General features: G+C 63.5%; 52 protein-coding genes (1 of these 52 running past the window's edge). 32 read left to right on the top strand and 20 right to left on the bottom strand.

The window, feature by feature from the left end:
- From NCG91_RS26855 to NCG91_RS26845, 3 genes are all read left to right on the top strand, one after another.
- On the top strand, positions 1–51 hold the end of the coding sequence (locus NCG91_RS26855) for a winged helix-turn-helix transcriptional regulator (protein WP_099380591.1). 315 nt of this gene lie to the left of the window's left edge; 51 of the gene's 366 nt are visible here — the last part of the coding sequence; its start codon lies beyond the left edge, outside the window; the stop codon is at positions 49–51.
- A 61-nt stretch (positions 52–112) separates the two neighbouring features.
- A complete protein-coding gene (locus NCG91_RS26850) occupies positions 113–709 on the top strand; it encodes a hypothetical protein (protein ID WP_251351896.1) in 597 nt (198 codons plus the stop codon).
- Positions 710–957: 248 nt separating this feature from the next.
- A complete protein-coding gene (locus NCG91_RS26845) occupies positions 958–2,610 on the top strand; it encodes a methyl-accepting chemotaxis protein (protein ID WP_251351895.1) in 1,653 nt (550 codons plus the stop codon).
- Here NCG91_RS26845 and NCG91_RS26840 read toward each other — a convergent pair.
- The 3 genes from NCG91_RS26840 to NCG91_RS26830 form a co-directional block, all read right to left on the bottom strand.
- Positions 2,582–3,430, bottom strand: a complete 849-nt coding sequence (locus tag NCG91_RS26840) for a DUF2071 domain-containing protein (RefSeq protein WP_251351894.1) — start codon at positions 3,428–3,430, stop codon at positions 2,582–2,584. The genes NCG91_RS26845 and NCG91_RS26840 overlap by 29 nt on opposite strands.
- Before the next feature lie 169 nt (positions 3,431–3,599).
- The gene (locus NCG91_RS26835) at positions 3,600–4,382 is read right to left on the bottom strand and encodes a 3-hydroxybutyrate dehydrogenase (protein ID WP_070257772.1); all 783 of its coding nucleotides are present in this window, start codon (positions 4,380–4,382) and stop codon (positions 3,600–3,602) included.
- A 92-nt stretch (positions 4,383–4,474) separates the two neighbouring features.
- Complete coding sequence (locus NCG91_RS26830) at positions 4,475–5,548, bottom strand: AraC family transcriptional regulator (RefSeq protein WP_251351893.1); 1,074 nt, start codon at positions 5,546–5,548, stop codon at positions 4,475–4,477.
- Positions 5,549–5,674: 126 nt separating this feature from the next.
- Here NCG91_RS26830 and NCG91_RS26825 point away from each other — a divergent pair, with 126 nt between their 5' ends.
- The 4 genes from NCG91_RS26825 to NCG91_RS26810 are packed head-to-tail and all read left to right on the top strand — an operon-like array spanning position 5,675 to position 10,798.
- On the top strand, positions 5,675–7,285 hold the full coding sequence (locus NCG91_RS26825; protein ID WP_251351892.1) for an FAD-binding oxidoreductase: 1,611 nt from the start codon (positions 5,675–5,677) through the stop codon (positions 7,283–7,285).
- A complete protein-coding gene (locus NCG91_RS26820; RefSeq protein WP_251351891.1) occupies positions 7,282–8,862 on the top strand; it encodes a glycerol-3-phosphate dehydrogenase/oxidase in 1,581 nt (526 codons plus the stop codon). Before NCG91_RS26825 ends, NCG91_RS26820 begins: the two co-directional genes overlap by 4 nt.
- Positions 8,786–9,214 carry a hypothetical protein gene (locus NCG91_RS26815; protein WP_251351890.1) on the top strand — a complete coding sequence of 143 codons (429 nt, stop codon included), beginning with the start codon at positions 8,786–8,788 and terminating at the stop codon, positions 9,212–9,214. The genes NCG91_RS26820 and NCG91_RS26815 overlap by 77 nt, the downstream gene beginning before the upstream one ends.
- Before the next feature lie 3 nt (positions 9,215–9,217).
- On the top strand, positions 9,218–10,798 hold the full coding sequence (locus tag NCG91_RS26810; RefSeq protein WP_251351889.1) for an FGGY-family carbohydrate kinase: 1,581 nt from the start codon (positions 9,218–9,220) through the stop codon (positions 10,796–10,798).
- A 4-nt stretch (positions 10,799–10,802) separates the two neighbouring features.
- Here NCG91_RS26810 and NCG91_RS26805 read toward each other — a convergent pair whose 3' ends face one another.
- From NCG91_RS26805 to NCG91_RS26795, 3 genes are all read right to left on the bottom strand, one after another.
- The gene (locus NCG91_RS26805; RefSeq protein WP_251351888.1) at positions 10,803–12,161 is read right to left on the bottom strand and encodes a diguanylate cyclase domain-containing protein; all 1,359 of its coding nucleotides are present in this window, start codon (positions 12,159–12,161) and stop codon (positions 10,803–10,805) included.
- A gap of 291 nt (positions 12,162–12,452) precedes the next feature.
- Positions 12,453–13,646, bottom strand: a complete 1,194-nt coding sequence (locus NCG91_RS26800) for an aminotransferase-like domain-containing protein (RefSeq protein WP_251351887.1) — start codon at positions 13,644–13,646, stop codon at positions 12,453–12,455.
- A gap of 176 nt (positions 13,647–13,822) precedes the next feature.
- The gene (locus NCG91_RS26795) at positions 13,823–14,737 is read right to left on the bottom strand and encodes a DMT family transporter (protein WP_099664765.1); all 915 of its coding nucleotides are present in this window, start codon (positions 14,735–14,737) and stop codon (positions 13,823–13,825) included.
- 129 nt (positions 14,738–14,866) lie between these two features.
- Here NCG91_RS26795 and NCG91_RS26790 point away from each other — a divergent pair, with 129 nt between their 5' ends.
- From NCG91_RS26790 to NCG91_RS26775, 4 genes are all read left to right on the top strand, one after another.
- Positions 14,867–16,285 carry an aminotransferase-like domain-containing protein gene (locus NCG91_RS26790; RefSeq protein WP_251351886.1) on the top strand — a complete coding sequence of 473 codons (1,419 nt, stop codon included), beginning with the start codon at positions 14,867–14,869 and terminating at the stop codon, positions 16,283–16,285.
- Between the two features lie 98 nt (positions 16,286–16,383).
- Positions 16,384–18,303, top strand: coding sequence for a molecular chaperone HtpG (htpG, locus tag NCG91_RS26785; protein WP_251351885.1), 1,920 nt, complete (start codon positions 16,384–16,386; stop codon positions 18,301–18,303).
- A gap of 147 nt (positions 18,304–18,450) precedes the next feature.
- The gene (locus tag NCG91_RS26780; RefSeq protein ID WP_251351884.1) at positions 18,451–18,840 is read left to right on the top strand and encodes a hypothetical protein; all 390 of its coding nucleotides are present in this window, start codon (positions 18,451–18,453) and stop codon (positions 18,838–18,840) included.
- On the top strand, positions 18,837–19,202 hold the full coding sequence (locus tag NCG91_RS26775) for a hypothetical protein (RefSeq protein WP_099664761.1): 366 nt from the start codon (positions 18,837–18,839) through the stop codon (positions 19,200–19,202). The genes NCG91_RS26780 and NCG91_RS26775 overlap by 4 nt, the downstream gene beginning before the upstream one ends.
- Here the strand turns inward: NCG91_RS26775 and NCG91_RS26770 are convergent.
- A complete protein-coding gene (locus tag NCG91_RS26770; RefSeq protein ID WP_251351883.1) occupies positions 19,179–19,910 on the bottom strand; it encodes an alpha/beta fold hydrolase in 732 nt (243 codons plus the stop codon). The two genes, NCG91_RS26775 and NCG91_RS26770, sit on opposite strands and share 24 nt — an antisense overlap.
- Before the next feature lie 134 nt (positions 19,911–20,044).
- Between NCG91_RS26770 and NCG91_RS26765 the strand changes: the two genes are divergently transcribed.
- Positions 20,045–21,082: a hypothetical protein gene (locus NCG91_RS26765; RefSeq protein WP_099664760.1), complete on the top strand. Its 1,038-nt coding sequence runs from the start codon at positions 20,045–20,047 to the stop codon at positions 21,080–21,082.
- Positions 21,083–21,084: 2 nt separating this feature from the next.
- Here the strand turns inward: NCG91_RS26765 and NCG91_RS26760 are convergent, their stop codons facing one another.
- From NCG91_RS26760 to kynU, 5 genes are all read right to left on the bottom strand, one after another.
- Entirely contained in the window at positions 21,085–22,110 is a 1,026-nt protein-coding gene (locus tag NCG91_RS26760) for a leucine-rich repeat domain-containing protein (RefSeq protein ID WP_251351882.1), read from the bottom strand.
- A gap of 2 nt (positions 22,111–22,112) precedes the next feature.
- Positions 22,113–24,167, bottom strand: a complete 2,055-nt coding sequence (locus NCG91_RS26755) for a toxin-antitoxin system YwqK family antitoxin (protein WP_251351881.1) — start codon at positions 24,165–24,167, stop codon at positions 22,113–22,115.
- Positions 24,168–24,273: 106 nt separating this feature from the next.
- A complete protein-coding gene (locus NCG91_RS26750) occupies positions 24,274–24,819 on the bottom strand; it encodes an RBBP9/YdeN family alpha/beta hydrolase (RefSeq protein WP_251351880.1) in 546 nt (181 codons plus the stop codon).
- Between the two features lie 140 nt (positions 24,820–24,959).
- Positions 24,960–25,847 carry a tryptophan 2,3-dioxygenase gene (gene kynA / locus NCG91_RS26745; protein ID WP_435526523.1) on the bottom strand — a complete coding sequence of 296 codons (888 nt, stop codon included), beginning with the start codon at positions 25,845–25,847 and terminating at the stop codon, positions 24,960–24,962.
- A gap of 8 nt (positions 25,848–25,855) precedes the next feature.
- On the bottom strand, positions 25,856–27,106 hold the full coding sequence (gene kynU, locus NCG91_RS26740; protein ID WP_251351879.1) for a kynureninase: 1,251 nt from the start codon (positions 27,104–27,106) through the stop codon (positions 25,856–25,858).
- Between the two features lie 606 nt (positions 27,107–27,712).
- Between kynU and flhD the strand changes: the two genes are divergently transcribed.
- The 14 genes from flhD to cheY all read left to right on the top strand — a co-directional run bounded on the left by flhD (position 27,713) and on the right by cheY (position 40,754).
- Entirely contained in the window at positions 27,713–28,030 is a 318-nt protein-coding gene (flhD, locus tag NCG91_RS26735; RefSeq protein WP_034758381.1) for a flagellar transcriptional regulator FlhD, read from the top strand.
- Between the two features lie 146 nt (positions 28,031–28,176).
- On the top strand, positions 28,177–28,740 hold the full coding sequence (gene flhC / locus NCG91_RS26730) for a flagellar transcriptional regulator FlhC (protein WP_099664754.1): 564 nt from the start codon (positions 28,177–28,179) through the stop codon (positions 28,738–28,740).
- A 121-nt stretch (positions 28,741–28,861) separates the two neighbouring features.
- A complete protein-coding gene (locus NCG91_RS26725) occupies positions 28,862–29,623 on the top strand; it encodes a class I SAM-dependent methyltransferase (protein ID WP_251351878.1) in 762 nt (253 codons plus the stop codon).
- Positions 29,624–29,842: 219 nt separating this feature from the next.
- Entirely contained in the window at positions 29,843–30,703 is an 861-nt protein-coding gene (gene motA, locus NCG91_RS26720; RefSeq protein WP_077401985.1) for a flagellar motor stator protein MotA, read from the top strand.
- A gap of 58 nt (positions 30,704–30,761) precedes the next feature.
- Entirely contained in the window at positions 30,762–31,739 is a 978-nt protein-coding gene (motB, locus tag NCG91_RS26715; protein ID WP_077401988.1) for a flagellar motor protein MotB, read from the top strand.
- Positions 31,740–31,785: 46 nt separating this feature from the next.
- A complete protein-coding gene (locus tag NCG91_RS26710) occupies positions 31,786–32,334 on the top strand; it encodes a chemotaxis protein (RefSeq protein ID WP_077401991.1) in 549 nt (182 codons plus the stop codon).
- Between the two features lie 83 nt (positions 32,335–32,417).
- Positions 32,418–32,783, top strand: coding sequence for a response regulator (locus tag NCG91_RS26705; protein WP_034758362.1), 366 nt, complete (start codon positions 32,418–32,420; stop codon positions 32,781–32,783).
- 43 nt (positions 32,784–32,826) lie between these two features.
- Positions 32,827–35,019 (top strand): chemotaxis protein CheA, encoded by a 2,193-nt coding sequence (cheA, locus tag NCG91_RS26700; protein ID WP_251351877.1) that lies wholly within the window; start codon positions 32,827–32,829, stop codon positions 35,017–35,019.
- A gap of 30 nt (positions 35,020–35,049) precedes the next feature.
- Positions 35,050–35,556: a chemotaxis protein CheW gene (locus tag NCG91_RS26695; RefSeq protein ID WP_034758356.1), complete on the top strand. Its 507-nt coding sequence runs from the start codon at positions 35,050–35,052 to the stop codon at positions 35,554–35,556.
- A 188-nt stretch (positions 35,557–35,744) separates the two neighbouring features.
- Positions 35,745–37,466 (top strand): methyl-accepting chemotaxis protein, encoded by a 1,722-nt coding sequence (locus tag NCG91_RS26690; protein ID WP_251351876.1) that lies wholly within the window; start codon positions 35,745–35,747, stop codon positions 37,464–37,466.
- A gap of 71 nt (positions 37,467–37,537) precedes the next feature.
- Positions 37,538–38,410, top strand: a complete 873-nt coding sequence (locus tag NCG91_RS26685; RefSeq protein WP_251351875.1) for a CheR family methyltransferase — start codon at positions 37,538–37,540, stop codon at positions 38,408–38,410.
- A 9-nt stretch (positions 38,411–38,419) separates the two neighbouring features.
- Entirely contained in the window at positions 38,420–39,028 is a 609-nt protein-coding gene (gene cheD, locus NCG91_RS26680; protein ID WP_034758343.1) for a chemoreceptor glutamine deamidase CheD, read from the top strand.
- Between the two features lie 109 nt (positions 39,029–39,137).
- Positions 39,138–40,208 carry a protein-glutamate methylesterase/protein-glutamine glutaminase gene (locus NCG91_RS26675; RefSeq protein ID WP_034778028.1) on the top strand — a complete coding sequence of 357 codons (1,071 nt, stop codon included), beginning with the start codon at positions 39,138–39,140 and terminating at the stop codon, positions 40,206–40,208.
- Positions 40,209–40,355: 147 nt separating this feature from the next.
- On the top strand, positions 40,356–40,754 hold the full coding sequence (gene cheY, locus NCG91_RS26670; protein WP_010396677.1) for a chemotaxis response regulator CheY: 399 nt from the start codon (positions 40,356–40,358) through the stop codon (positions 40,752–40,754).
- A gap of 73 nt (positions 40,755–40,827) precedes the next feature.
- On the opposite strand, the gene NCG91_RS26665 is transcribed toward cheY, so the two are convergent.
- On the bottom strand, positions 40,828–41,580 hold the full coding sequence (locus NCG91_RS26665) for an SDR family oxidoreductase (protein ID WP_251351874.1): 753 nt from the start codon (positions 41,578–41,580) through the stop codon (positions 40,828–40,830).
- Positions 41,581–41,874: 294 nt separating this feature from the next.
- Here NCG91_RS26665 and NCG91_RS26660 point away from each other — a divergent pair, with 294 nt between their 5' ends.
- Complete coding sequence (locus tag NCG91_RS26660) at positions 41,875–42,327, top strand: hypothetical protein (protein WP_099664748.1); 453 nt, start codon at positions 41,875–41,877, stop codon at positions 42,325–42,327.
- A gap of 65 nt (positions 42,328–42,392) precedes the next feature.
- On the opposite strand, the gene panC is transcribed toward NCG91_RS26660, so the two are convergent.
- From panC to metG, 5 genes are all read right to left on the bottom strand, one after another.
- Positions 42,393–43,232 carry a pantoate--beta-alanine ligase gene (gene panC / locus NCG91_RS26655; RefSeq protein WP_099664747.1) on the bottom strand — a complete coding sequence of 280 codons (840 nt, stop codon included), beginning with the start codon at positions 43,230–43,232 and terminating at the stop codon, positions 42,393–42,395.
- Between the two features lie 54 nt (positions 43,233–43,286).
- The gene (locus NCG91_RS26650; protein ID WP_077402012.1) at positions 43,287–44,219 is read right to left on the bottom strand and encodes a segregation and condensation protein A; all 933 of its coding nucleotides are present in this window, start codon (positions 44,217–44,219) and stop codon (positions 43,287–43,289) included.
- 17 nt (positions 44,220–44,236) lie between these two features.
- Positions 44,237–44,446, bottom strand: a complete 210-nt coding sequence (locus tag NCG91_RS26645; RefSeq protein WP_034778041.1) for a DUF3460 family protein — start codon at positions 44,444–44,446, stop codon at positions 44,237–44,239.
- A 107-nt stretch (positions 44,447–44,553) separates the two neighbouring features.
- On the bottom strand, positions 44,554–45,033 hold the full coding sequence (locus tag NCG91_RS26640) for a GNAT family N-acetyltransferase (protein WP_034778216.1): 480 nt from the start codon (positions 45,031–45,033) through the stop codon (positions 44,554–44,556).
- Between the two features lie 19 nt (positions 45,034–45,052).
- Positions 45,053–47,209 (bottom strand): methionine--tRNA ligase, encoded by a 2,157-nt coding sequence (metG, locus tag NCG91_RS26635; RefSeq protein WP_251351873.1) that lies wholly within the window; start codon positions 47,207–47,209, stop codon positions 45,053–45,055.
- Between the two features lie 160 nt (positions 47,210–47,369).
- Here metG and apbC point away from each other — a divergent pair, with 160 nt between their 5' ends.
- The 3 genes from apbC (at position 47,370) to NCG91_RS26620 (ending at position 50,804) form a co-directional block, all read left to right on the top strand.
- Complete coding sequence (apbC, locus tag NCG91_RS26630) at positions 47,370–48,458, top strand: iron-sulfur cluster carrier protein ApbC (protein WP_034758315.1); 1,089 nt, start codon at positions 47,370–47,372, stop codon at positions 48,456–48,458.
- An 87-nt stretch (positions 48,459–48,545) separates the two neighbouring features.
- Positions 48,546–48,953 (top strand): DUF4399 domain-containing protein, encoded by a 408-nt coding sequence (locus tag NCG91_RS26625; RefSeq protein ID WP_034778045.1) that lies wholly within the window; start codon positions 48,546–48,548, stop codon positions 48,951–48,953.
- 165 nt (positions 48,954–49,118) lie between these two features.
- On the top strand, positions 49,119–50,804 hold the full coding sequence (locus NCG91_RS26620; protein ID WP_251351872.1) for an alkaline phosphatase family protein: 1,686 nt from the start codon (positions 49,119–49,121) through the stop codon (positions 50,802–50,804).
- A gap of 5 nt (positions 50,805–50,809) precedes the next feature.
- Here NCG91_RS26620 and NCG91_RS26615 read toward each other — a convergent pair whose 3' ends face one another.
- Together NCG91_RS26615 and lysA are read right to left on the bottom strand one after the other, a co-directional pair.
- Entirely contained in the window at positions 50,810–52,375 is a 1,566-nt protein-coding gene (locus NCG91_RS26615) for a phospholipase D family protein (RefSeq protein ID WP_285817245.1), read from the bottom strand.
- 62 nt (positions 52,376–52,437) lie between these two features.
- Positions 52,438–53,676, bottom strand: a complete 1,239-nt coding sequence (gene lysA, locus NCG91_RS26610; protein WP_251351871.1) for a diaminopimelate decarboxylase — start codon at positions 53,674–53,676, stop codon at positions 52,438–52,440.
- A 101-nt stretch (positions 53,677–53,777) separates the two neighbouring features.
- On the opposite strand from lysA, the gene NCG91_RS26605 reads away from it, so the two are divergent.
- Together NCG91_RS26605 and gltX are read left to right on the top strand one after the other, a co-directional pair.
- Positions 53,778–54,689 carry a LysR family transcriptional regulator gene (locus NCG91_RS26605; protein WP_251351870.1) on the top strand — a complete coding sequence of 304 codons (912 nt, stop codon included), beginning with the start codon at positions 53,778–53,780 and terminating at the stop codon, positions 54,687–54,689.
- A 70-nt stretch (positions 54,690–54,759) separates the two neighbouring features.
- Positions 54,760–56,166 carry a glutamate--tRNA ligase gene (gene gltX, locus NCG91_RS26600; RefSeq protein WP_251351869.1) on the top strand — a complete coding sequence of 469 codons (1,407 nt, stop codon included), beginning with the start codon at positions 54,760–54,762 and terminating at the stop codon, positions 56,164–56,166.
- Positions 56,167–56,354: the final 188 nt, after the last annotated feature.

Genomic DNA, 56,354 nt, shown 5'->3' with positions numbered 1-56,354 from the left:
GACGGGGGCGGCGCCTTTCTCGCGCCCGATGGCGACGATCACTCTCAATAGAAACAACTGTCTTTATGTAAAGTGCTAGACTGCCGGCCTTTGCTCACTACTCTCGACACCCATGCGCCTGACTTCCCTCGCCCTGACCGCCGCCGCCCTGTTTGCCGCCTTGCCGGCCCAGGCGGCCACCATCCCGACGCTCGAACAAATCCACGCCGCCGTGCAGGTGGGCGTGGCCAAGACCCGGGCCAAAATGCAATCGACTGTGACGGTACCGATCGCCGTCAAGGTCACCAGCTTGACCGGCTGCCAGGATTCGCAGGAAGTGCCGGGCGAAGTGGTGTGCCTGGTCGCCATGAGCGCGGGCATGCGCGATGCTTTCATGGTACTGCCGCTGCGTAACGAGAACGGTACCTGGGTGGGCGTCGAACGCAAGGATGCCAAATTCGCGGGACCGTCGCCGGCCGAGGCGCAAGCGATGATACGCGCCTGGGCCAAGGAAGAAGTGGCGCGCAATCCGGAAGCGGCCAAGGATGTGCAGATGCAGGAAGCGCAGAGCACCATGCAGGTCAAGGCCATCAACGAGTGCGAGGTCAAGCGCAAGACGGGCTATCTGGTCTGCGATACGGAATTGAGCGTGCCGAGCCGTCCGGAAGCCATCAAGACGGAACTGACCTTCATGCTGGAAAACGCCAACTGGCGCTACGTGCCGCGCTAAGCCGCCGCGTTGTTTGCCGCCGGGACAGTCACGCTGTTCCGGCGCCGTTCCCGCCATTCCCCTGCGGCCACGCTGCCGCCTGCAATATTTGCAGATTCGCAAGGCAATTTCGCCAGTGAAAATTGCCGATTTAAATTAATAATTAGATATTAAAATTAATGTATCGGTGCAGACTGCCGCCGGCTTCCTGCCGCCTTGCATTTGCCCGCTTCCCCGTGCCTGCACGGGCTACCTTTGAGGATGTGACCATGCGACTCAATCTTCCCGTCAGCGATACCGAAATCAACCTGAGCGATACCGAGACCATCGTCTCGACTACCGACTTGCAAGGCAATATCACCTATGCCAACCCGTATTTCATCGCCGTCAGCGGTTACAGCGCGGAAGAATTGATCGGCGCGCCGCAGAACATCCTGCGCCATCCGGACATGCCGGTCGAAGCGTTCGCCGATTTCTGGGCCACCATCCGTTCGGGGCGTTCGTGGAGCGGCATGGTGAAAAACCGCTGCAAGAATGGCGATTACTACTGGGTGCTGGCGAACGTGACGCCGGTGGTGGAAGACGGCGTGGCCGTCGGCTACATGTCCGTGCGCACCAAGCCCACGCGTCAGCAGGTGGCGCAGGCCTCGGCCCTGTACGCGCGCATCAAGGCGGGGCAGGCCGACGGCATCGTCATCAGCCAGGGCGCGGCCGTGCGGACGGATTGGCTGGCCAGGTTCGCGCGCCTGCGTGACTTGCCGCTGGGCAAGCGCATCGGCTGGAATCTGGGCTTGCTGAGCCTGGTATTGCTGCTGCAACTGGCGTGGAATGCGGGCCTGCTGCCGGCCGGCGCGGCCGGCTGGCTGACGGGCCTGTCCGTGGTAGCCTTGGGCGCGACCCTGTATTTCTGGCACAGCCTGCACCGCGCCGTGCTGCAACCGTTGCAGCAGGCGCGCCAGGCTTGCGACGTGATGGCGGGCGGCGACCTGACGGGCGAGCTCGACACCACGAGGCGCGACGAGATGGGGCAACTGCTGCGCTCCCTGCGCCAGCTGCGCGTAAACTTGCATTCCATCGTCGGCGACGTGCGCGGCAATTTCTTGCGTATCAGCATGGCCAGCCAGGAAATCGCCGCCGGCAATATGGACTTGTCGGGCCGCACGGAAGCGCAGGCGTCGGCCCTGCAGCAGACGGCGTCGAGCATGGAGCAGCTGGCGGCCACGGTGCAGCAAAACAGCGGCAACGCCGTGCAGGCCAGCGACATGGCGGGCAAGGTCCACGGCCTGGCCGGGCGCGGCGGCGAGATCGTCGGCCAGATGGTGAGCATGATGGCCGATATTGACGCTTCATCGAAGAAGATCGGCGACATTACGGGCATTATCGAAGGCATCGCCTTCCAGACGAATATCCTGGCCCTGAACGCGGCCGTGGAAGCGGCGCGCGCCGGCGACCAGGGGCGGGGCTTTGCCGTCGTGGCGGGCGAAGTGCGCAGCCTGGCTCATCGCAGCGCGGCGGCGGCCACGGAAATCAAGCAATTGATCACGGCGTCGTTGGCGCAGGTGCAGGCGGGCGCGAAGCTGGCGCAGCAGGCGGGCGCCAGCAGCGCCGAAATGCTGGGCGCCGTTCAGGGCGTGCACGGCATCATGGAAGAGATCGCCTCCGCTTCGCGCGAGCAAAGCCACGGCATCGGCCAGGTCAACATGGCCGTCACGCAGATGGATGAAGTGACGCAGCAGAACGCGGCGCTGGTGGAGGAATCGGCGGCCGCCTCGGCGTCGCTGCAAGACCAGACCTTGCAGCTGGAGCAGGCGATGGCCTTGTTCAAGCTGGAACGGCGGCGCGGCGGCCAGGCAGGCTCCGCCACGCCCCCGCGCACGGGGGAGCGCCGGCGTGCTACAGCAGGTGCTCTGACAACGCCTTGAAGGGAACCTTGGGCACGAGAAAGGCAAACGGCTGGGAGACGGGCGGCAATTGCGCCAGCAAGCCGCAGTCGGCGCGCAAGGCCGTCAGCGCTTGTACTTGATCCAGATCAACGGGCAAGTCGATTTCGCCGAAGACCAGCTTGCCGTTGCGCGGCACGTGCGCGATGGCCGCATCCTGGCAGGCGAGGAAGGCGACGGCGTCGCGCCAGTTGCCGAACAGCGCTTGCCAGCCGGCATCGAGGGCATGGTCGGTCACGATGTCCGCCTGCACGTCCAGCGATGGCGCGCTGCCGGCGCCGCTTGTAACGCTGCAGCGCGCTTGCGTGGCCGTGACTTCCAGCGTCATGCCGGCGGCCAGGTGGGTCGGCAGGATGTCGCTGAACAGCCGCGTGCCCAGCGCATGCGGCAAGCTGTCCATGATGTTTTTCAGAAAGTACACGCAGGGCACTGCCGGCGCGCCCGCGGGCGTGTGGTCCAGATATACACGCCAGTTGCTTTGCAATGGAGACGGTAGCATCCGGCGCAAGGGGCCGAGCAGGGCCGGACCGAAGTGCCCGTGACGGTAGGTCAGCACGGTAAATGGCGTCTTGCCGTCGCGCTGCCACAGGGTCGCGCCGGGGGGCAGCAGTTGCTGCGCGGCAGCGGCGTCGACCAGCCAGCTCACGTAGACGACGTCGCGCACGTCGCTGTGCAGGGTCAGGAAGGGCAGGCGGGATATGATCGCCTGGCGTGCGTTGGCAAAGCGCGTGGAATTGGCGAGCGCGGCAAACAGGCGCCCCGGCCAGCCCGCGCGCGGGTGGCGGTAAGTGTTGTCTTGCAATTGGGAACTTTCGGGGTAGATACCGGGGGAATACGCTGATGCAAAAGCACCCGTCCACATCATCGCGAGCGGCAGCGATGTGTGGCCGAGACGCGCAGCTGTGCTGGAGCACAGCGAGCATCGCAGGCCGCACAGGGCGCCGCGCAGCCGATGTGGGCGGGCGTCACTGTTATTGCATGTGCCAGCCGTGGCTGACAACGATCGACTGGCCGCTCAGGGCGTTCGACGGGAAGGCGGCCAGGAAGACGGCCGTTTGCGCCACGTCTTGCGTGGTGGTGAATTCGCCGTCGATGGTGTCTTTCAGCATGACTTTCTTGATCACGTCTTCTTCGCTGATGTTCAGCTGGGCCGCCTGTTCGGGGATTTGCTTGTCGACCAGCGGTGTGCGCACGAAGCCGGGGCAGATGACGTTGGCGCGGATGCCATCCTTGGCGCCTTCCTTGGCCACCACCTTGGCCAGGCCCAGCAAGCCGTGCTTGGCGGCAACGTAGGCGCTCTTGAACGGCGAGCCTTCGTGCGAGTGCACGGAACCCATGTAGATGATGGCGCCGCCGCGGCCCGCCTTGATCATTTCGCGCATGCAGGCGCGCGTGGTGAGGAAGGCGCCGTCCATGTGAATGGCCAGCATCTTTTTCCATTGCTCGAACGGGTAGTCGACGACGGGGCTGATGATCTGGATGCCCGCATTGCTGATCAGGATATCGATGCCGCCGAAGTGGGCGGCGGCATCGGCCACGCCCTTGTCCACTTGTTCTTCGCTGGAGACATCCATGGCGACGGCAAACGCCTGGCCGCCCGACTGCTTGATTTCCTCGGCCGTCTTGCTGGCCGCTTCCAGGGCCAGGTCGGCGATGACGACCTTGGCGCCTTGTTTCGCGTATTCAATAGCCATTTCCTTGCCGATACCACTGGCGGCGCCGGTAATCAGTGCGACTTTGTCTTTGAGTTGCATATTAATCCTTTGCATTGCGGGTTGGAGTGATCGTGGAAAACCTGACTATGCCAGTATAGCCAGAAAACGCGCCGCGCATGCCCCGCGCACGCCTATGGGGCTTGCTGCTGGTCAAGCTGCCTCTCTTGTATTTCCTGCAAGCGCCAGGCGCCGGGATTGGTGCCCGCCCAGGTACGGAACGCGTGGTTGAACGCGCTTTGCTCCTGGTAGCCGAGCAGGAAGGCGATGTCGACCAGCGACAAATCCGGCGCGCGCAGATAATCGCGCGCCAGGCCGTATCGGGCCTGGTCCAGCAGGGCCTGGAAGCTGGTGCCCGCGTCGGCCAGCTTGCGCTGCAGGGTGCGCGGCGTGACGGCCAGTGCGGCGGCAACGGTGGCCAGCCGCGCCGAACCGTGGCGCAAGCCCGCGACGATGGCCGCGTGGACTTGCGCGTCGATGGCGCCGCCGGTGTCGGTTTCAGCCTGGCGCTGCGCCAGCAGTTGTTCCGCATGCTGGCACAGCACGGGGTACAGGCTGACGTCGGCGTTCGGCACGGGCCAGTCCAGCAATTGCGCATCGAAGGTGGCCGTGTTGGCAGGGGCATTGAAGGCGGGCAGGCTGCCCAGCACGCGCACATATTCGTCGCGGTGCGCCGCGTGGCGCAGCAGCTCGCCGCCGCCATCGTGCGTGAATGCCAGGCGGGCCGGCGGCAGCGGCATGCCCGCCAGCCAGTCGCCGCACACGCGGATGCCGGCAAAGACGCTGTCGACCAGGTGCCGGCTGGCGCCCGGGTAATTGCTTGCCCAGCGGTAATGCGCGACGGCGCCGTCGCGCTGCAGGGTCGAGCGGCCCAGGTCGTGCGCCAGCCGTTCATAGCGGGCCGTCTGATCCAGCGCCTGGCCCACGTTGCTGCAACTGAGCAATATCAAACCGTAGGCGCTGTAGGTGCCCATGCGCACGCGCTGGCCCACGTGCAGGCCGAAATGCGCATCGCCCGCCAGTTGCGCGCCCGCATCGAGCAGGCGCACGTAGTCGCGCGCTGCCAGGCTGGCTGCGGACGCTTCCAGGCTGTGCGGCGCCACGCCGGCCGCCTGCGCCAGGGCGGCAACGGGGATGCCGTGCGCGCCGGCCGCTTCCAGCAGCGGCTGCAGATAGGCGCCGGCGACCCGGCCGTCAGTGCTTGTCATGATGGAACAATGCGATTGTCATGAAAAACCAATACCCTTGGCCTGTGGCGGCATATGCTGTTGAACAGGCAAGAACAGTATAGCAAGCCGCCGTGGCGCGCAACTGGCCGAACACAGGGGATGTCGATGCAACGCTGGAATGGCTGGGGAGACGAGAGCATCACGTATGCGCTGAGCGAGGACGCGCTGGCCTTCCTGGGCGAGCGCCTGGGGCCGGGCAGCGCCATTGCCGATGCCACCTTCGACGACGCCTGCGCGCAGGTGCCCGCTTCGCGCCTGGCGCCGCATCCGCTGATCGACACCCTGCCTGCCACGCGCGTGCGCCATGCGCTCGGTCAAAGCCTGCCCGACTGGTTTAAATTACGCCATGGCCGCATCGGCGCCGTGCCCGATGGCGTGGCCTTTCCCGACAGCGCGCTGCAGGTGCGCCAGCTGCTCGCGTATGCGCGCCAGGCGTGCGTGGCCGTGATTCCCCACGGCGGCGGCACCAGCGTGGCCGGGCATTTGACGGTGGCGGCGGGGCCGCGCCCCGTGCTGGCGCTCAGCCTCGTGCGCCTGTGCGCGTTGGGCCACCTGGACCGCGAAGCGCAGCTGGCCACGTTCGGCGCGGGCGTGTATGGCCCCGACCTGGAAGCGCAGTTGCGCGCGCACGGCTACACCCTGGGCCACTATCCGCAGTCGTTCGAGTATTCGACCCTGGGCGGCTGGATCGCCACGCGCTCGTCGGGACAGCAATCCTTGCGCTATGGCCGCATCGAGCAATTGTTCGCGGGCGGCGAAGTGGAAACGCCGGCCGGTACCTTGAGCATTCCCACGTTTCCCGCTTCCGCGGCTGGCATCGACCTACGCGAAATGGTGCTTGGCTCCGAAGGGCGGCTGGGCATCCTGACGCAGGCCACGGTGCGCGTCTCGCCGCTGCCCCCGTATGAAGCATTCCACGCCGTGTTTTTCGCCGACTGGGGCCAGGCGCAGGCTGCCGTGCGGACGCTGGCCCAGTCGCGCCTGCCCCTGTGCATGCTGCGCCTGTCGAATGCGCTCGAAACGCAGACCATGCTGACCCTGGCCGGGCACAAGAAGCTGGTGGGCTTGCTGGAGCGCTATTTGTCGCTGCGCGGCTGCGGCGAAGGCAAGTGCATGCTGATGCTGGGCGTCAGTGGCGAAGCCGGGCCGGCGCGCGCGGCCCTGCGCGGCGCCCTGGCGCTGGCGCGGCGGCACAAGGGCGTGCACGTGGGGCGGCACATGGGAGATAAATGGAAGCAGGGGCGCTTTCGCAACGTCTACCTGCGCAACGGCGCCTGGGAACACGGCTACGTGATCGACACGGTGGAAACGGCCGTCGACTGGCCGCGCGTGGCGCCCATGATGGCGGCGCTGGAGCAGGCGGGCACCAAAGCGCTGGCGCAGCATGGCGAGCAGGTGCACGCGTACACGCATTTGTCGCACGTGTACGCACAGGGCGCCAGCGTCTACACGACGTATGTGTACCGGCTGGCCGCCACGTTCGAGGAAAACATGGCGCGCTGGCGTGCCTTGAAAGACGCGGCCAGCGCCGCCATCGTCGCCAATGGCGGCACCATCAGCCACCAGCATGGCGTGGGCACGGATCACGCGCCATGGCTGGCGGCGGAAAAGGGAGAGCTGGGCATCGCCGCCATGCGCGCGCTGCTGCGCCAGTTCGACCCGCAGGGCATGATGAATCCCGGCAAACTGCTGCCTGAAGCGGGAGGCGGCTTGTGAACGGGGCCAGGCGCCGCGACGGGCTGCCCGCGCTGCTGGCGCGCGAGTGGGATATCTTGATCGTCGGTGGTGGCATCACGGGCGCCGGCATCCTGCTGGAAGCGGCGCGGCGCGGCTTGACGGCGCTGCTGGTCGAGCAGCGCGATTTCGCCTGGGGCACGTCGAGCCGCTCCTCGAAGCTGGTGCACGGCGGCTTGCGCTACCTGAAGCAGGGACAGTTCGCGCTGACGCGCGAGTCGGTGCATGAGCGGCAAGCCTTGCTGACGGATGCGGCGGGGCTGGTCGAGCCGCAGGGCTTTGCCTTTGGCGATTACACGGGCCGGAAGCCGGGCCGGCGCCAGTTCATGCTGGGCCTGGCCATCTATGACGTGATGGCGGGCCGGCGCGCGCGCCGCTATGTCGATGCGGCGGATTTCGCCATGCTGGCGCCGCATGTCAACCGCGATGGGCTGCGGGGCGGCATGTTGTACCAGGACGCCAAGACGGACGATGCGCGCCTGGTGCTGCGCGTGCTGCAGGAGGCGCGCCGCCATGGCGGCGTGGCCGTCAATTACCTGGGCGTGGCATCGCTGCTGCGTGACGATGGCAAGGTCGCCGGCGCCACCTTGAACGATGCGGTCGATGGCAGGGCACTCACAGTGCGCGCGCGCCTGGTGATCAGCGCCACGGGCGCCTGGGCCGACGGCTTGCGCGGCCAGGTGGGAGAACAGCCGAAACTGCGGCCCCTGCGCGGCAGCCATCTGCTGCTGCCGGCCTGGCGTTTGCCGCTGGCGCAAGCCGTCAGCCTGATGCACCCGCGCGATGGCCGCCCCGTGTTTGCGTATCCCTGGGAGGGCGTGACCCTGGTGGGCACCACCGATGTCGACCACGGCGCCAGCCTGGACCTGGAGCCGGCCATCACGCGCGGCGAACTCGATTACCTGCTGGCGGCGCTGCGCTGGCAGTTTCCGCAGCTGGCGCTGGGCGAAGACGATGTGCTGGCCACGTTTGCCGGCGTGCGCCCCGTGATCGACAGCGGCCAGCTTGACCCGTCGAAGGAAGCGCGCGAACATGCGCTATGGCTGGAAAACGGCTTGCTGACGGTGGCGGGCGGAAAATTGACGACGTTTCGCGTGATCGCCCTCGACGCCTTGCGCCGCGCCGCGCCGCTGCTGCCGGGCTGGCAGGCGGATTTGCGCCCCTTGCCGATCTTTGACCCGTCGTCGCCCTTGTCGGGCAAGGCCTTGGCGCTCGATGGCGAGCAGCGCGCACGCCTGCTGGGCCGTCATGGCGCGGCCGCGCAAGCGCTGTGCGATGCGGCGCAGGAGGGCGAACTGGCACCGGTTCCCGGCACGCAGACTTTATGGGCGCAGCTGCGCTGGGGTGCGCGCAACGAGGACGTGCAGCACCTGGACGACTTGCTGCTGCGGCGCACGCGCCTCGGTTTGCAGCTGGCCGGCGGCGCGCTTGCTATCATGCCGCGCCTGCGCGCCATCTGCCAGCAGGAACTGGGCTGGGACGATGTGCGCTGGGAGGAAGAGCAGCAGCGCTACCTGGCCCTGTGGCGCCGCCATTACAGCGTGCCGCAAGGCGCATGAAGCAACGATAAAAACTATAAAAGAGGAGAACATCATCGAGACCACCCTGTTTGGCCAGCCCCTGGCGCTGGGCGACGCCCGCATCACCTACGACAGCCTGTCGCCGCTGGACTTGCGCCAGCCCGTGGATGCCCTCGCCGACGATCTGGGCGAAGACCTGCTGCAAATCACGTGCGCGAATGGCGACATCGTCGACGTGGGCTGGTATCCGGCCTGGAATGCGCAGGGACGCTTGCGCGTGGTGGCCGTGCGGGGACAGGACTGGGACGCGCCCGTGTTCAGCGCGCAGCCGGACAAGGATCCGCAGGCGCTGCTGCAGGCGCTGCGCGCCGCGCTGGCCAGCGTGGGCTGAGCCATGACCTCTGCGGCGGGCGATGGCCCGTACATCCTCTCCATCGACAATGGCACGCAAAGCGTGCGCGCGCTGCTGTTCGACCGCGACGGCAAGCTGGCGGCCAAGGCGCAAGTCTTCCTGGAAGCGTATTACTCCGACCACCCCGGCTGGGCCGAGCACGACGCCGACGGCTACTGGCAAGCCGTATGCGAAGCGTGCCAGCAGCTGTGGCGCGGCACGGACATAGCCAAATCCTCGGTGGCCGGCGTGGCCGTCACCACGCAGCGCGGCACGGTGGTCAACGTGGATGAACATGGCGCACCGTTGCGGCCCGCCATCACCTGGCTGGACCAGCGCAGCACGCGCGACATTCCCCGGCTGGCTCCGTGGTGGCGCGCCGCCTTCCGCGCCACCCGTCTCGACGGCACGATACGCTACTTCCGCCGCGAGGCTGAAATCAACTGGATCAGCGCGCACCAGCCCGACATCTGGCGCCGCACGCACAAATTCCTGCTGCTGTCGGGTTTTCTGAACCACCGGCTCTGCGGCAACTACGTCGATTCGACGGGCTCGCAAGTGGCGTATATTCCCTTCGACTACAAGCGCCACGCCTGGGCCGGGCGCTTCGACTGGAAATGGCAGGCGCTGGCGATTCGACGCGCCATGCTGCCCGAGCTGGTAACGCCGGGCACGCGCATGGGCACCATCACGGCTGCGGCGGCCGCGGCGACGGGCATCCCGGAGGGTACCCCCTTGCTGGCGGCCGCCGCCGACAAGGCGTGCGAGGTGCTGGGCGCCGGCTGCGTCGAACCGCACGTGGCGTGCCTCAGCTACGGCACCACGGCCACCATCAACACGACCAACCGCAAGTATGTGGAAGTGACGCGCTTCATTCCGCCGTATCCGGCCGCCATGCCGGGCGCCTACAGCACGGAAGTGCAGATATTCCGCGGCTACTGGATGGTCAACTGGTTCAAGGAGCAGTTCGGCGACCGCGAACGGGCGGCGGCCGCCGAAGACGGCGCGGGCTTGTCCGCCGAAGCGCTGTTCGACCGCCTGGTCGAGGCCGTGCCGCCAGGCTCCATGGGCTTGATGCTGCAGCCGTACTGGAGTCCCGGCATCAAGGTGCCGGGGCCGGAAGCGAAGGGCGCCATGATCGGCTTTGGCGACGTGCATACGCGCGCGCACATCTACCGCGCCATCCTCGAAGGACTCGCGTATGCGCTGCGCGAAGGCAAGGAGCGCATCGAGCAGCGCAGCGGCATCGCCATCACGGAGCTGCGCATCGCGGGCGGCGGTTCGCAAAGCGATGCGGCCATGCAGCTGACGGCCGACATCTTCGGCTTGCCCGCCGCGCGCGCCCACGTGTATGAAAGTTCGGGCCTGGGCGCGGCCATCGCCGCTAGCGTGGGCCTGGGCTGGCATGCGGACTTTCCCGCCGCCGTGCAAGCCATGACGCGCAAGGGTAGGGTATTTCAGCCGGATCCCGGGCACAGCAAGGTCTATGAAAAACTGTACCGGCGCGTGTATTGCAAGATGTATGCGCGGCTGCAGCCCCTGTACCGCGAAATCGCCGACATCACCGGCTATCCTGAAAAGTGACCGGCTAGCGCAGGACGAGCGCTTTCACCGTCTCCCAGGCCGCGCTGCCCGATTGCGTGACGCGCACCTGGTTGCGGCCCCCTTCCTTGGCCACGTACAGGGCGCGATCGGCGGCGACGAACAGCGCTTCGCGGTCGTCCAGCTGGTGCGGGCGGATGGTCGCCACGCCGATGCTGACGGTGATCCACGGCGAGGTGATCGATCGCGGGTGCGGCAGTTGCAGCGCCTCGATGTGCGCGCGGATGGCTGCGGCCAGGTGCAGGGCGCCTTCGGCATCCGTGTCGGCGAACAGCAGGACGAATTCCTCGCCGCCGTAGCGGGCCGCCAGGTCGCCGGGGCGTGCGGCGTGCGAGGCGATGGCTTGCGCCACCTGCTGCAGGCAGCTGTCGCCGGCCGGATGGCCCAGGCTGTCGTTGTACAGCTTGAAGTGGTCGACGTCGAGCACCACCAGCGACAGGACGCCGCCGCCGCGCACGGCGCGCTGCCATTCCTTTTCCAGGAAGCTGTCGAAATGCCGGCGGTTGGCGATCTGCGTCAGCGGGTCGAGATAGGCGGCGCGCTGCAAGGCGTCTTCCGACTGCTTGTGGTGCGTGATGTCGTGCAGCAGGCCGATATACAGGGGCTGGCGCAGATACATGGGCGTCAGGGTCAGGTCCATGCTCAGCGCCTCGCCGTTGCGGTGGCGGATCGCCACTTCGCGCGTGCCGTGGTTGTGCGCTTTTTCCGGATTGGCCGCGTGCATGGTGAAGTAATCGAGGTATTCCTGCGTCACCAGGGGGCTGAGCAGCTCGCCGATGGAGCGCCCGGCCAGTTCGTTTTCGCGGTAGCCCAGGTACTGGTCGCAGGCCGGATTGGTGTACTGGATGCGGCCATCGGCTTCGATGATCAGCAAGCCCTCGGCCATGTTGTTGACGATGGTGCGCAGGCGCTCGGCCTGTTCCTGCTGGGTTTCATTGTTGCTGCGGATTTGCAACTGGGCGCGCACGCGCGCGCACACTTCGGCCATGCGCAGCGGCTTGCTGATGTAATCGACGGCGCCGCAGTCGAAGCCGGCCACCACGTCTTCCGTTTCCGTCTTGGCGCTCATGAAGAGGACGGGGATGCCCTGCGTCAGCGGGTGCTGCTTGAGGCGGCGGCACGTTTCGATGCCGTCCATGTCCGGCATCAACACGTCGAGCAGGATCAGGTCGGGGTGGGCGCGCTGAGCGATCGCCAGTGCCCGTTCGCCGGACGTGGCGACATAGGTTTGATAGCCTTGCTCGCTCATCAGCTTGCGCAGCAGCTCAAGGTTGGCCGGCGCATCGTCGACAATCAAAATGGCGGCCTCGCGCCGCTGGAAATGTCCCACACTGCCTGAACTCATTGCTTCCGGCCTTCTCGATGTACTTTGCGATGCCAGCGTTTGCTGCACTTTCAGGGATGCTGGCCGGGTTCAAATCTGCGACAGCGGTCAAATCATACCGCCTTGCCAATTTTTTGGGTAAAAAAATCGACCTTGTGCGAGGTCGTAAAATATTATTTTTATGCTATTTTTTGGAAATAAATACACGCAATTGCTGTCGTGAAGGCGGTTTTTGGGCGAAAAAGACGCGTGCCCCCTGAAGTTGGGGCAGCTGGGACACGCCCCGCGGCAGGCGGGGCGTGGGGAGTGCAATTACATTTTTGCGGCGATCAGTTTGCCGAGGATGGCGATGCCTACACGGATGCGTTCCGGCGGTACCGTCACGAACGACAGGCGCAGGGTGTGCGTTTCCGGCGTGTTGGCGTAGAACGGCGCGCCCGGCACGAAGGCGACCTTGTTGGCGATGGCTTCATCGAGCAGTTTCATCGCATCGATGTGCTTCGGCAGGGTAACCCAGATGAACATGCCGCCTTCAGGCTTGGTCCACGTGACACCGGCCGGGAAGTGTTCTTCCAGCGCCGACAGCATGGCCTGGCACTGGTTGCCGTACAGGCTGCGGATGCTGGGGATATGCCGGTCCAGGAAGCCATCCTTGATCACTTCATGCACGACCATCTGCGTCAGCTGCGACGTGTGCAGGTCGGCCGCCTGCTTGGCCAGTTCCAGGCGGCGCACCAGCGGCATCGGCGCCACCACATAGCCGAGGCGGATGCCGGGCGTGAGCACTTTCGAGAACGAGCCCATGTAGATCACGCCGTCCGGATTCATGTTGATCATCTTCGGATACGGCTCGCCGCTGTAGCTCAGGGCGCCGTACGGATCGTCCTCGATCAGCGGCAGGCCATGGCGGGCGCAGGTTTCCACCAGTTCCACGCGGCGCGCCACGGACAGGCTGCGGCCCGTCGGGTTCTGGAAGTTCGGCAGCGCGTACAGCAGGCGCGCACCATCAGCGACGGGGTTGACCGACGACGGCACCAGGCCTTCGTCATCGGTATCGACGGAAACGAATTCGGGACGGTAGACGGAAAACGCCTGCAGGGCGCCCAGGTAGCTGGGGGTTTCCACCAATACCTTGCTGCCTTCGTCGATCAGGACCTTGCCCAGCAAGTCCAGTGCCTGCTGCGAGCCGGACGTCATCAGCACTTGTTCCGGCATGATGGTGCTGCCGTTGGCGGACAGGGAATCGGCGATCCACTGGCGCAGCGGCAGGTAGCCATCGGTCGGGCCGTATTGCAGGGCGACCTTGCCATTGTTCGACAGGACCTTGTCGAAGGCGGTTTTCATTTCTTCCACGGGGAAGGTGGCGGGCGAGGGCAGGCCGCCGGCAAACGAGATGATCTCGGGACGCTGCGTGATCTTCAGGATTTCGCGGATGAACGAGCTTTGCAGCTGTTCCGCGCGTTCGGCAAAGCGCCATTGGATCGGATTCGGATTTTCAATTTTCATACGAGTCTCACAGAAGATGCCGAGCTGCGCCGGCTGGATTTGTTGGCCCGCTTGTGGCGGTGCATGCGCAAGCGGCGCCGGATAGGCGTCGCCGTGGTGCTGCGGTATTGTACGGCTTGCACGCCGCTCTGCCCATCCGCACGCGCAACGGCGTTGCAAATGGGCGTCAGGGAGCGTCACTTCAGCTTGCGCCCGATCCCTACCACGGCGATCACGGCGCCCGCAAACAGCAGGCTTTCACCCGTCAGGGGTTCGTGCAGCAGCAGCGCCGCGCCCAGCAGGGTGAGGAAAGGCTGCAGCAACTGCGTCTGTCCCACGCGCGCCACGCCGCCCAGCGCCATGCCCCGGTACCAGAAAAAGAAACCGATAAACATGGAAAACACGGAAATATAGGCAAAGCCCAGCCAGGCCGCGCTGCTGGCCTGCGCCATCAGCGCGCGCTGCGGCCAGGCGTTCCACAGCACCACGGGCAAGACAAATGGCACGGCCAGCAGCAGCGCCCAGGAAATCACATGCTGACCCGGCATGGCTTGCGCCAGGCGCCCGCCTTCGGCATAGCCGAGTGCGGCCAGCAGCACGGCGGCAAAGATCAGCCAGTCGGCCAGGTGGAAGCTGCCGCCGCCCTGGCGCAGCGCGAAGGCCACCACTAGCGCCGTGCCGAGCAGGGCCATCAGCCAGAAGCCCGGCGATGGGCGCTCCTTGCCGCGTAATACGGCAAACACGGCGGTGGCCAGCGGCAGGATGCCCACCAGCACGGCGCCGTGCGAGGCGGGCAGGCTGCGCATGGCGATCGACGTCAGCCAGGGGAAGCCCAATACGCAGCCCAGCGACACGAGCGCCAGCGGCAGCCATTGTTCGCGGCGCGGCATAGGCGCGCGCTGCTGCCATAGCCACAGTCCGGCCAGGACGGCTGCCACCAAGGCGCGGCCCAGGGCGACGAAGGTGGGGTCGAGTTCGGCCACCGCCAGCCGCGTAAAAGGCAGGGTCAGGCTGAAGAGGGCGACGGCGATCAAGCCCAGCAACAGGCCGGTGCGGTCGGCGCCGAGGCGCGGTGGATGGTTGGAAACGATGGTGCTGGTGTGCGAAGGCATGGGATTCCCGAGGCTGGCGTGACAAGGTATGGGCATGGATTAAACGGCCCGATACTGCTATCCTAGGGTGCAATAGCAATACAGTACAAATACACTTCCACGCATAATTTCACATACTGTGATGGCCATATGAGCAATACACTCCCTTTGCTGTCGCGCGTCTCGGGCGAAACCCTGATCGACCAGATCGTGCGCTCGCTGGCGGCGCGCATCGACGACAAGCTGCTGCGCGGCGGTGCGCGCATGCCGTCGATCCGCCAGTGCGCCGCCAGCCTGAGCGTGTCGTGCGCCACGGTGGTGGCCAGCTACGACAAGCTGGTGGCGCGCGGCTACCTGGAATCGCGGCGCGGCGCCGGCTTTTTCGTGTGCGAGCGCTCGCCCCTGAACACCCCCTTGCCGCCCGCTGGCGCGCAGGATGCAGCGGCGCAGCCGATGGACGTGGTGTGGCTGATCCGTAACATGTTCCGCCAGACGCCGACGATGTCCGCGCCAGGCTCCGGCATGCTGCCCGCCGAGTGGCTCGATGGCGACCTAGTGGCGCGCGCCTTGCGCGACGTCAGCCGCCAGCCCGGCAGTTTGCTGCTGGGCTACGGCGCGCCGCAGGGTTTCCTGCCGTTGCGCCAGCAGTTGCAGCTGAAGCTGGCGGGGCTGGAAATCGCCTGTCCGCCCGAGCAGATCGTCACCACGGTGGGCGTGATGCAGGCGCTGGACCTGGTGGCGCGCGAGTTTGCCCGCCCTGGCGAAACGATTTTCGTCGACGATCCCGCGTATTGGCTGATGTTCGGCGCTTTTGCCGCCATGGGCATGAATGTCATCGGCATCCCGCGCCTGGCCGACGGTCCCGATATCGCCGTGCTGGCCGAGCTGGCGGCGCTGCACCGTCCCAAACTGTATGTGATCAATTCGGTGCTGCACAATCCCAGTTCGACGTCGCTGTCGGCGGCCAAGGCTTTCCAGGTGCTGCGCCTGGCCGAACAGCACGATTTCCTCATCGTCGAGGATGACATTTATTGCGACATGCACCCGGGCGGCGCGGTGCAGCCGGCCACCCGCCTGGCCGCGCTGGACCAGCTGCGCCGCGTGATTTACCTGGGCGGCTTTTCCAAGAGCCTGGCGGCGAACCTGCGCGTGGGCTTCATCGCCACCTCTGCGGAGCGGGCGCAGCGCCTGGCCGACCGCAAGATGCTGGCAACGCTCACCACCAGCGACATCGGCGAGCGCGTGGTGTATAAAATCCTCTCGCAGGGGCTGTACCGCAAGCATGCGGAGCGCCTGCGCACGCGGCTCGACAAGGTGCGCGAGGGCACGTACCGCAAGGTCGAGCAGGCGGGCTTGCGCTTCGACCCGGCTTCGGCGGGCATGTTCGTGTGGGCCGATGCGGGCTGCGACACGAATGTATTGGCCGAAAAGGCGCTGGCCGAGGGCCTGGTGCTGGCGCCGGGCAGCCTGTTTTCGCCGCGCCAGCTGCCGTCGACCCGCATGCGCCTGAACCTGGCCACGGTGCAGGACGAGCGCATCTGGGCGTTTTTCGACCGCGCACTGGGGTAAACTGGACATTGCAGGACATTCGGCTGGGGCTCTTGAAATCGCTTGTACCATCCCCAACTCCGTAGAATCCGTCCCATCCACAAGACTATGAGGTAAAAATGGCTGTCTCCGAAAAGCAAACTCTGGGTTTTCAGACCGAAGTGAAGCAAATGCTGCACCTGATGATCCATTCCCTGTACTCGAACAAGGAAATCTTCCTGCGCGAATTGATTTCGAACGCGTCCGACGCGGCCGACAAGTTACGCTTTGAAGCGATCGATAACGACGCCCTGTACGGCAACGATCACGAATTGAAGATCAAGGTCAGCTTCGACAAGGATGCGCGCACCATCACCATTTCCGACAACGGCATCGGCATGACCCGCGACGAGGCGATCTCGCACCTGGGCACCATCGCCAAGTCGGGTACCAAGGAATTCTTCGGCAAGCTGTCGGGCGACCAGCAGCAGGACGCGGCCCTGATCGGCCAGTTCGGCGTGGGCTTCTATTCCGGCTTCATCGTCGCCGACAAGATCACTGTCGAAACGCGCCGCGCCGGCGTGGACGCCTCCGAAGGCGTGCGCTGGGAGTCGGCCGGCGAAGGCGATTACAGCATCGAATCGATCGACAAGCCATCGCGCGGCACGGACATCATCCTGCACCTGCGTGAAGGCGAAGACGAATTGCTGTCGAGCTGGAAGATCAAGTCCATCATCCGCAAATATTCGGACCATATCTCGCTGCCGATCGTGATGCAGAAGGAAGAGTGGGACGACGAGAAAAAAGAAACCGTCCTGAAAGACGAATTCGAAACCGTCAACCAGGCCAGCGCCCTGTGGGCCCGCAACAAGGCCGACATCACGCCGGAACAGTACGACGAATTCTACAAGCACGTGTCGCACGACTTCCAGTCGCCGCTCACGCACACGCACAACCGCGTGGAAGGCCGCAGCGAATACACGCAGCTGCTGTACATCCCGGCCAAGGCGCCGTTCGACATGTGGGACCGCAACAAGCGCGGCGGCATCAAGCTGTACGTCAAGCGCGTCTTCATCATGGACGATGCCGAGCAGCTGATGCCGACCTACCTGCGCTTCGTGCGCGGGGTGATCGACTCGGCCGACCTGCCGCTGAACGTATCGCGCGAAATCCTGCAGGAATCGCGTGACGTGAAAGTGATCCGCGAAGGCTCGACCAAGCGCGTGCTGGGCATGCTGGAAGAACTGGCGAACGCGGATGAGCAGGACAAGAAGGACAAGTACGCCGTCTTCTGGAAGGAATTCGGTCAGGTGCTGAAGGAAGGCATCGGCGAAGACGCGGCCAACAAGGAGCGCCTGGCCAAGCTGCTGCGCTTTGCCTCGACGGCCAACGACAGCGACGAGCAAATCACTTCGTTCGCCGACTACGTGGCCCGCATGAAGGAAGGCCAGGACAAGATTTATTACGTCACGGCCGACAACTACGCCGCCGCCAAGAACAGCCCGCACCTGGAAATCTTCCGCAAGAAGGGCGTCGAAGTGCTGCTGCTGACGGACCGTGTCGATGAATGGATGCTGTCGTTTATCCAGGACTTCGAAGGCAAGGAACTGGTCTCCGTCGCCAAGGGCGGCCTGGACTTGGGCGCGCTGGAAGATGAAGCGGAAAAGAAAGAGCACGAAGAAACGGAAACTTCGTACGCCGACCTGGTGGGCAAGATGAAGGCCGTGCTGGCCGACAAGGCCAAGGACGTGCGCGTGACGTTCCGCCTGACCGATTCGCCAGCCTGCCTGGTGGCCGATGAAAACGAATTGTCGGGCAACCTGCTGCGCATGCTCAAAGCTGCCGGCCAGAACGCGCCGGAATCGAAGCCGATTTTGGAAATCAACCCGAACCACCCGCTGGTGACGCGCTTGAAGTATGAAGATGCGGAAGGCGGCAAGTTCGGCGACTGGGCCAACATCCTGTTCGACCAGGCCATGCTGGCCGAAGGCGGTTCGCTGGCCGATCCGGCCAGTTTTGTGAAACGCCTCAACGAATTGCTGCTCAATTCGGCGAAGTAATCGCTTAGCTGCAAACGTCATCAAGCCGGCCCTTTCCTCGTGAAAGGGCCGGCTTTTTTTATGCTACAGTGCGCGATTATTTTATTTATGGAAAAAGCAATGGCGCATTGCCCGGCATGTGACAGTTCCAACATTCAACGCCTCTCCATGGTGCATGCCTCCGGCATTTCCGGCACCTCTACCCATATGTCGGGCAGGATCGATGGCGATTTCATCCACGGCCATGCGCATACGCGCAGCCAGACCTTGCTGTCACGCCAGGCCGCCGGGCCGACGATGCAGACCCACCAGAAGGCAGGGCTGATCGTGCTGGGCGTGATCATTTTTGTCATCGCCGCCGTCGTCTTTTACCAGGCCGGCGCGAATGGCCTGTTCTGGATCTTCGTGGCAGGGGGCGTCGTCTCCATCGCCTTGTCGCAAACGACCTTCGTCGCCAATTGGGACAAGGAGGCTGCCGCCTTGCAGGACAAATATGCGCGTACCTTCATGTGCCATGCCTGCGGCCACCGCTTCATTCCCGTACTCAAGCAGCCATGAAGATCCGGCTGATGGCGGGCCTGGGCGCGCATGCGCTGGGCTGTCTGCTGTTTATTGCCTTGAGCTGGCTGGGGTTTTATTTGTACACGCAGCTGTTCGGCAGCCTCGGCTCGCGCGGCGTGGCCGGCGGCCTGGCGCTGCTGCTGGTGTTTTACGTGTATGCGGGTACCAACCTGGTGCTGGCGCTGCTGCCGCCCGGCAGGGTGAAGCCGCTGCTGTGCGGCTTGCTGGGCGCGGCCGTGCTCGCGTATCTGTTGCCCCAGCATCCGCTGCGGGCGATTTACTTCAGCGTGCTGGCGGGCGGCTTGAGCTGGCTGGCCGTGCTGGCCGGCACGCGTTTAAGCGGATACCTGCGCGGCTGACAGGCCGTTGACGAAGGCGGCGACGGCGACGGCGGCCGCTTCCGGCGCCGCCTGCAGCAGCATGTGGGGCGCGGCGATGTCGGCCAGTTGCGCGCCGGGTGCCTGCCGCAGTATCTGCAGGGCGTTCGCCGGCGGCACCAGGCGGTCGTGCCGGGCGCGCAGATACAGCACCGGCAGGCTGCCGCGCGCGAAGCTGTGCGAGGCGTCGCTTTCCAGCACGGTGCGCAGGCGCTGGCGCAGCACGCTGGGAGGCACTTGCGCCAGCGCCGCTGCCAGTTCCGCCTGCAGTTGCGGCGTGGCGCAGGGTGCCAGCAGCGCGTGGCGCAGGGCGAAGCCGGGCATGGCGCCAAAGGGCACAAGGCCGAGCAGGTGGCGCAGTGGCGCCAGCATCGGGCGCGGATTGCGCACGAATGAACAGCATAGGATCAGGGCGCGCATGCCGGGCGGCGGATCGGCGCGCAGGGCGGCCCCCAGCGGCCCGGAAAACGATTCGGCCAGCACGACGAAAGGGCGGTCCTGCGGCAAGCGCTCGCGCACGAACGCTTCCAGCGCCGCGTAATCGAGTGGCGCGGCCGGATAGGCGATGGCCAGGGTATCGATGGCGGCCTGCGCGCGCAAGGCGGCGTCAAAGCGGTCGAATAGCCGGGCCGTGCCATCCATGCCGGGCAGGAGGACAAGCAGGGGCGAGGCGTGGGTTGGTGTCGTCATTGCGGCCATCATAGCAGCCGCGCCGGCATATGCGCCGTCCGCCAGCCGCACGGCATGGGCGCTGGCGCCATGCTAGAATCGCCAGCGCGCCCTGCGTGGCCGCAATTGCGGCCAAATCCCCGACAGACAGAATCATGCATATCATTTTTTCGAATTACCGTACTCTGGGCGGCGCCTTGCTGGCAGCAGCCTGCGTCCTCTCCCAGCCCGCCCGCGCCACGGCGGCGCCCTCCGCGCCGGCCGGGAAAAGCCTGTCCTCCCTGCTGGCCGGCGGCCCCTTGCCGCGCCTGAGTGATGATGCGCAGGTGCGGGCCGCCCTGTTCGATTTCTTCGGTTACGCGCGCGGCAGTTACACGGAAGACGATGAATTGCTGCTGGCGCAGGCGCTCGAAGCGATCAGCGAAAAGCGCGACGCCACGCGCACCGTGCTGGCCGACGGCCGCCAGTTGCTGGCGTCGATGAATGACCGCAAGCAGGGCCGCGAACGGGGTGCCATGCTGCTCGACAAGCGCGGCGCCATCATCGCTTTTGGCCTCGTCAACGGGCATTGCCACCTCGAGGGCCAGCCGCTGGCGAAAGTCTGCAATCCCGATCCGAGCGCGGTGTTGACGGTGTTCCACCGCAAGGGCATGCTGGTCGGCGAAGCGGCGCCCTTGCTGGCCTGGGCCCGGCAATTGCCGCCCATGCTGGCGCTGATCGCGGGCGACAAGGAAGCGGGCGCCGATGGGCAAAAGATCGCCAGCGTCGAATATGTGCTGGCGCAGCCGGCCCTGCCGGGCTGGAACCGCGCCCAGCTGCCGCCCGCCTATCCGCCGGCGCTGCTGCCGCTGCTGCTCGATAAGTCCACGGTGCTGACGTCGGCCGGCGCGGGCGTGTTTGCCTATCCGCTCACGCTGAAGGGCAAGAAACAGAACAATGTGCTGGACCATGCCGAAGGCCGCCCGCCGCGCGACCTGGAAGTGGCGCTGCGCAGCTATGCCAGTTTCGACACGGTGGTGGAGCGCTACCGCCAGCTGGCCAAGGGCGCCAGGCTGCAGCGCAACGAGCGCACGGCCTACCTCGATGGCGACATGGGACAGGGCAGCTACCGCGTCTACATCCGCAACACGGGCGCGGATGGCGTGATGATTGACGTGGCGCTGTGGCAGCGCAAGCTGGCGGCCGGCCGCTGATTTCAGCCAGGGCGCGCCGGTTCGTAGCCCAGTTGTACCAGTTGCGCGGCGATGGCGTCGTCGCGTGTTTTCCTGCCGGTGCGCAGGCGCGCATGCGTCAGGGACGCGGGCAAGCCATGCGCCAGCAATGCGTCGATGTCGAGCATGGTCTCGGATGCCGACAACTGGCGCAGGGCGGGCAAGGTGGCGAGGCCGGGCAGGCTGTCGAGCGTCTTGCAGGTGTGCAGGTTCAGGCGTTCGAGCACGGGATTGGCCCCCAGCGCGATCTGCCGCAGCTTGATCTGGTCTTCCACCCATAGCGCCTGCAGCAACGGGAAGCGGCCGATGTCGCCCAGCGTTTCCAGGCCGCGCACGCGTATCACTTCCAGTTTCTTCAGCAGCGGCGCCTCGATGTGGGTGAGCGATTCGCGGCCGCCCAGCTGCAACAGCAGCCTGTCCAGGCGGCCCATCTCCGAGATGAAATCCAGCGGCACCTTGTTCTTGATGCGGTACAGCGACAGCTCGTGCAGCGCCGGCAGGCCGGCCAGGGTGTCGATGCGCTGGTGGTGGCCTTCGAGGACCAGGCTGGCCAGGTGCGTATAGTGGCGCAGGGGTGCCAGGTCGATATTGTTTTTGGCCGACTCGCCCAGATGCAGGTATTCGAGCCCGCGCAAACTCTCCAGCTGCAGGATGTCGGCTTGCGCCAGCTCGTACACGCCCAGGCTCAGGCGCTTGAGATGCCGCAGCTCGCCCAGTGCTTCCAGATGGATGGCTTGCCGGTGATAATCGATGGACAGGCTGGCCACATGCGGCAGCGCGCGCAGGATGCTGGCATCGAACACCCTAGGGTCGTAGCCGTAGATGCGGATGGTCAGCGCCGTGCCGCAAGTGGCGGCCAGGGCGTCGAGATCGGCCAGCAGCGGCCCCGGTTCGGCCAGGGTATTGAACTGCACCAGCACCTGCTTGCCAGCGGCAATGGCGGCGCGGATCGCCACGGCGTCGATGCGTTCGGGGTTCTGGATGCACTGCGGCCGTTCTGCTTGCGTCATCGTCACAATCCTATGGGGTAGGTTACCTGCCTGGGGGGCGGACAGCCTTCCGGGCCCGGGAACGTCTGCTTGCCCGTGTCATCGTAGCGCTTGCCGCAATCGACGAGCACGCGCTTGCGGAAGGTGTAGATGCTGGCCACCTTGCCGTTCGGGTGGTAGCAGATATAGTCGCCGTCGCGGTCGGCCGACGCGTAGCTGTTCATGGTTTGGCCATTCACCGTGCGCGTGCTGTGGCCGCTGCGCGGCTCCGTGCATTTGAGCTGGCCGCTTTCGTAATACACGTTGAAGACGGATGTGTCGGCGGCGCGGTCGACCAGCAGTTCGTCCTTGCGCTTGCCGTTCGGGTAGTTCTCGTATCCTTCCTGGCGCTGGCCGTACTGGAAGGCGTAGTAAGACTGCGGCTTGCCGTCCGGGTAGTACATGTGGTGGTACTCGCACACGTCGTCGCGCGTGCTGCCGTACTCCTGGAAGGTGCAGCGGTGGATGTCGTTGAACAGCTGGCCGTCCTCATAGTACTCGCGCAGGTGCGTGAGCAGGCGGCCCTGGTCGATGACGGCCAGGCGTTCCGGCTTGCCGTTCGGGTAGTAGCGCGCGTCCAGCCCCTGCTTCTTGCCGTTGTCCCACAAGGTGTCGAGGCGCAGGATCTTGCCGCTGTCGTCGAACGCCTGTTCGCGCCCATCGAGCTGGCCGTTGCGGTAGGTGGCCGTGTAGACCACGTATTCCTTGCCCGCCGGGCCAAGATAGCGCGTGCGGCTGCCATCGAGCACGCCGGCCTGGTAGTGGTCGCGCACGCGCAGCGCGCCTTGCGCATCCGTGTCGACCGCCTCGCCCTGTTTTTTGCCCTGCACAAAAGTGACACTTTGCGTGACCTTGTCCTTGAGCCTGAGTTTCCACGGCCCGTCGCGCAAGCCGTCGATGAAGCTGCCGTCGCCGTCTTCCGTGATCCACGCGCCATGGCGCGCGCCGTTGACGTAGTTGCCGCGCGTTTGCAGCTTGCCGCCCATGCTGCGCTCGTGCGGGCCATTGAGCTGGCCGCCCGTGTAGGTGTCGAAGCCCGTCACTTCCTCTGCATCGGCATAGTTGACGACCGTCCAGCGGCCTTCGCGCTTGCCGGACCGGTACATGCCGCTCTCGCTCTGCCTTGGATAATCGAAGCGCCACAGGCCTTCCTGCAGGCCGTTGACGAAATGTCCCTTTTCGCTGCCTTCGTGCATGCCTTCGCGTACCCACAGTCCCTGGCGCTTGCCCTTCACGTACTGCCCCCGTTCGACCACCGAGCCATCGTCCCAGGCCAGGCTGTAAATGACGGACGGGCCGTCTGCGCTGCCCGTGAACTGCCGCGGCGCCGTTTCCCACGTCACTTGCCACAGGCGGTAGTTGGGCAGGATGCCCGCGCCCGCGTCGCTGTACAGGGTGTAGCTGGCCGTCAGGTAGTGGTCACCTTTTTTCAGGAATGTTTTCTTGTAGGTGATGGCGTCCTTGCCGCCAGCGGCCACGGGCTTGCCGTCATCGCTGTAGTAGCCGACGATGGTGCCTTGCGTATGGTCGATGGCGTCGAAGTCCGCATTGCCGCTCTTGCCCCGGGCGACGCTGTAGTCCATCGGCGCCAGTTTCGCCAGCGCGGCCTTGACCAGTCCCGCGTTGGGACTGGCGCTTTGCGCCGCGATGCGGTTCAGGGCCGGCTGCAAGCCATCGAGGCGCCGGTATTTGCCGGAACTGCGGTGGTAGCGGTAGGCGCGCAAGCCGTTCTTGTCGCCCTGGCGGAACAGCACCAGCATGGTTTGCACGCTGTCGTCCGTTTCCTGGTCCAGCGAGGCGTAGAAGACGGAACGGATGACGGCATTGCCGAACTGGTCGAGCAAAATCGGTTTCGCGCTGCCGCTCTTGCACTCGCAGTAATAGCCGTTGACGCCATCCTTTTCCTTGAGGAAGGCGATATCGAAGCCGCTGTCCTGGGATGCGCTGATGGCGGGATGGGCGAGGCTCTTGCCTTCATAAAAGGGCGCGCCGTGGGCCAGCGCGGAGCAAAGGAGCAAGGGCAGAAGCAGACGTTTCATCGTGTGGCTGGCGCCGGGGCGCCGCAATGGAAAGGCCACGATTCTGCCTGCGTTCTTACTTGTGGGCAAATATGCGCCTATCGTGCGCAGGTGCGTGTCCTGCGGGTCAGGGCTGGTGCGCGGCGCAGAAGTCCAGCAGCAGCTGCTCGCCGTCCGGCCACGGGCCGTAGCCAGCGTCGCCGTTGATATGACCGGCGTCGCCGATCAGGGTGAAATCGCTGCCCCAGGCCGCGGCAAACGCGCATGCGCGCGCGAAGCTGACGTAGGGATCATCGCCGCTGGCGACCACCAGGCTGGGGAACGGCAAGGCTTGCAGCGGCATCGGCGCAAAGCCCGTGGTGCCGGATGGGTAGGAGGGCGCTTCCACATCGCTGGGGGCGACGAGGAAGGCGCCGGCGATCCTGTGCGGCGAGCCGCTGGCCGCCCAGTGGGCCACCAGCGCGCAGGCCAGGCTGTGCGCCGCCAGCACGGGCGGGCGCTCGCAGGCGGCGATGGCGCGGTCGAGCTCCGCCACCCATGCGTCCTTGTCCGGCGTCTGCCATTGCCCGTGCGGCACGCGCGACCATTGCGGGTGGCGCGCTTCCCAGTGGGTTTGCCAGTGCTGCGGCCCCGAATTCCACAGGCCGGCCAGGGTCAGGACGAGAGGCGACATCATTTCTCCTTATAAATAAAATGCCAGACAAAATCGTAGCGAGCGGCAACGTATTGTGGCCGAGACGCGCAGTTGTGCGCATGCACAGTGAGCATCGCAGGCCGCAAGGCGCGCCGCGCAGTAGATTTGGTCTGGCATTTTTATAGCTCCGTGCGCAGGGCGAACAGCTCCGGGAACAATACCACGTCGAGCATCTTGCGCAAATAGCTCACGCCCGCCGTGCCGCCCGTGCCCGTCTTGAAGCCGATGATGCGCTCCACCGTCGTCACATGACGGAAGCGCCAGAAGCGGAAGGCCGTTTCCAGGTCCACCAGCTTTTCGGCCAGCTCGTACAGGGCCCAGTGTTTCGACGGGTCGCGGTAGACTTCCAGCCACGCCGCCTTGACCGACGCGTCGGAGGCGGTCGGCAGGGTCCAGTCGGCGTTCAGCCGCTCGGCGGAGATGGGCAAGCCGCTGCGCGCCAGCAGCTTGATCGACTCATCGTAGACGGATGGCGCGCGCAGGGCGGCGTCGAGTACTTTGTAGTTTTCCGGCGCCGTCGTATGCACGTTGAGCAGGGCGGCGTTCTTGTTCCCCAAAATGAATTCGATTTCGCGGTACTGGAAGGACTGGAAGCCGGACGAGGCGCCCAGGTAGGGGCGGATGGCCGTATATTCGGGCGGCGTCATGGTGGCCAGCACGTCCCAGGCATGCACCAATTGATCCATGATGCGCGCCACGCGGGCCAGCATCTTGAAGGCCGGCGCCAAATCGCCGCTTTGCAGGTTGGCGCGCACGGCGTGCATTTCGTGCAGCATCAGCTTCATCCACAATTCGCTCGTCTGGTGCTGCACGATGAACAGCATTTCGTTGTGGTTCGGCGACAGCGGATGCTGGGCCGTGAGGATGCGGTCCAGCGCCAGGTAGTTACCGTAGCTCATAGATTCGCTGAAATCCATCTGTGCGCCATGCCACTGCGCGTCCTGGGCGCCGGCATGCATGGGGCAGCCGCTGGTGTTTTCCTTGTTCATAGTCTTGTCGTCGCTCATGGGATGGTTCAGGTGACCGCATCGCGCTTGGCGGCGATGTCGTAGGCTCGTGTGTCGAGGATGTCGCGCAGGATGTCCACGGCATCCCATACGTCGGCAAAGCTCGTATACAGGGGCGTGAAGCCGAAGCGCATGATGGCCGGTTCTCGGTAGTCGCCGATCACGCCGCGCGCGATCAGCGCCTGCATCACGGCATAGCCGTGCGGGTGCGTGAAGCTGACCTGGCTGCCGCGCCGCGCATGTTCGCGCGGCGTGACGAGGCCCAGCGGATGGCTGGCGCAGCGCTGTTCCACCAGCGCGATGAACAGGTCCGTCAGGGCCAGCGACTTGCGGCGGATGGCTTCCATGCTCGTCTGCGCGAAGATCTCCAGGCCGCATTCGACCAGGGCCAGCGAGAGTATCGGCTGCGTGCCGCACAGGGCGCGGGCGATGCCGTCGGCGGGCGCGAAGCCCGGGTCCATGGCAAACGGCGTGGCGTGGCCCCACCAGCCGGACAGCGGCTGGCGGAAGCGCGCCTGGTGCTTTTCCGGCACCCAGATGAAGGCGGGCGAGCCGGGGCCGCCATTCAGGTATTTATAGGTGCAGCCGACGGCCAGGTCGGCGCCGGCGCCGTTCAGGTCCAGCGGCACGGCGCCGGCCGAATGGGCCAGGTCCCACAGCGCCAGTGCCCCTTGCGCGTGGCAATGGCTGCTGATGGCGGCCATGTCGTGCTGGTAGCCGGTGCGGTAGTTGACGTGCGTGAGCATGGCGACGGCGCAGTCGGCGTCGATGGCTTGCGCCAGTTCCTCGGGGCTGTCGACCAGGCGCAGCTGGTAGCCGCGGTCCAGCCAGGCGGCCAGGCCCTGCGCCATGTACAGATCGGTGGGGAAGTTGCTGCGTTCGCTGACGATGATGCGTCGCGCGGCCTGCGCCGGGTCGCTGGCCTGCATCTGCAGGGCGGCGGCCAGGGCCTTGAACAAGTTGACGGAGGTGGTGTCGGTGATCACCACTTCGCCCGTGTGCGCGCCGAGCAGCGGGGCCAGGCGGTCGCCCAGGCGCTTGGGCAAGTCGAACCAGCCGGCCGTATTCCAGCTGCGGATCAGGTCCGTGCCCCATTCGGCCGTGATGACGTGCTGGGCGCGGGCCAGGGCCGCTTTCGGCCGCGCGCCCAGGGAATTGCCATCGAGGTAAATCACGCCTTGCGGCAAGTCGAATTGCTGGCGCAGGGGCGCCAGGGGATCGTCGAGGTCGCGCGCGCTGCAGTCATGTCGAGAAATCATGGTGGCTTTCATATTGATACTTGTCTGGATGGCATGATATTGCTTGAGGCTTAAAGTATCACGCGGAAGTGGCAGTGTAGCAAATCCCCGTCGCAAAACGTGTTTCCTGGCATGGACAGGCGGCGAAAAAATGCCTGCTTGTGGGGCGTCAACGAAAAAAATCACGATTTTTAAAAATATTTTCAAATAGCCCTAAAGTTTTGCCAGGCGCCGCCGTCAACGATTACATGAACGGCGTCAAACCGACGGAAAAAGAATGCAGCTTTTTTAAATATTTTTCAAAAAAGCCCTAAAGTTCCTGCCAAGGCAGCCGTTATCTCAGTAGGCAGGCTTGATTTTTATCAAGTTGTTGTAAAAAAGTGATATTTTTTACAGGCCAAAAGTCGGGCAAATCCGGCACAGAGCCAACCTCCCACATCCGCGCCGTTGCTGGCGTGCGACCATGATCGAGCGGTGTTTGTCAGACAAACACCTACGATCCCATCCGCTATTCCCCGACCAAAAATACAGCGCTTTGCCTCTGTTGCGTTTAATGTTGCTCCTGCAGAATGTATCTCACTGGCAACACACAACGCCAGCTGAATTCAACGGATTGAGGAGATGGAAATGACTGCTAACGATATGATGGCTGAGATTCGCGACGCTAACCTGAGCTACCTGATGCTGGCCCAGCAAATGATTCGTGCGGACAAAGTAACGGCCATCTTCCGTTTGGGCATTGCCGCCGAAATCGCCGAACTGATCGAGGGCATGAGCAATGCGCAGATCCTGAAACTGGCTGGCGGCAACATGATGCTGGCCCGCTTCCGCTTCGACGACAGCGCCATCCTGGGCATGTTGACGAACTACAATAAAGACCGCTCGCTGGCCCAGTCCCATGCTGCCATTCTGATGGCCGGCCAGGGTGTCGAAGAAATCGCTTAAGGTTCCCATCAAAACGTCCATGGCGGTGTTGCATTGCCTCGCCGTACATTTGTACTGTCTTCGGCAACGCGCCTTGCCCTGAACATTTTTCTGGCAACCTTGTTAGGCAGTATCAGTCAGTATCAGTCAGTAGTGGAGTACACAGCATGGCCAAGAAAAGTGTCGTATCGGAAGCGCAGGAAATTCAGCTGGCCATCGAATTGATACAGCTGGGCGCCCGTTTGCAACTGCTGGAGACCGAAGTCTCGCTGTCGCGCGAACGCCTGCTGAATCTGTACAAGGAATTGAAGGGCGTCTCGCCGCCCAAGGGCATGCTGCCGTTTTCCACCGACTGGTTCATCACCTGGCAACCGAATATCCATTCCTCGCTGTTCATCAATATCCACAAATTCCTCGTCGACCACGCCGGCGCCACCGGCATCGAAGCCGTGATGAAGGCATATAAGCTGTATCTGGAGCAGATGCCGCCCGAAGCGGGTGAAGAGCCCCTGCTGTCGCTGACGCGGGCCTGGACCCTGGTGCGCTTTTTCAGCAGCAAGATGCTGGACATGGCACCCTGCGGCAAGTGCGGCGGCAAATTTGTCGTCAACTGCCTCGACCTGAACGCCGATTATGTGTGCGGCCTGTGCCACATGCCTTCGCGTGCCGGCAAGACCAAGAAGGCGCGCGATGAAGCGGCCGCTGTCGCACCGCCAGGCGTCGCCGCCTGATGCTGCTTCAATAGCTGCCCGAATAATTGCCTCAGTGAAAACCGGAGCGGTCGCCAGACCGGACTCCGGTTTTTTCATGGTGCTTTCGCTTACACTGGCGTTTTCCTCCTTTGACTGCCCCATGCTGCAACAAATCCTGCGCGCGCCCGCGCTCAAGGCCATCCGGATCCAGGTGTTGGCCTTTCCCTTGATGTTGCTATTGGTATATGGTCTGGCGCGTGCCGGCGTGGCCATGTCGTTGCCGGCCGTGGCGTTGGTGCAGGGCATGCTGGCGGCGCTCATCACGTGGCGCGCGGGACTGGCGCGCTGGTGGTGCGCCATCGGCCTGCTGTTTGCGCCCGCCTTGCTGGCGGCCAGCCTGCTCGATTTGCCGCCGGCCGTGTTCCTGGCGGCTTTTGTTTTCCTGCTGAGTTTGTACTGGTCGACGTTTCGCACGCAAGTACCGTTTTATCCGTCGGGGCCGAAGGTGTGGCAGGCGGTGGCTGAGCTGATCGCGGACCGTCCCGGCGTGCGCCTGGTCGATATCGGCAGCGGCCTGGGCGGCCTGGTGCTGGACCTGGCGCGGCGCCGGCCCGACGGGCAGTTTTCCGGCATCGAGCTGGCGCCGCTGCCGTGGCTGGCAAGCCGCTTGCGCGCAGGACTGGCGGGCAGCCGCGCGCGCTTCCTGCGCGGCGATTACGAGGCGCTCGATTTCGGCCGCTACGACGCCGTCTTTGCCTACCTGTCGCCAGCGGCGATGGCGGCCCTGTGGCGCAAGGCGGAAAGGGAAATGTTGCCCGGTAGCATGCTTCTTAGTTACGAATTCCAGATTGCGGCACGCGAGCCCGATAAGACCATCGCCGCCACAGAGGGTGGCCCTTTACTTTACATATGGTGCTTTTAAGCAATTGTCTGCGTTATTTGCTTGCCCGTAGGGCAATCTCACGTTATTGTAGTTCCACACGGCATTTTCTCGGAATTGCATTGAAAAGCAGCGCATTTCAATTAACTTCCGGTTGCTTTTTTTGCCGCTGTCTTTGCCGGCGGCGCAGCCGCCAGAAGACAGGAACAGGTTTGAACATGCCGGGCATACAGCCCCGGCCATTATTGGGAGTCAGGGCACTTGTTAGTCATAATCGGATACATCATCGTCTGCGCCTCGGTCTTTGGCGGCTTCGCGTTGGCCGGCGGCCATCTGGCGGCGCTGTTCCAGCCGCTGGAGCTGCTGATGATCGGCGGCGCCGCCCTGGGCGCCTTCCTTGTTGGTAACAATAACAAGGCCATCAAGGCGACGATCGCCGCCTTGCCCAGCCTGTTCAAGGGGTCGCGCTATACCAAAGAACTGTACATGGAACTGATGTCGCTGCTGTTCGAAGTGCTCAGCAAAGTGCGCAAGGAAGGCTTGATGTCGATCGAAGGCGATATCGACAAGCCCGAGGAAAGCCCGCTGTTTTCCAAGTATCCGGCCGTGCTGGCCGACCACCACATCGTCGAATTCATGACCGATTACCTGCGCCTGATGGTGTCGGGCAATATGGATGCGTTCCAGATCGAAAACCTGATGGACAACGAAATCGAAACGCACCATCACGAAGGCGCCGTGCCGGCCCACGTGATCGCCAAGGTGGGCGACGGCTTGCCCGCCTTCGGTATCGTCGCCGCCGTGATGGGCGTGGTGCACACGATGGAATCGGTGGGTATCCCGCCGGCCGAGCTGGGCATGCTGATCGCGCACGCGCTGGTCGGCACCTTCCTCGGCATTTTGCTGGCGTATGGTTTCGTCGGACCGCTGGCCAGCCTGCTGGAACAGAAGCTGGAAGAGTCGAGCAAGATGTTCCAGTGCGTGAAAGTGACCCTGCTGGCCAGCCTGAACGGCTATGCGCCGGCGCTGGCCGTGGAGTTCGGCCGCAAGGTGCTGTTCTCGACCGAGCGCCCGACGTTCAATGAGCTGGAAGACCACATCAAGAAATCGAAAACGAAGTAAGCAGTGAATATACGCCTGGACACCATGAGTCATTTGCAGCACACGGAAGGGGGACGCCATGGCCGATGAAGGCATGCGCCCGATTATCGTCAAGCGTATCAAGAAGACGGCTGGCGGACACCATGGCGGGGCGTGGAAAATCGCCTACGCCGACTTTGTCACGGCCATGATGGCCTTCTTCCTGCTGATGTGGCTGCTGGGCTCCACCTCGAAGGGCGACTTGAACGGCATTTCCGAATTCTTCAAGACCCCCTTGAAAGTGGCCATGGCGGGCGGTTCCGGCAGCGGCGAAAGCAATTCCGTGATCCAGGGCGGCGGCCAGGACCTGTCGCGCCAGGATGGGCAAGTGCGCAAGGCGCAGGAAGAGCAGCAGCGCAAGTCGTTCGACCTCAATTCGGCCAAGGCCGCGCTCGAACGCGAGGAAGGCAAGCGCCTGCAGGCGCTCAAGGCGCGCATCGAAGCGACCATCGACGCCAATCCCCTGCTGAAAAAATACAAGAACCAGTTGTTGCTCGATATCACCAGCGAAGGCTTGCGCATCCAGATCGTCGACGAGCAGAACCGTCCGATGTTTGCGCTCGCCAATGCGAATCTGCAACCGTACACCAAGGAAATCCTGCACGCCATCGGCTCCGTGCTCAATGAAGTGCCGAACCGCATCGGCCTGTCCGGCCATACGGATTCGACGCCCTACATGAGCGATGCCGGCTACAGCAACTGGGAATTGTCGGCCGACCGCGCAAACGCGTCGCGTCGCGAACTGGTGATTGGGGGCATGAAGGAAGAGAAAGTATTGCGCGTGGTGGGGCTGGGCTCGGCCGCCCACCTGGACAAGCTCGACCCCTTCAATCCGATCAACCGGCGCATCAGCATCATCGTCATGAACAAACGCACGGAAGAAAATGTCCTGCGCGATGGCTCGGCGATCGAGCTGCCGGTGACCGATGCCGCTGCCGCCGCTGTCGCTTCAGGGCTGGCGGCCGGTGCGCCGCCCGCGGCGGCGCCAGCCCCCAGCCCGGTAGCGGCGAAAAAATAACACGCAAGGCTGTCGACGCGTGGTGTATTGAAACAATGAGACCTTTATGACAAGAAAGAAAATACTTGGCTCGCATGTAAAGCGCCTGCTGTCTGGCGTGTCGGACCATGGCCGCAAGCACTTGACGGAGGTGGAAACCGACCTGGTGCAGACCGGCATCTTGCTGGAAGAGGCGATCGAGAAGCTGTCCTTCAATTTCATGGCGATACACGCAGCTGTTGCTGCGCAGCAAGATACTATCGCTCTGCTGCTCGACGGCGGTATTCCGGCCGAGCAGCAGCGGGAAAAACTGCTGGCGTTGCAGGATGAGGTGGGGGGCTACGTGAATGCCGCCATCACCAGCCTGCAGTTCCAGGACATGACCAGCCAGCTGATCGAGCGCACCTTGAAGCGCGTGACGGGCTTGCGCGAGTTCCTCGGAACCCTGGGCTCGCATGGCGCGGAGATGTTGCCGGAGAGCGACAATGAAGAAATTGTCGCCTTGCTGGGGCGGGTCAGCATGGCGCTGGCGATTCAAAGCCTGGAGTTGCGCAGCGTGCTGCGCAAGGCTGTCAGTCAACAGCATTTGGAAAGTGGCGACATCGAGCTGTTCTAGCATGCCAGTGCGGAACGCTTGTGGTTGCATGGATTGATTAATCAAATACTCGGGCAGGATGCCCGGAATAAGTGGGAGCAAAGATGGCCAAAACGATACTTGCAGTGGACGATTCCAGCTCATTGCGCCAGATGGTGGCGTTCAGCCTGAAAGCCGCCGGTTACCAGGTGGTGGAGGCCGTCGACGGCCAGGATGGACTGGAAAAAGCCAAGCTGCAAACCGTGGACCTGGTATTGACGGACCAGAACATGCCGCGCATGGATGGCCTGGAGCTGATCAAGCTGCTGCGCGAACTGCCGACCTACCAGAAGGTACCCATCCTGATGCTGACGACGGAGTCGTCGGACGAGATGAAATCGAAGGGACGTGCCGCCGGCGCCAATGGCTGGCTGGTCAAGCCGTTCGATCCGCAACGCCTGATCGAAGTGGTCAAGAAGGTGATCGGCTGATGCCAGCCGCGCAGCACAACGATGCAATTGACGGAGTCACCCTATGACCATCGATATTAGCCAGTTTTTTCAGGTCTTTTTCGATGAGGCCGAAGAACTGCTGGCTGAAAAAGAACGGCTGCTGCTGGCCGTTGATATTGCGGCGCCCGACGCCGAAGACCTGAATGCCATTTTCCGCACCGCCCATTCGATCAAGGGCGGCGCATCGACGTTCGGCCTCTCCGACATGAGCGAGGTGACGCACATCCTCGAGTCGCTGCTCGACCGCATCCGTCAGGGCCAGATGGCCCTGACGGCGGAACACGTCGACGCCTTTTTGGCGGCCAAGGATATCCTCAAGATGCAGCTCGACGGCCACCGCCTGGGCAGCGCCGTCGACCAGGATGCCGTGGCCAATGTGCGCATGATGCTGCAGTCGTTCTCGCAGGATGTGCCCGTGGCCGCCCTCACGCCCGTCGCGCCGGCTTTCCATACGGCGGAAAAGGCCGCCGTCAGCCATGCCGGCGGCCATCGCATTCGCCTGGAGCTGCCGGCCATGGAGCCGCGCGAAGTCGATGCGCTGGCGGCCGAACTGGGCTTGCTGGGCGACGTCGTGGTATCAAGCCTGCCCGACGCGCGCAAGGTGCTGGAAGTGACGACGCATGAAAGCCTGGACGATATCCTGGCCATCTGCTCCTTCGTGCTCAATCCGGACGACATGGTGATCACGCAGGCGCCGCCACTGGCGCCAGGCGAAGCCGAAGCGGCCCGCGCGGCGCAGGAAAAAGCCCAGGGCTACGGCTTCTTCGACCCGCTGCCAGGCGCGCAGGGCGCGGCCGATCCCGGTTACGGCTTCTTCCAGCCGCTCGAGGACATCCGCGCCGCCGCAGGCGTGCAGACCGAGGCCGAGCAGGGCTACGGTTTCTTCCAGCCGCTCGAACAGATTCGCGCCGACGCGGCCAAGGCGGGCAACGCCGGCGCCGCGGCCACGCCGGTCGTGGCCAGCGCCGTGGCCGAAGCGGAGCAGGAAAAGAAACCGGCCAAGAAAGAGGGCGACAAGGCCGGCGCCGAATCGTCGTCGATCCGCGTCTCGATCGAAAAAGTCGACCAGCTGATCAACCTGGTGGGCGAACTGGTGATCACGCAGGCGATGATCGAGCAGCGCGCCAGCGCGCTCGACCCGATGCTGCATGAAAAACTCCTCGACAGCGTCAGCCACCTGACGCGCAATACGCGCGACTTGCAGGAAGCGGTGATGTCGATTCGCATGATGCCGATGGATTTCGTCTTTTCGCGCTTCCCGCGCATGGTGCGCGACCTGGCGACGAAACTGGGCAAGAAGGTCGACTTCATCACCAATGGCGCCGCCACGGAACTGGACAAGGGCCTCATCGAGCGCATCGTCGATCCGCTCACGCACCTGGTGCGCAACAGTATCGACCATGGCGTGGAAATGCCGGCCGCTCGCGTGGCCGCCGGCAAGACGGAAGCGGGCCGCTTGTTCCTCTCGGCCAGCCACCAGGGCGGCAACATCATCATCGAAGTATCCGATGATGGCGCTGGGCTGAACCGCGAGCGCATCCTGGCCAAGGCCGTGCAGCAGGGCCTGGACGTGTCCGAGACGATGAGCGACGCCGACGTGTGGCAGCTGATTTTTGCGCCCGGCTTTTCCACCGCCGAAGCGGTCACCGACGTGTCGGGCCGCGGCGTGGGCATGGATGTCGTCAAGCGCAACATCAGCGCCATGGGCGGCGTCGTCGACATCCGTTCGGCGAAGGGTTTCGGCACGACGATTTCCATCTCGCTGCCGCTGACCCTGGCCATCCTGGACGGCATGTCGATCCGCGTCGGCGACGAAGTGTATATTTTGCCTCTGGGCTTTGTCATCGAATCGCTGCAACCGGCCGTTGAGGATATCAAGGACATCAGTGGCAAGGGCCAGGTGGTGAAAGTGCGCGGCGAATACCTGCCCTTGATCCCGCTGTACCAGATGTTCGACATCGCGCCGCGCTTTACCAGTCCCTCGGAAGGCATCTGCGTGATCCTCGAGACGGAAGGGCGCAAGGCGGCCCTGTTCGTCGACGACCTGGTGGGACAGCAGCAGGTCGTGGTGAAAAACCTCGAATCGAATTACCGCAAGGTGGTGGGCATTTCCGGCGCCACCATCCTGGGCGATGGCGGCGTGTCGCTGATTCTCGATGTCGCCGCCCTGATCCGTTCCTCTCGCCAGCTGGCCGACGAGTCCATTTTTTCGTAATACCGATAGATAAAGATAGGAAAACGCACCATGTCAGATACTCAACAAACATCCGGAAGCAATGCGGGCGACGGCAAGGACATCGCCGGCCGTGAATTCCTGGCCTTCACCCTGGGCTCCGAAGAGTACGGCATCGATATCCTGAAGGTTCAGGAAATCCGCGGCTACGAAGCGGTTACCCGTATCGCCAACGCGCCTGAATTCATCAAGGGCGTCATCAACCTGCGCGGCATCATCATTCCCGTGGTCGACATGCGCATCAAGTTCAACCTGGGCACGCCCGTGTACGACCAGTTCACGGTGGTGATCATCCTGAACATCGGCGGACGCATCGTCGGCATGGTGGTCGACAGCGTTTCCGACGTTACCACCTTGACGCCGGAGCAGGTGAAGCCGGCGCCGGAAATGGGTACCGCCTTCTCGACCGACTACATGATCGGCCTGGGCACCATCGACGAGCGCATGCTGATCCTGGTCGACATCGACAAGCTGATGTCGAGCAGCGAGATGGGCCTGATCGACAAGCTGGCGGCGTAAGCGGCAGCATGGCAGCAAGGCGGCGCCTGGTGCGCCGCCGTTTTGGCACGCAAAGAATCACTACAGATATGCATGTACCGGTGCGACTAGAGGCGCGCCGGCAGGCTGCAAGGTCCGTCAGAGACCAGGCCACAACACGGTGCCGTCCGGTTGAACGGGCGCCGTTCACATAAATATTGGAGACTGTAATGAGTTTGCGCGATTTCAAGATAGGCACCCGGCTGGGGATAGGTTTTGGCAGCATCCTCGCCATCCTGGTGGTAGTGATCGTTTCGGCGAATGCACTGAATTACCGTAACAAGGCCCAGTTGCTCACGGGCCTCGAGCTGGCAAGCGAAAAGAATACGCAGGCGTCGCTGATGAAAAGCGCGATGCTGGAAACCGGTATCGCCATGCGCAATATCGGCCTGCAGGGCGATGTGGGGCTGATGCAGGTGGAAGAGGGCAAGGTGCGCGAGCAGCGCAAGCTGTACGACGGCGCGCGCGGCAAGCTGGCCAGCCTGGGCCTGTCCGAGGGCGAGAAGGCGCTGCTGGCCAATATCGCCAAGGTTGACGGCGAAGTCGATGCCGCCTTCAAGGAAGCGATGGGGCAGGTACTGGCGTTTAACAGCGAGGGCGCGGCGAAGGTGATTGCCACCCGCATCGATCCCTTGAACAAGACGACCCTGGCCGACATCAACAAGCTGCTCGACTTGCAGCATGTGGCGCAGCAAAGCTTCATGGACGACTCGCTGGCGGCCGATGCGCGCCTGATGACGGTGCTGTTCATCCTGGGTGGTGCGGCGGTGGCGATCGGTGCCTGGTGCGCCATCTTCATCACGCGCTCGATTACGGTGCCGTTGTCCGGCGCCCTGGCCGTGGCGCAGAAGGTGGCTGCCGGCGAGCTGACGGCGCGCGTGGTGGTCGAAGGCAAGGATGAAACGAGCGCCTTGCAGCAGGCGCTCAAGGATATGAACGCGAGCCTGGTGCAGACGGTCAGCGACGTGCGCCAGGGAACGGATACGATTACCGTGGCGTCGCGCGAGATCGCCAGCGGCAATGCGGACCTGTCGGCGCGTACGGAAACGCAGGCCAGTTCGCTCGAAGAGACGGCATCGTCGATGGAAGAACTGACGTCGACCGTGAAGCAGAACGCGGACAACGCGCGCCAGGCCAACCAGCTGGCCGTGTCGGCGTCGTCGGTGGCGGAGCAGGGCGGCAAGGTGGTGGCGCAAGTGGTCGATACCATGGGTTCCATCAAGGACAGTTCGCGCAAGATCGTCGATATTATCGGCGTCATCGACGGCATCGCGTTCCAGACGAATATCCTGGCCTTGAATGCGGCCGTCGAAGCGGCGCGCGCAGGCGAGCAGGGACGCGGCTTTGCGGTGGTGGCGTCGGAAGTGCGCAACCTGGCGCAGCGATCCGCTGGCGCGGCGAAAGAGATCAAGGGCCTGATCGGCGACTCGGTCGACAAGGTCGATGCGGGCAGCCGCCTGGTGGACGAGGCGGGGCAGACCATGGGCCTGATCGTCACGTCGATCCGGCAGGTGGCCGACATCATGGGCGAGATCACGGCGGCAACGCAGGAACAGAGCCATGGCATCGAGGAAGTGAACCAGGCCATCGCGCAGATGGACCAGATGACGCAGCAGAACGCGGCGCTGGTCGAGGAAGCGGCGGCGGCGGCCGAAAGCATGCAGGACCAGGCGCAGAAACTGGCCGACGCCGTCAGCATCTTCAAGCTCGATGGCGAGAGCGGGGCGCAGGCGGCCGTGCCCGCACCCGCGCCAGTAGTCAAGATGGCTGCACGGCCGGCACCGAGTGTGGCGGCAAATACACGGCGGTTGGCAAAGACGGCGCAAGCCGGCACGCCACCGCCCGCGAAAAAGCTGGCGGCGGCCGGCGGCGACGATTGGGAAGAGTTCTGACGCCAACCCGGTCCCGCTAGTTATACTTGCAAAGGCATTGGTCAGAGTAGTCATAGAGAGGTAAAAACAAAATGCCGCAAACTAAAACGGATTCGGTCAAGGAATTTGATTTCACTGGCAAGGACTTCGAACGGGTCCGCGCCATGATTTACAAGCGGGCCGGCATCGCGCTGGCCGACAGCAAGCAGGAGATGGTCTACAGTCGCCTGGCGCGACGCCTGCGCGCGACCGGCATCTCCTCGTTCGTCCGCTACCTGGACGACCTGGAAGCGGGCCGCATGGGCGATGAGTGGGAAGCGTTCACGAATGCGCTGACGACCAACCTGACGTCGTTCTTCCGCGAGGCGCATCACTTTCCGCTGCTGGCCGAGCATGTGAAAAAACTGAGCGGGCCGATCACCATCTGGTGTTCGGCCAGTTCCACCGGCGAGGAGCCGTATTCGATCGCCATGACGGTGTGCGAGGCATTTAATACGCTCACGCCGCCCGTCACCATCATCGCCACGGACATCGACACGAACGTGCTGGCCACGGCCGCCAATGGCGTCTACAACCTGGACCGGCTCGACAAGATGCCGGCCGATCGTGCGCGGCGCTTTTTCTTGCGCGGCAAGGGCGATCGCGAGGGGCAGGTGCGGGTGCGCCCGGAACTGCGCCAGATGATCACCTTCAAGCCGCTCAACCTGCTGGCTGACAGCTGGCCGGTGACGGGCCAGTTCGACGTCATCTTTTGCCGTAACGTGATGATTTACTTTGACAAGGCGACGCAGCGCAAGATCCTGTCGCGCTTTGTGCCGTTGATGAAGCCGGATGCCCTGCTGTTTGCGGGCCATTCGGAGAATTTTCTGTACGTGTCGGATTCATTGAAGCTGCGCGGTAAAACAGTCTATGAGCTCGATCAGCCTCGGGGCACCGCGCCCAAGGCATCGTCGCATCGTACATGAGAGTGAAATATGAGCCTGGAATCCAAAGAGCAATTCGCCACTAACGTCTATTACGACAGGACGTTCAATTGTGACGCCGCCAAGATCTTGCCTGGTGAGTATTACTTTACCAACAAGGACATGCTGATCGTCACCGTGCTCGGCTCCTGCGTCTCGGCCTGCATCCGCGACCGCGTCACGGGCCTGGGCGGCATGAATCACTTCATGCTGCCCGACGGCGGCAGCGATCCGAACAGCCCGATTTCCGCGTCGATGCGCTACGGTACCTACGCCATGGAGATCCTGATCAACGATTTGCTGAAGGCGGGCGCGCGGCGCGAGAACATGGAAGCGAAAGTGTTCGGCGGCGGCGCCGTGCTGCGCGGTTTCACGGCGATCAACGTGGGCGAACGCAATGCGGCTTTCGTCATCAATTATCTGAAGGCGGAAAAGATGCGCGTGGTGGCCGAAGACCTCAATGACATCCACCCGCGCAAGGTGTATTTTTTCCCCCGCAGCGGCAAGGTGCTGGTGAAAAAGCTGATGCAGACGCATAACGATACGCTGGTGCGCCGCGAACTCGATTACGCAAGCCGTCTCAAAGTCGCGCCGGTGGGCGGCGAAGTTGAGCTGTTCTGACAAACACCAGACCAAACCTGCTGCGCGTCGCGCCGTGCGGCTTGCGGCGATTTTGTCCGGTGTACTAATTTAATAAAGAATAAGGGCCGCAAGGCCTGGAAGGATAACTATGAAGATCAAAGTATTGATCGTGGATGATTCGGCCTTGATCCGCAGCGTGATGACGGAAATCGTGAACAGCCAGCCCGACATGGAAGTGGTGGGCGCTGCGCCCGATCCGCTGGTGGCGCGCGAGATGATCAAGCAGACCAACCCCGACGTGCTGACCCTTGACGTCGAGATGCCGAAGATGGATGGCCTCGACTTCCTGGAAAAACTGATGCGCTTGCGCCCGATGCCGGTATTGATGGTGTCGTCGCTGACCGAGCGCGGTTCGGAAATCACCATGCGCGCGCTGGAGCTGGGCGCGGTCGATTTCGTCACCAAGCCGAAGATTTCCATCCAGAGCGGCATGCGCGAGTACACGGACATGATCGCCGACAAGATCCGTGCCGCCTCGAAGGCGCGCATCCGCGCGCGCACCCTGCCGTCGGCCAGCGACAAGGTGGCCGCGCCGCTGCCTGCGCTGCGCAGCCCGTTGACGTCGAGCGAAAAGCTGATCATCGTCGGCGCCTCCACGGGCGGCACGGAAGCGATCCGCGAATTCCTCATGCAGATGCCGTCCGATTGTCCCGGCATCCTGATCACGCAGCACATGCCGGAAGGCTTTACGCGCTCGTTTGCGCGCCGCCTCGATTCGCTGTGCAAGATATCGGTGCAGGAAGCGGCGGGCGGCGAAAGGGTGCTGCCCGGCCACGCCTACATCGCGCCCGGCCATTCGCACCTGACCCTGACGCGCAGCGGCGCCAACTACATGACCAAGATCGACCAGGGTGAGCCGGTAAACCGCCACCGCCCGTCCGTCGACGTGCTGTTCCGTTCGGCCGCGCAATCGGCCGGTAAAAATGCCGTCGGCGTGATCCTCACCGGCATGGGCAAGGATGGCGCACAAGGCATGTTGGAGATGAAGGCTGCAGGAGCGTATAATTTTGCGCAGGATGAAGCCAGTTGCGTGGTGTTCGGCATGCCGCGCGAGGCGATCGCCGTCGGTGCTACGCATGAGGTCGGCGCTCTGACGGCGCTGCCTGGCATGGTGCTGGGACACCTGGCTGCGCATGGCATGCGTGCTTTGCGCGTGTAAGCCACGTTTTATATGATCTGAGGCAAGTTTGTTCGCCTAAAAGCAACGAAAATGCTATCCTACAACTTGCTGCCGTAGTGTCGACCATAATGTCGGCATTCATGTCGATATTATTAACAAACCGCTACAGAAACAACGGAGTTATTCATGGCTGATCCAAAGATGAAATTTTTAGTCGTTGACGATTTTTCGACGATGCGCCGCATTGTCCGGAATCTGTTGAAGGAACTGGGTTATGCCAACGTCGATGAGGCGGAAGACGGCGTGATGGGCCTGGCCAAGCTGCGCGCGGAATCGTATGATTTCGTCGTGTCGGACTGGAACATGCCAAACATGGATGGCCTGACGATGCTGCAGCATATCCGTGCCGATCCCGCACTGGCCAAGCTGCCCGTGCTGATGGTCACCGCCGAAGCGAAAAAAGAGAACATCATCGCCGCCGCCCAGGCTGGCGCCAGCGGTTATGTCGTCAAGCCGTTCACGGCCGCGACCCTCGATGAAAAGCTGAACAAGATTTTCGAGAAGCTGGAAAAAGCCGGCGCCTGATCACGGCTTGATACCGATCAAGAAAAACGCTGCCAATGTGAATTGGCAGCGTTTTTTTTCGTCCGCAAAAAACTCAGACCAGCCCGCCATTCGCGCGCAGGGTCTGGCCATTCACCCAGCGGCCATCCGGCCCTGCCAAAAAGGCCACGGCGGCCGCGATGTCGTCCGGCGTGCCCAGCCGTTCCAATGGCGCCATCTTGCCCATGCGCTGTATCGTTTCGTCCGTCTTGCCGTGCAAGAACAGCGCCGTGGCCGTGGGGCCGGGGGCGACGGCGTTGACGGTGATGTTCTTGCCGCGTAACTCTTTTGCAAAGATATTCGTCATCGTCTCGATGGCCGCCTTGGTGGCGCCGTAGACGGCATAGCCGGGCAGGGCCAGGCCGATCACGCTGGTGGAAAAGTTGACGACGCTGCCGCCGTGGCGCAAGCGCGTCGCCGCCTGGCGCATGGTGTTGAAGCTGCCCTTGACGTTGATGGCGAACAGGCTGTCGAAGGTGGCGTCGTCCGTGTCGGCCAGGGCCGGCAGCGCGGGCGGCATGATGCCGGCATTGTTGACCAGCACGTCGACGCCGCCGTAGGCCGCCTCGGCCGCATCGAACAGGGCTTGCACCTCGCCCGTGTCGGCGACGTTGGCCTTGACGGCGATGGCGGCGCCGCCGTCGGCCACGATGGCCGCCACCAGCTGCTCCGCTTCCACGTTGCCGCTGGCGTAATTGACGACGACCCGCATGCCGTCGCGCGCCAGGCGGCGGGCGATGGCTGCGCCGATGCCGCGCGAAGCGCCCGTGACGATGGCGACCTTGGCCGGTATAGCTGCTGTGTTCATGGGTGTTCTCCTGTCGTGGTGGGAGGCCCGCATGTTGTCGCTGCGAACCAGTGCAGCCATTGTCATCTTTATTGATTGATGGATAAATGTGGGTTTGATGATTTCAGTGTGCAAATTGCATTAACAATTGTCCCAGGCATGCGGGGTACGGACAGACAAGATCCCGCTGCCTGCAGATAATTGCGCAAAGGAATGAAATATTTCCCAAAGTTAACTTTACACGTCAAATAATTTGGCCCATGATCGCTGCAGTATTTCCCCTTTGTCCCCGACCCCGACAAGAAGGAGCGCACGATGCGCCGAGCACCCGTATTATTTTTCGCCCTGGGCACGGCCCTGTTAACGGCCTGCGGCGTGAGCCTGGAGCAAACCGCCGTTGCGCCCGTCGCGTCGGTCGAGATGCAAGAGCCTGCCGCGCAGCCGGTAGCCGAAGCCGATGGCCGGCATGCCTATTTGCACCGCGTGGGCGGCCATGACTATGTCAGCCTGAGCCAGCATGGCCCGCAGGGCGGCTTGCCGATACTCACGGGTACGCAGCGCCATGCGCACGCCATCCGCCTGCTGGCGGCCGATCCGGCCCAGGCGCGGGCCATCCTGCGCAGCCTGAGGCTGCCTGCGAACCAGCGCAAGCTGTGGGCGGGAGAGGAAATCGTGCTCGATGCGGCCAGCTATGACATGTTGCAAGCGGCACGCGGCAGCAACAGGCCGCTGTTTGCCGAACTCAAGCTGGTGGGGATGGAGAAGTAAGGAAAAGAAACAGAAACAGAAACGGGACCGAATGGCCCCGTCGAGGTGACGCTTGGAGATGGCGCTTAAATTTCCAGATTGTCGATCAGGCGAGTCTGTCCCAGCTTGGCGGCGGCCAGCACCACCAGCGGTTCGCCGGCGGCCAGTTCGGCGGCGTTCGGCGCCTGCAGGTTGGCACGCTTGCGCACGGCGATGTAGTCCGATTTCCAGCCGCGGCCGTCCAGCAGCTGCATGGCCGCCTGTTCCAGTTCGCCGACGGCAAGGTTACCCTTGCGCACTTCCTCGGCGACGAAATTGAGGCCCTTGAACAGTTCCGGCGCTTCCGCGCGTTCGCTTTCTGACAGGTACATATTGCGCGAGGACAAGGCTAAGCCATCGTCTGCGCGGTAGGTTTCGGCGGCGATGATTTCCGTCGGCAGCGCGAACTGGCGCGCCATGTTGCGGATGATCATCAGTTGCTGGTAATCCTTCTTGCCGAACACGGCTACGCGCGGACCCACGCAAGAGAACAGCTTGGTGACGACCGTGCACACGCCTTCGAAGAAGCCGGGACGGAATTCGCCTTCCAGGGTATTGCCCAGATCATCGGGCGGGCGCACGCGGTATTCCTGCGGCTCCGGGTACAGTTCCTTTTCCGTGGGCGCGAACAGCACGTACACGCCTTCCTTTTCCAGCTTGGCGATGTCGGCCGCCATGGTGCGCGGATATTTCTCGAAGTCTTCGTTCGGGCCGAATTGCAGGCGGTTCACGAAGATCGAGGCGACGACGGGGTCGCCATGCTTGCGCGCCAGGCGCATCAGCGACAGATGGCCTTCGTGCAGGTTGCCCATGGTGGGGACGAACGCCGTGCGCAGCTGTCCGCTGAGCTGGTCGCGCAATTCTTCGATGTCGGAAATAATTTTCATGGATTGCTTTCGCTAAAACCCCGTTGTACGGTGGTCAGTGACAAAGGGAAGGGATCAGGCGGGCGAATAGGCCAGCCGGACGTAGATGGGGGCAAACGGTTCTGCCTGTGTGATTTCGATCAGGGTTTCCTTGGCCAGTTCCAGCAGGGCCACGAAGTTGACCACCACCACGGGCACGCCGCCGGCAATGTCGAACAACTCGCTGAATTCGACGAAGCGCGACGATTGCAAGTGGCGCAGGATGCTCGACATGTGCTCGCGCACGGACAGTTCCTGGCGGCTGATGCGGTGATGCTGGGTCAGTTTCGCGCGTTTCAGCACGTCGAGCCACGCCTGCTGCAAGTCCACCGGTTCCACGTCGGGCCAGGTGGGTGTCAGGCTTTGCTCGATGAAAATCTGCGTGCGCACGAAATCGCGCTCGAACTGCGGGATGGCGTTCAGGTCGTAGGCGGCCAGCTTGATCTGCTCGTATTCGAGCAGGCGGCGCACCAGTTCGGCACGGGGGTCGCCGCCATCTTCCTCGACGTCGCTCTTGCGCGAAGGCAAGAGCATGCGCGACTTGATCTCGATCAGCATGGCCGCCATCAACAGGTATTCTGCGGCCAGTTCCAGGTTGCGCACGCGGATCTGGTCGACATATTTCAGATATTGCAGGGTTACCTGCGCCATCGGAATATCGAGAATGTTGAAGTTTTGCTTGCGGATCAGGTAGAGCAGCAAGTCGAGCGGGCCTTCGAAGGCTTCGAGGAAGATTTCCAGCGCGTCCGGCGGAATGTACAAATCCGTCGGCATGCGCATCATCGGCTCGCCATACAGGCGGGCGATGCCCAGCGGGTCGGCGGCGGGAGCCGCGTCCGTTACTGCCGTGGCGGATGCTGCAGGGTCGCCGCTGCCGTCGCCGCCAGCGGCGGGTTCGGGCGACTCGATGACTGCGCCGGCACCGGAAGCGTCGGCTTCCGGCGTGACTGCAGACTCTTCAGGCAACATCGTGCCGGTTCCAGATCTTAGTTCTTGTTCTGGTAAACGTAAGCCTGTTGCTTGACGGCCGACGCCAGCTGGCGCTCCTGCTCATCGATGCTGACGGCCGGCTTGTCCCACAGCAGGGCGCGGCCCGCTTGCTGGCCCGCTTCCATGCCAGGATTCTTGGCCTTCAGTTCAGCGATGAACAAGGTGTGGTCGGATACGTAGTTGTTGTGTTTTGCAGGCAGTTTCATATTCTCTTCTGAGTGTCTTATAGGTAAGGTCAGCCGGCCGTATTTTACCGCGCCGTGCCGCCTGGCGGGTTGTTGTATCGGCAAGTCCGGGGCGAAATTGCTAAAAATCAATAACGCAACAAACGCCGCATCACCATCGGCGCCGGTTCGGCGGGGTTGGCGTGCGAATATTCCAGTTCTTCGGCCAGGTCGAATTCGAAGGCCGCATAAAAATCGATCAGCTTGCGCTGGTCGCGCCGCACGGCCAGGCGCAATTCCTCCGCCTGGCACGACAGGCCGTGATGAATGATGGCTTCCAGCAAATGTTGCGAAACGTGGCTGCCCCGGTAGGCGGGCAGCACGCCCATGCGTGAAATCTTCCAGATGGCGGGATCGCTGTCGAGCGGCATCCAGCGCAGCGAACCGGCTGGAATGTCGTCGATCAGCAACAGAAAACCGCCGCCGTGGCGCAATTGCTCTTCCACCTGCTGCGCCGTCTCGTGGTGTCCACTGGACGAGGCCGCCACCTTGCCGGCCCACGCGGCGCGGGTCAGTTCGGCCATCAGTTGTGCATCGGCATTCGTTGCTTCGCGCACCACGATATTCATCATCGGTCCTTGTGCGGGCTTAGCGGATGCGCATGCCAGGTTCGGCGCCTGGCCATGGGTTCAGGATGTAGATGCCCGGATTCGCCTTCTCGTCGGCGGCGGAGGCGGCCATGACCATGCCCTCGGAAATGCCGAACTTCATCTTGCGCGGCGCCAGGTTGGCCACCAGCACCGTCAGCTTGCCGAGCAGTTCTTCCGGCTGGTAGGCCGAGCGGATGCCGGAGAAGACATTGCGCAAGCGGCCTTCGCCCGCGTCCAGGGTCAGGCGCAGCAGCTTGTCCGAGCCGTCGACCAGTTCGCAGTTGACGATTTTCGCGATGCGCAAGTCGACCTTGAGGAAGTCGTCGATCTTGATCTCGGGCGCCAGTTCCTCGATGGCGGAGGCCGGTGTTTCAGCGACCGGTGCGGCGTCGTTCGCGGCATCGTCAGCCGGCGCGGCGATGGCGGCAGCTTGCGGTGCGTCAAACAGCGCTTCGATCATCTTTGCATCCATGCGCGTCATCAAGTGGCTGTAGGCGCCGATGGTACGGCCCAGCATGCTGTTCGAGACGGCGTCGCCGAACACTTGCGTATCGGCCCAGGTGAATTGCTCGTCGTTGAGGAACGAGGCCACGTTCTTTGCCACGCCCGGCAAGACCGGCGACAGCAGGATCGTCAGCTGACGGAACAGGATCAGGGCCGTCGTGCACACGTCGTGCAGTTCGGCTGTCTTGTCCGCATCCTTGGCGAGGATCCACGGCTTGTTTTCATCGACGTACTGGTTGGTGATGTCGGCGATTTCCATGATCTCGCGCAAGGCCTTGCCGAATTCGCGGTTCTCGAAGTGCGCGGCGATGCTGGCCTGGCGCTCGACGATGACGCCGTTGGCGTCCACCGTCAGCGCGCGGTTGATCCAGCTTTGCGCGCCTTCCGACAGCGTCGATGCCAGTTTGCCGTCGAAACGCTTGGCGATGAAGCCGGCACAACGGCTGGCGATGTTCACGTATTTGCCGATCAGGTCGCTGTTCACGCGGGCCACGAAGTCGTCGCCGTTGAAGTCCAGGTCTTCCACTTTCGAGTTTAGCTTGAAGGCGATGTAGTAGCGCAGCCATTCCGGGTTCATGCCCAGGTCCAGGTAGCGCAGTGGCGAGATGCCCGTGCCGCGCGACTTCGACATCTTTTCATTGTTGACCGTCAGGAAGCCATGCACATTGACTTTCAGTTTGTCGATCACCGGGTGGCCGGCAAATTTCAGCATGGCGGGCCAGAACAGCAAATGGAAGGAAACGATGTCCTTGCCGATGAAGTGGATTTGTTCCGTGGCAGGATCGTTCAGCAGGGCGTCGAAATCGAGGCCTTTCTTGTCGCAATAGTTTTTCAGGCTGGCCAGGTAGCCGACCGGCGCGTCCATCCACACATAGAAGAACTTGCCCGGCGCATCGGGAATCGGGATGCCGAAATAGGGTGCATCGCGCGAGATATCCCAGTCGGCCAGCTTTTCGCCCGCTTCGCCCAGCCATTCGCTGACCTTGTTGACCATTTCAGGCTGCAGGCGGCCTGGCGTGTTGAGCCAATCCTTGAGGAATTCGAAGCAGCGCGGGTCGGACAGCTTGAAGAAGTACTGTTCCGACGGCTTCATCACGGGCGTCGCATTGGTGAACACGGAGAACGGGTTGACCAGGTCGGTCGGCTGGTAAGCCGCGCCGCACACTTCGCAATTGTCGCCGTACTGGTTCTTGGCGCCGCATTTCGGGCATTCGCCCTTGATGTTGCGGTCGGCCAGGAACATGCCCTTGACCGGATCGAAGAAGCGGTCGACGGTTTTCGTGACGATCAGGCCCGTATCGCGCAGTTTGCGGTAGATCGATTGCGACAGATCAACGTTTTCCGGCGAATCGGTCGAATACCAGTTGTCGAAGGCGATATGGAAGCCATCGAGGTACTGGGCGCGGCCGGCCGCGATGTTGGCGACGAATTGCTGCGGCGTGATGCCTTCCTTTTCGGCGGCGATCATGATGGGCGTGCCATGCGTATCGTCGGCGCCCACAAAGTGCACTTCACGGCCGGCTGCGCCATCGCGTTGCATTCGCTGGAACCGGACCCAGATATCGGCCTGGATGTATTCCATGATATGGCCAATGTGAAAAGCGGCGTTTGCGTAAGGCAGGGCAGTGGTGACGAACAGCTTGCGAGTCATGATTGATGCACTTTTGGGATGGATAATAGGTCATTTTAACAGCGGAAAGGCAATATGAGCAGATGCAGCGCTGGCAAGTGATGCTTTTGCCGCCATCGCGCCATGCAAATTTGCGCTAGACTGCGCGTATTGCACATATGTAGTACACACGGAGATTTACATGAGCATCACAGTAGAAGACGTCAAGGCCGCGCTGGCCCAGGTTATTGATCCAAATACACATAAAGATTTCGTTTCCAGTAAAACCGTCAAGAATCTGAAGGTCGATGGCGATGATATTTCGCTCGACATCGAACTGGGCTATCCCGCCAAAAGCCAGATTGACCTGATCCGCAAATCCGTGCTGGCCGCCCTGCGCGTGCTGCCGGGCGTGGGCAACGTCAGCGTGGGTGTGTCGTCGAAAATCATTTCGCACACGGTGCAGCGCGGCTTGAAGCCGATGAGCAACGTGAAAAACATCATCGCCGTCGCTTCCGGCAAGGGCGGGGTTGGCAAATCGACCACGGCCGTCAACCTGGCCCTGGCCCTGGCGGCCGAAGGCGCCACCGTCGGCATGCTGGACGCCGATATCTATGGCCCGTCGCAGCCGATGATGCTGGGCATCAGCGGCCAGCCGAAGACCCTCGACGGCAAGAGCATGGAACCGATGGAAAATCACGGCCTGCAAGTGTCGTCGATCGGCTTCATGATCGATCCGGACGAACCGATGGTGTGGCGCGGCCCGATGGTCACGCAAGCCTTGCAGCAATTGCTCGACCAGACCAACTGGCGCGACCTCGATTACCTGATCGTCGACATGCCGCCGGGCACGGGCGACATCCAGTTGACCCTGTCGCAAAAAGTGCCCGTCACGGGCGCCGTGATCGTCACGACGCCGCAGGACATCGCGCTGCTGGATGCGCGCAAGGGCTTGAAAATGTTCGAGAAAGTCGGCATTCCGATCCTGGGCGTGGTGGAAAATATGAGCACGCACATTTGCTCGAACTGCGGCCATGCGGAAGAAATCTTCGGCGCCGGCGGCGGCGCGAAGATGTGCGCGGACTTCGGCGTGGAATTCCTCGGCGCTTTGCCGCTGACCATGGCGATTCGCCAGCAGACGGATTCCGGCACGCCGACCGTCGTGGCCGAGCCGGAAGGCCCCGTCGCCGTGATCTACAAGCAGATCGCCCGCACCATCGCGATCAAGGTGGCGGAAAAGGCGAAGGATATGACCAGCAAGTTCCCGTCGATCGTCATCAAGAACGATTAAACGTCAGGCTTGGCGCTGCCACGCGCCAGTGTCAGCAGGAATATGGTTTCATGCAGTCCGTGTTGTTATTAAACAAGAGGAGACATCATGCAATTGACCACCGTATTCCTGCGCCAAGCCGCAGCCGTGATCGCTGGCAGCCTGCTGGCCGCCAGCGCGTTTGCGCAATCCGTTTCGTTCGTCGAGCCCGTCGATGGCGCGACAGTGACCAGCCCGTTCAAAGTGAAATTTGCCGTCAGCGGCATGGACGTCAAGCCGGCCGGCGACATGACGGCCAAGACGGGCCACCATCATCTGCTCATCAATATGGGGCCGATGAAGGCGGGCGAGATGATACCCATGGACGATAAACATTTGCACTTCGGCAAAGGACAGACGGAAACGGATGTCACCTTGCCGCCGGGCCAGTACACCCTGACGATGCAGTTCGCCAACGGCGCGCACCAGTCGTATGGGCCGGAGTTGAGCAAAAGCATCAAGGTGACGGTCAAGTAAGTCAGGCAAATAAGCCAGGCAAATAAGTCAGGCAAATTCATCCGTTTCAGTAAAGGCCGGGTTCCAGCGATGGAGCCTGGCCTTTTTCATATTGTTGCTTCTTGTCATTATTGTGTCATATAGTCGGCGTATGCTGGCCGGTGGCCTAACTTTTGATGAGCGGATATGACGAAACATTTCTCCCTTTCCCGGCAACTGGCGCAGGCGCTGCTGCTGGCGGCTGGCGTGGCGGCGAGCCAGGTGCATGCGGCCAAGGCCGTTCCTGCTGTTTCTGCCGGTGCGGCGCAGCCGAAGCTGGTGGTGGTGCTGGTAGTGGACGGCTTGCCGCAAGAGCAGGTGACGCGCTACCGCGACCAGTTCGGCCAGGGCGGTTTCCGCCGCCTGCTGGAGCAGGGCGCGTGGTTCAGCGATGCGCATCAGGCGCATGGCATCACGGTCACGGCCATCGGCCACTCGGCCGTGCTGTCGGGCGCCTATCCTTACCAGCATGGCGTGATCGGCAATAACTGGATCGATCCCGTCACGAAAAAATCCGTGTACTGCACCGAGGATGGCAATTTCCATTACATCGGCGAAGACACGCAGCCCGACGACGGCACGGCGCCGACCAAGCTTCGCGTGAGCACCCTGGGCGACGAGTTGCGCTATTCCACGGGCGACAAGGCGAAGGTCGTCACCGTGTCGGGCAAGGACCGGGGCGCCATCCTGCTGGCCGGGAAAACGGGTACGGCGTATATGTACATGGAAAAGACGGGCAATTTCGCCAGCAGCACCTATTATATGCAGCAGCATCCGCAATGGGTGCAGCGCTACCAGGCCGCCAAACCGCAAGACCGTTATTATGGCAAGAGCTGGACGCCGCTGCTGGCCGATTCCGCCTATGCGCGCGATGCCCGCGATGATCTGGTGCCGGCCAAGCCGGGTACGCGCAACACCTTCCCGTTCGCCTATTACAGCGACAGCGGCAAGCTCGATGGCGAGTACTACAGCCGCTTGAAGGCCGGTCCCTTCCTCGATGAACTGACCCTGGAATTCGCCCGCGCTGCCATCGATGGCGAAAACCTGGGCCACAACCCGGCCGGCGTGCCCGATATCCTGGGCGTGAGCCTGTCCGCGCACGATTATGTGAATCACGCCTACGGCCCGGAAAGCAAGATGTCGCACGACCACCTGCAGCGCCTGGACCGCATGCTGGCCGGCTTCTTTGCCGACCTCGATAAAAAAGTCGGCATGGACAACGTGCTGGTGGTGCTGACGGCCGACCATGGTTTTGCCAACGTGCCGGAATTTGCCGAAACGCGCGGCTTCTCGGCCAAACGCATCGATGGCGCCAAACTGGTCGATGCCTTGAACCAGCACCTGGCGACTAACCTGGGCATCGACAAGCTGGTGACGACGTCGTCGCTGCCGAATATCTACCTCGATTACGCGCTGGCGGAGAAGGGCGGCGTCAATCGCGCCGCCCTGGAAGACGCGGCGGCCCGCTTCCTGCTGCAGCAGGACGGTCTGGCGCAAGTCTACACGCGCACGCAGATGGAAACGGGTGCCGTTGCCACGCGCATGGACACCCTGATGCGCCGCGCCTGGAACCGCCAGCTCTCGGGCGACCTGATGGTGGTCACCAAGCCGGCCTGGTACTTCGGCAAGGGCGCGGGCGGCACCTCGCACGGCACGCCGTACACGTATGACACCAACGTGCCGCTGATGGTGTTCGGCCCCCGCTGGATCAAGCCGGGCGCCTATGGCCAGTATGCGGAAGTGGTCGATATCGCCCCGACCCTGGCGCACCTGCTGCGCGTGCGCCAGCCGTCGGCGTCGGAGGGGAGGATTTTGACGGAAGCGGTGCGCTAGGCCGGTTACAGCAACCAGTCTATCGGCAGCACCGACAGAATGGCCACCCCTAGGCGCTTCCACACGCTGGTGCCCGGCTCCGTGTCGTAGCGCGTGGTGGCGCCGCTGGCGTCGCGGGCGATCCAGTACAGCGCGCCGTCGTCGCCTAGCAGTACCTGGTAGGCCCGCTGCGGGATGGTGGTGCGCATGGCTTGCCCCAGCTGGCTGGCCAGCGCGGGGCTGTCGATGACGAGGCCCATTTCCGTGTTCAATTCGATCGAACGCGGGTCGAAGTTGAACGAGCCGACAAAGATGCGCCGGTCGTCGACGGCAAAGGTCTTCGCATGCAGGCTCGATGCGGAGCTGCCGAAGCGGCCCGGCTGTGCGCGCGCATCGCCTGCTTCCCACGAGCGGCGCGACTCGTACAGCAGCACACCCGCTTCCAGCAGCGGTTTTCTCCACTTCGCATAGCCGGCATGCACGGCCGCCACGTCGGTCGCTTCCAGCGCATTCGTCAGGATGCGCACGCCGACGCCTTTTCTTGTCAGGTCGGCGAAGGCCTGGGTGCCGGCTTTGCCGGGCACGAAATATGGCGACACCAGGTCCACTTCCTTTTCCGGCACGCCCAGCAGGTTTTTCAGGTTGTCCGCCACGCCCGTGCCTGGCCTGGCCTTGTCCAGCACTTTGGCCGGGTCGTCGCTGACCATGCGCGTCCTGGCCCATTCGAAGGGCAGGGTGCGCTCCATCATTTGTCTGACGAAGGGCGAGGTGCGCAGCGCCTGCACGTATTCCTCGGCCGCCTTGGTGTCGTCGATGCGGTCCGCTTCGGCGGCGATGGTGGCCGCGTCGCCCTCGACAGGGCTGGTCAGCAGCAGGCTGGCCGGGTAGGCCGAGGCGCTGTTCCAGTAGCGGTCGAAATCGCGCGAAACGTCGTCGACGACGGGGCCGACGGCCAGCACGTCCAGGTCGGCAAACAGCACGTCGCCGGCCGCGCCAAAATATTCGTCGCCCACATTGCGCCCGCCGACGATGGTGGCCTGGTTATCGGCCGTGAACGATTTGTTGTGCATGCGCCGGTTGAGGCGGGAAAAATCGGTGGCAAAGGCCAGCGCGCGCGGCGCGCGGGGCACGAAGGGATTGAACAGGCGGATTTCCAGGTTGTGCTGTTTGCCCAGCATCGCCAGGGTCTGGTCCAGGCCCGCCGTGTTGTTATCGTCGAGCAGCAGGCGCACGCGCACGCCCCGCTCGGCCGCCTGGCGCAGGGCGTCGAACAGCAGGGTGCCCGTGATGTCCTTGTGCCAGATGTAGTACTGCACGTCCAGGCTGCGCTGGGCGGCGGCGGCCAGCAGGGCGCGCGCGGCAAAGGCGTCGCGTCCATCGGCGAGCGGGTAAATGCCGGACACGCCGGGATGCTGCGCCACCATGGGTGCAATGGCCGTGGCCAGCTGGGTGTGCTTTGTGTCGGCGATGACGCTGGATGCCACGCGGCCTTCCAGCGAAGGCAGCGAGACGCAGCCGGCGAGGACGGCGGACAGCAGCAGTGGCAGCAGCAGCCGGGTGGCGCTGCGGAAGGGAAGTGCTTGGGCGGACATGGCGGGCTTTCATCGGGTTGCCCCGATGTTAGCAGATGCGCATGCCCGCACGGGGCGAGGTGTTACAACTGTTCCAGCGCGATCAGCTCGGCCACCGTCTGGCGGCGGCGGATCAAACGCGATGGTGTCCCGTCGACCAGGTATTCGGCCGCATGCGGGCGGCTGTTGTAGTTCGACGACATCGACGCGCCATACGCGCCCGCGCCTTCGAAGACGACGTAGTCGCCCACCTGCGCCGCGGGCAGGAGGCGGGTTTCGACCACGCCGCCGTCGCGCTGGGTGAAGACGTCGCCCGATTCGCACAGGGGGCCGCCGACCACGGTGGCGCGCTGCATGTCCAGTGCGCGGCCGTCATGCGCGATGACCGACATTTCATGGTAGCTGCCGTACATGGCAGGGCGCATCAGTTCATTGAAACCCGTATCGAGCAAGGTGAAGTGGTTGCCGCCCATTTGCTTGGTGGCGCGCACTTCGGCCACCAGCAAGCCCGCGTCGGCCACGAGGAAGCGGCCCGGTTCGATTTCCAGGTGCACGGGATGGCCCAGGTGCGCCTCGATCTGCTTGCGCGCCGCATCCCACAGCTGGAAGTAGTGGTCCGTGTCGACGGGCTGCTCGCCTTCGCGATAGGGCACGGACAGGCCGCCGCCCGTGGAAATGGCTTCGATGTCGTGGCCCATGTTTTTCACCAGGTCGACCATGGTGCCGCAGACGGTTTCCAGGTGGCTGTAGTCGACGCCCGAGCCGATGTGCATGTGCAGGCCCACCAGGTGCAAGCCATGTGCGCGGATGACGGCCAGCGCCTCCGGCAGCTCTTCATGCCAGATGCCATGTTTGCTGTTTTCGCCGCCCGTATTGGTCTTGTTGCTGTGGCCATGGCCATAGCCGGGATTGATGCGCAGCCAGACGCGGTGGCCGGGCGACACTGGGCCCAGTTGGCGCAGCATGTCGACGGAGCCGCAATTGACTTCGATCTTCGCCGCCGCCACGCGCGCCAGGGTGGCGCGATCGAACAGGTCGCAGGTAAAGACCACGCCGGCGGCGCCGTTCGTTTGCGCCGGCGCAAAGCCTGCCTGCAGCGCGCGCTCGATCTCGCCCAGCGAGACGGCGTCCACGTGCACGCCCGCCTCGCGCATCAGGGTGAGCAGGTGGATGTTCGAATTGGCCTTTTGCGCGAAGCGCACGGTGTCGAACTGCGCCAGCTGCGCGATGCGCGCGCGGATGGTGGCCGCGTCATACACCCACAGGGGCGTGCCGTGTTCCTGGGCGAGTTGGGCGAGGGTCTGGTCGGTGACGGGCTTCATCGTGTGCTTTCGGTGGAATGAGGAGATAGCGCATGATGGCCGATTGTGCTTCGACTATAAAATATCTATTTGAGGCTACCTTATTCATTTATGATATGGCCATGACTATCTCCCTGCGCCATATCGAGGTCTTCCGCGCCATCATGACGACGGGCAGCGTGACGGCCGCCGCCGCCATGCTGCATACGTCGCAGCCCACCGTCAGCCGCGAGCTGGCGCGCTTGGAACACTTGACGGGCCTGACCCTGTTCGAGCGCGAGCGGGGGCGGCTGCGTCCCACGGCCCAGGCGCTGCAGCTGTTCGAGGAAGTGCAGCGCGCGTATTTCGGCCTGGAGCGCATCATCAGCACGGCGGCGGCCTTGCGCCAGTTCGACCAGGGGCAGCTGTCGATCGCCTGCCTGCCCGTGTTTTCCCAGTCGCTGCTGCCGCAGGCGTGCAAGCGTTTCGTCGCCGATTTTCCCAAGGTGAGCATCAGCATCACGCCGCAGGAGTCGCCGCTGCTGGAAGAGTGGTTGTCGGCGCAGCGCCACGATATCGGCCTGACGGAAGTGGGCAATGCGCCGCCGGGCACCGCGCTCGATACATTGATGTCCGTCGATGAAGTGTGTGTGCTGCCCGACGGCCATGCGCTCGCCGGCAAGGCTGTGCTGCAGCCGGCGGACTTCGCAGGCCAGCCTTTCATCAGTTTGGCCGCCGTCGACCCCTACCGCCAGCAGATCGACGCCATCTTCGCGCAGGCGGGCGTGGAGCGGCGCATGGCGCTCGACACGCACAGCGCTGCCTCCGTGTGCGCGATGGTGCGCGAAGGCGTGGGCCTGGCCATCGTCAATCCGCTCACGGCGCTGGACTACGCGGGGCAGGGCTTGCAGATCCGCCGCTTCGGCGTTTCCCTGCCATTTACGGTGAATCTGGTCAAGCCCCTGCACCGGCCCCTGTCGCAACTGGTCGCCCTGTTCGAGCAGGCGCTGCATGCGCAGGCGGCGGAGGTGAAAAGGCGCTTGCTGCAGCTGTGACGGTGCTTGTGGAGCAGCGGCGGTCAACAGAGTAAAATGGCGTTTTACTTATTCAAGCCTGACTACTTCGATGACCACAACCGCTACTCCCGTTCGTACCCGTTTCGCTCCCAGCCCGACCGGCTATCTGCACCTGGGCGGCGCCCGCACCGCTTTGTACAGCTGGGCGTATGCCCGCCACTTCGGCGGCACCTTCGTGCTGCGCATCGAAGACACGGACGTGGAGCGTTCCACGCCGGAAGCCGTGCAAGCCATCATCGAAGGCATGAAGTGGCTGGGCCTGGACCACGACGAAGGCCCGTTCTACCAGATGCAGCGCATGGACCGCTACCGCGAAGTGGTGGCGCAGATGCTGGTCGAAGGCACGGCGTATCACTGCTACTCGTCGCCGGAAGAAGTCGAAGCGATGCGCGAGCGCATGCGCGCCGCCGGTGAAAAGCCGCGCTACGACGGCACCTGGCGTCCGGAGCCGGGCAAGACCCTGCCGGCCGTGCCGGCCGACCGCAAGCCCGTCGTGCGTTTCAAGAACCCGCTCGACGGCGACGTGACGTGGGACGACGTGGTCAAGGGCACGATCACGATTTCCAACCGCGAGCTGGACGACCTGGTGATCGCCCGCCCTGACGGCACGCCGACGTACAACTTCTGCGTGGCCGTCGATGACTGGGACATGCAGATCACCCACGTGATCCGCGGCGACGACCATGTCAACAACACCCCGCGCCAGATCAACATCCTGCGCGCCATCGGCGCACCGCTGCCGCTGTACGGCCACCTGCCGATGATCCTGGGCGCGGACGGCGAAAAGCTGTCGAAGCGCCATGGCGCCGTCAGCGTGATGGATTACCCGGCGCAGGGCTTCCTGCCGGAAGCGATGCTGAACTACCTGGCGCGCCTGGGCTGGAGCCATGGCGACGATGAAGTGTTCTCGATCGAGCAGTTCTGCGAGTGGTTCAACCTGAACCACCTGTCGAAATCGGCGGCCCAGTTCAACAATGAAAAACTGGCCTGGCTGAACAACCACTATATCAAGCAGGCCGACAATACCCGCCTGGCCGACCTGGCGCGTCCGCAAATGGTCGCCGCCGGCGCCGTCTTCGAAGGCGCGCCGGACCTGGCGCAAGTGCTGGGCATGATGAAAGAGCGCGCCAACACCGTCAATGAGCTGGCTGCCGCCTCGATGCTGTTTTTCCGCGAACCGCAGCCGGAAGCGGAACTGGTCACGCAGCACATCACGGATGCCATCAAGCCCGTGCTGGCGCAGTTTGCCGAGCGTATCGCCACGGTGGAGTGGAGCAAGGAAGCCGTCGCCGCCATGATCAAGGAAGTGCTGGCCGCGAACACCATCAAGATGCCGCTGCTGGCCATGCCTTTGCGTTTGATCTTGACGGGCCAGCTGCAGACGCCTGCCATCGACCAGGTGGTGGTGATGTTCGGCCGCGACACCGTGCTGGCGCGCCTGGCAAAGTGGCTGTAATCGTCGCGCTGAATTGAGCGTGTAAATGCGGTGCGGAAACCGCCCCTATGAAAAGTTGCTCATAGACGAAAAAGGGTATTTGCAGAGTGAAACTTCTTTGCTATACTCTTGTTTCTGCACCAACGGGGGTATAGCTCAGCTGGGAGAGCGCTTGCATGGCATGCAAGAGGTCAGCGGTTCGATCCCGC

This window comes from Janthinobacterium kumbetense, assembly GCF_023703445.1.
GTDB classification, from domain to species: Bacteria; Pseudomonadota; Gammaproteobacteria; order Burkholderiales; family Burkholderiaceae_D; genus Janthinobacterium; species Janthinobacterium kumbetense.
Note: the sequence above shows the minus strand (reverse complement) of the source record. Positions and strands in the feature narration are given on the sequence as shown.

Bases quoted from the DNA above. Each gene is read 5' to 3' on its own strand.
- NCG91_RS26795 (WP_099664765.1), bottom strand. From the start codon at position 14,737: ATGCCTTCGCACACCAGCACCATCGTTTCCAACCATCCACCGCGCCTC.
- kynA (WP_435526523.1), bottom strand. From the start codon at position 25,847: ATGAGCGACGACAAGACTATGAACAAGGAAAACACCAGCGGCTGCCCC.
- NCG91_RS26850 (WP_251351896.1), top strand. From the start codon at position 113: ATGCGCCTGACTTCCCTCGCCCTGACCGCCGCCGCCCTGTTTGCCGCC.
- NCG91_RS26780 (WP_251351884.1), top strand. From the start codon at position 18,451: ATGGTGCATGCCTCCGGCATTTCCGGCACCTCTACCCATATGTCGGGC.
- motB (WP_077401988.1), top strand. From the start codon at position 30,762: ATGGCCGATGAAGGCATGCGCCCGATTATCGTCAAGCGTATCAAGAAG.
- NCG91_RS26830 (WP_251351893.1), bottom strand. From the start codon at position 5,548: ATGACAAGCACTGACGGCCGGGTCGCCGGCGCCTATCTGCAGCCGCTG.
- htpG (WP_251351885.1), top strand. From the start codon at position 16,384: ATGGCTGTCTCCGAAAAGCAAACTCTGGGTTTTCAGACCGAAGTGAAG.
- NCG91_RS26625 (WP_034778045.1), top strand. From the start codon at position 48,546: ATGCAATTGACCACCGTATTCCTGCGCCAAGCCGCAGCCGTGATCGCT.
- kynU (WP_251351879.1), bottom strand. From the start codon at position 27,106: ATGATTTCTCGACATGACTGCAGCGCGCGCGACCTCGACGATCCCCTG.
- NCG91_RS26775 (WP_099664761.1), top strand. From the start codon at position 18,837: ATGAAGATCCGGCTGATGGCGGGCCTGGGCGCGCATGCGCTGGGCTGT.
- NCG91_RS26725 (WP_251351878.1), top strand. From the start codon at position 28,862: ATGCTGCAACAAATCCTGCGCGCGCCCGCGCTCAAGGCCATCCGGATC.
- apbC (WP_034758315.1), top strand. From the start codon at position 47,370: ATGAGCATCACAGTAGAAGACGTCAAGGCCGCGCTGGCCCAGGTTATT.
- NCG91_RS26660 (WP_099664748.1), top strand. From the start codon at position 41,875: ATGCGCCGAGCACCCGTATTATTTTTCGCCCTGGGCACGGCCCTGTTA.
- NCG91_RS26640 (WP_034778216.1), bottom strand. From the start codon at position 45,033: ATGAATATCGTGGTGCGCGAAGCAACGAATGCCGATGCACAACTGATG.
- NCG91_RS26620 (WP_251351872.1), top strand. From the start codon at position 49,119: ATGACGAAACATTTCTCCCTTTCCCGGCAACTGGCGCAGGCGCTGCTG.
- NCG91_RS26710 (WP_077401991.1), top strand. From the start codon at position 31,786: ATGACAAGAAAGAAAATACTTGGCTCGCATGTAAAGCGCCTGCTGTCT.
- NCG91_RS26615 (WP_285817245.1), bottom strand. From the start codon at position 52,375: ATGTCCGCCCAAGCACTTCCCTTCCGCAGCGCCACCCGGCTGCTGCTG.
- panC (WP_099664747.1), bottom strand. From the start codon at position 43,232: ATGAAAATTATTTCCGACATCGAAGAATTGCGCGACCAGCTCAGCGGA.
- NCG91_RS26650 (WP_077402012.1), bottom strand. From the start codon at position 44,219: ATGTTGCCTGAAGAGTCTGCAGTCACGCCGGAAGCCGACGCTTCCGGT.
- NCG91_RS26705 (WP_034758362.1), top strand. From the start codon at position 32,418: ATGGCCAAAACGATACTTGCAGTGGACGATTCCAGCTCATTGCGCCAG.
- NCG91_RS26765 (WP_099664760.1), top strand. From the start codon at position 20,045: ATGCATATCATTTTTTCGAATTACCGTACTCTGGGCGGCGCCTTGCTG.
- NCG91_RS26805 (WP_251351888.1), bottom strand. From the start codon at position 12,161: ATGAGTTCAGGCAGTGTGGGACATTTCCAGCGGCGCGAGGCCGCCATT.
- NCG91_RS26825 (WP_251351892.1), top strand. From the start codon at position 5,675: ATGCAACGCTGGAATGGCTGGGGAGACGAGAGCATCACGTATGCGCTG.
- gltX (WP_251351869.1), top strand. From the start codon at position 54,760: ATGACCACAACCGCTACTCCCGTTCGTACCCGTTTCGCTCCCAGCCCG.
- flhD (WP_034758381.1), top strand. From the start codon at position 27,713: ATGACTGCTAACGATATGATGGCTGAGATTCGCGACGCTAACCTGAGC.
- NCG91_RS26750 (WP_251351880.1), bottom strand. From the start codon at position 24,819: ATGTCGCCTCTCGTCCTGACCCTGGCCGGCCTGTGGAATTCGGGGCCG.
- metG (WP_251351873.1), bottom strand. From the start codon at position 47,209: ATGACTCGCAAGCTGTTCGTCACCACTGCCCTGCCTTACGCAAACGCC.
- NCG91_RS26790 (WP_251351886.1), top strand. From the start codon at position 14,867: ATGAGCAATACACTCCCTTTGCTGTCGCGCGTCTCGGGCGAAACCCTG.
- cheD (WP_034758343.1), top strand. From the start codon at position 38,420: ATGAGCCTGGAATCCAAAGAGCAATTCGCCACTAACGTCTATTACGAC.
- NCG91_RS26645 (WP_034778041.1), bottom strand. From the start codon at position 44,446: ATGAAACTGCCTGCAAAACACAACAACTACGTATCCGACCACACCTTG.
- NCG91_RS26605 (WP_251351870.1), top strand. From the start codon at position 53,778: ATGACTATCTCCCTGCGCCATATCGAGGTCTTCCGCGCCATCATGACG.
- NCG91_RS26755 (WP_251351881.1), bottom strand. From the start codon at position 24,167: ATGAAACGTCTGCTTCTGCCCTTGCTCCTTTGCTCCGCGCTGGCCCAC.
- NCG91_RS26815 (WP_251351890.1), top strand. From the start codon at position 8,786: ATGTGCGCTGGGAGGAAGAGCAGCAGCGCTACCTGGCCCTGTGGCGCC.
- NCG91_RS26685 (WP_251351875.1), top strand. From the start codon at position 37,538: ATGCCGCAAACTAAAACGGATTCGGTCAAGGAATTTGATTTCACTGGC.
- cheA (WP_251351877.1), top strand. From the start codon at position 32,827: ATGACCATCGATATTAGCCAGTTTTTTCAGGTCTTTTTCGATGAGGCC.
- cheY (WP_010396677.1), top strand. From the start codon at position 40,356: ATGGCTGATCCAAAGATGAAATTTTTAGTCGTTGACGATTTTTCGACG.
- NCG91_RS26695 (WP_034758356.1), top strand. From the start codon at position 35,050: ATGTCAGATACTCAACAAACATCCGGAAGCAATGCGGGCGACGGCAAG.
- NCG91_RS26760 (WP_251351882.1), bottom strand. From the start codon at position 22,110: ATGACGCAAGCAGAACGGCCGCAGTGCATCCAGAACCCCGAACGCATC.
- NCG91_RS26845 (WP_251351895.1), top strand. From the start codon at position 958: ATGCGACTCAATCTTCCCGTCAGCGATACCGAAATCAACCTGAGCGAT.
- NCG91_RS26810 (WP_251351889.1), top strand. From the start codon at position 9,218: ATGACCTCTGCGGCGGGCGATGGCCCGTACATCCTCTCCATCGACAAT.
- lysA (WP_251351871.1), bottom strand. From the start codon at position 53,676: ATGAAGCCCGTCACCGACCAGACCCTCGCCCAACTCGCCCAGGAACAC.
- NCG91_RS26665 (WP_251351874.1), bottom strand. From the start codon at position 41,580: ATGAACACAGCAGCTATACCGGCCAAGGTCGCCATCGTCACGGGCGCT.
- NCG91_RS26835 (WP_070257772.1), bottom strand. From the start codon at position 4,382: ATGCAACTCAAAGACAAAGTCGCACTGATTACCGGCGCCGCCAGTGGT.
- NCG91_RS26675 (WP_034778028.1), top strand. From the start codon at position 39,138: ATGAAGATCAAAGTATTGATCGTGGATGATTCGGCCTTGATCCGCAGC.
- NCG91_RS26690 (WP_251351876.1), top strand. From the start codon at position 35,745: ATGAGTTTGCGCGATTTCAAGATAGGCACCCGGCTGGGGATAGGTTTT.
- NCG91_RS26800 (WP_251351887.1), bottom strand. From the start codon at position 13,646: ATGAAAATTGAAAATCCGAATCCGATCCAATGGCGCTTTGCCGAACGC.
- flhC (WP_099664754.1), top strand. From the start codon at position 28,177: ATGGCCAAGAAAAGTGTCGTATCGGAAGCGCAGGAAATTCAGCTGGCC.
- NCG91_RS26770 (WP_251351883.1), bottom strand. From the start codon at position 19,910: ATGACGACACCAACCCACGCCTCGCCCCTGCTTGTCCTCCTGCCCGGC.